55 protein-coding genes, 1 tRNA gene and 3 pseudogenes (2 of these 59 cut by a window edge) are annotated in these 56,715 nt (G+C 70.5%); 28 read left to right on the forward strand and 31 right to left on the reverse strand.

The window, feature by feature from the left end; translation table 11 throughout:
- Positions 1-586, reverse strand: the 5' portion of a protein-coding gene (locus tag OG844_RS23670; protein WP_406392877.1) for a hypothetical protein. The gene continues 389 nt to the left of window position 1, outside the view; the window shows 586 of its 975 coding nt (coding positions 1-586); it begins with the start codon at positions 584-586; the stop codon falls past the left edge of the window.
- 111 nt (positions 587-697) lie between these two features.
- The gene (locus tag OG844_RS23675) at positions 698-1,438 is read right to left on the reverse strand and encodes an MBL fold metallo-hydrolase (RefSeq protein WP_406392879.1); all 741 of its coding nucleotides are present in this window, start codon (positions 1,436-1,438) and stop codon (positions 698-700) included.
- Between the two features lie 268 nt (positions 1,439-1,706).
- Between OG844_RS23675 and OG844_RS23680 the strand changes: the two genes are divergently transcribed.
- Both OG844_RS23680 and OG844_RS23685 read left to right on the forward strand, forming a co-directional pair.
- Complete coding sequence (locus OG844_RS23680) at positions 1,707-2,111, forward strand: MerR family transcriptional regulator (RefSeq protein ID WP_406392880.1); 405 nt, start codon at positions 1,707-1,709, stop codon at positions 2,109-2,111.
- Positions 2,112-2,330: 219 nt separating this feature from the next.
- Complete coding sequence (locus OG844_RS23685; protein WP_406392882.1) at positions 2,331-2,978, forward strand: hypothetical protein; 648 nt, start codon at positions 2,331-2,333, stop codon at positions 2,976-2,978.
- A gap of 153 nt (positions 2,979-3,131) precedes the next feature.
- Here OG844_RS23685 and OG844_RS23690 read toward each other — a convergent pair whose 3' ends face one another.
- Both OG844_RS23690 and OG844_RS23695 read right to left on the reverse strand, forming a co-directional pair.
- The gene (locus OG844_RS23690) at positions 3,132-3,698 is read right to left on the reverse strand and encodes a hypothetical protein (protein ID WP_406392883.1); all 567 of its coding nucleotides are present in this window, start codon (positions 3,696-3,698) and stop codon (positions 3,132-3,134) included.
- A gap of 479 nt (positions 3,699-4,177) precedes the next feature.
- A tRNA-Tyr gene (locus OG844_RS23695) sits at positions 4,178-4,259 on the reverse strand.
- 165 nt (positions 4,260-4,424) lie between these two features.
- Here OG844_RS23695 and OG844_RS23700 point away from each other — a divergent pair.
- From OG844_RS23700 to OG844_RS23710, 3 genes are all read left to right on the forward strand, one after another.
- The gene (locus OG844_RS23700) at positions 4,425-4,913 is read left to right on the forward strand and encodes a YajQ family cyclic di-GMP-binding protein (protein ID WP_056796691.1); all 489 of its coding nucleotides are present in this window, start codon (positions 4,425-4,427) and stop codon (positions 4,911-4,913) included.
- Between the two features lie 187 nt (positions 4,914-5,100).
- Positions 5,101-5,616 carry a methylated-DNA--[protein]-cysteine S-methyltransferase gene (locus OG844_RS23705; RefSeq protein ID WP_406392884.1) on the forward strand — a complete coding sequence of 172 codons (516 nt, stop codon included), beginning with the start codon at positions 5,101-5,103 and terminating at the stop codon, positions 5,614-5,616.
- A gap of 14 nt (positions 5,617-5,630) precedes the next feature.
- Positions 5,631-6,329 (forward strand): alpha-ketoglutarate-dependent dioxygenase AlkB family protein, encoded by a 699-nt coding sequence (locus OG844_RS23710; protein WP_406392886.1) that lies wholly within the window; start codon positions 5,631-5,633, stop codon positions 6,327-6,329.
- A 1-nt stretch (position 6,330) separates the two neighbouring features.
- Here OG844_RS23710 and OG844_RS23715 read toward each other — a convergent pair whose 3' ends face one another.
- The 14 genes from OG844_RS23715 to OG844_RS23780 all read right to left on the reverse strand — a co-directional run bounded on the left by OG844_RS23715 (position 6,331) and on the right by OG844_RS23780 (position 18,803).
- A complete protein-coding gene (locus tag OG844_RS23715) occupies positions 6,331-6,603 on the reverse strand; it encodes a GlsB/YeaQ/YmgE family stress response membrane protein (RefSeq protein ID WP_406392888.1) in 273 nt (90 codons plus the stop codon).
- A gap of 80 nt (positions 6,604-6,683) precedes the next feature.
- Positions 6,684-7,076: a YccF domain-containing protein gene (locus tag OG844_RS23720; protein WP_406392890.1), complete on the reverse strand. Its 393-nt coding sequence runs from the start codon at positions 7,074-7,076 to the stop codon at positions 6,684-6,686.
- The gene (gene htpX / locus OG844_RS23725; protein WP_406392892.1) at positions 7,073-7,936 is read right to left on the reverse strand and encodes a zinc metalloprotease HtpX; all 864 of its coding nucleotides are present in this window, start codon (positions 7,934-7,936) and stop codon (positions 7,073-7,075) included. Before htpX ends, OG844_RS23720 begins: the two co-directional genes overlap by 4 nt.
- A gap of 252 nt (positions 7,937-8,188) precedes the next feature.
- Positions 8,189-8,653, reverse strand: coding sequence for a large conductance mechanosensitive channel protein MscL (mscL, locus tag OG844_RS23730; protein ID WP_406392893.1), 465 nt, complete (start codon positions 8,651-8,653; stop codon positions 8,189-8,191).
- A gap of 90 nt (positions 8,654-8,743) precedes the next feature.
- A complete protein-coding gene (locus OG844_RS23735) occupies positions 8,744-10,279 on the reverse strand; it encodes an NADH-quinone oxidoreductase subunit N (protein WP_406392895.1) in 1,536 nt (511 codons plus the stop codon).
- Entirely contained in the window at positions 10,276-11,844 is a 1,569-nt protein-coding gene (locus tag OG844_RS23740) for an NADH-quinone oxidoreductase subunit M (RefSeq protein ID WP_406396229.1), read from the reverse strand. Before OG844_RS23740 ends, OG844_RS23735 begins: the two co-directional genes overlap by 4 nt.
- 27 nt (positions 11,845-11,871) lie before the next feature.
- A complete protein-coding gene (locus OG844_RS23745; RefSeq protein WP_406392896.1) occupies positions 11,872-13,866 on the reverse strand; it encodes an NADH-quinone oxidoreductase subunit L in 1,995 nt (664 codons plus the stop codon).
- Positions 13,863-14,282: an NADH-quinone oxidoreductase subunit NuoK gene (gene nuoK / locus OG844_RS23750; protein WP_406392898.1), complete on the reverse strand. Its 420-nt coding sequence runs from the start codon at positions 14,280-14,282 to the stop codon at positions 13,863-13,865. The genes OG844_RS23745 and nuoK overlap by 4 nt, the downstream gene beginning before the upstream one ends.
- Positions 14,282-14,836 (reverse strand): NADH-quinone oxidoreductase subunit J, encoded by a 555-nt coding sequence (locus OG844_RS23755; protein ID WP_406392899.1) that lies wholly within the window; start codon positions 14,834-14,836, stop codon positions 14,282-14,284. The genes nuoK and OG844_RS23755 overlap by 1 nt, the downstream gene beginning before the upstream one ends.
- Entirely contained in the window at positions 14,833-15,450 is a 618-nt protein-coding gene (locus OG844_RS23760) for a NuoI/complex I 23 kDa subunit family protein (RefSeq protein WP_406392901.1), read from the reverse strand. Before OG844_RS23760 ends, OG844_RS23755 begins: the two co-directional genes overlap by 4 nt.
- Positions 15,450-16,418 (reverse strand): NADH-quinone oxidoreductase subunit H, encoded by a 969-nt coding sequence (locus OG844_RS23765; RefSeq protein ID WP_406392902.1) that lies wholly within the window; start codon positions 16,416-16,418, stop codon positions 15,450-15,452. Before OG844_RS23765 ends, OG844_RS23760 begins: the two co-directional genes overlap by 1 nt.
- Entirely contained in the window at positions 16,415-17,755 is a 1,341-nt protein-coding gene (locus tag OG844_RS23770; RefSeq protein ID WP_406392904.1) for an NADH-quinone oxidoreductase subunit C, read from the reverse strand. Before OG844_RS23770 ends, OG844_RS23765 begins: the two co-directional genes overlap by 4 nt.
- On the reverse strand, positions 17,752-18,387 hold the full coding sequence (locus OG844_RS23775) for an NADH-quinone oxidoreductase subunit B (RefSeq protein WP_406392905.1): 636 nt from the start codon (positions 18,385-18,387) through the stop codon (positions 17,752-17,754). Before OG844_RS23775 ends, OG844_RS23770 begins: the two co-directional genes overlap by 4 nt.
- Positions 18,378-18,803: an NADH-quinone oxidoreductase subunit A gene (locus OG844_RS23780; RefSeq protein ID WP_351175787.1), complete on the reverse strand. Its 426-nt coding sequence runs from the start codon at positions 18,801-18,803 to the stop codon at positions 18,378-18,380. Before OG844_RS23780 ends, OG844_RS23775 begins: the two co-directional genes overlap by 10 nt.
- 143 nt (positions 18,804-18,946) lie before the next feature.
- On the opposite strand from OG844_RS23780, the gene OG844_RS23785 reads away from it, so the two are divergent.
- From OG844_RS23785 to OG844_RS23805, 5 genes are all read left to right on the forward strand, one after another.
- The gene (locus OG844_RS23785) at positions 18,947-20,137 is read left to right on the forward strand and encodes a sensor histidine kinase (protein ID WP_406392907.1); all 1,191 of its coding nucleotides are present in this window, start codon (positions 18,947-18,949) and stop codon (positions 20,135-20,137) included.
- A 156-nt stretch (positions 20,138-20,293) separates the two neighbouring features.
- Complete coding sequence (locus OG844_RS23790; protein WP_406392908.1) at positions 20,294-21,649, forward strand: sensor histidine kinase; 1,356 nt, start codon at positions 20,294-20,296, stop codon at positions 21,647-21,649.
- Positions 21,650-21,878: 229 nt separating this feature from the next.
- A complete protein-coding gene (locus OG844_RS23795) occupies positions 21,879-22,538 on the forward strand; it encodes a LuxR C-terminal-related transcriptional regulator (RefSeq protein ID WP_406396231.1) in 660 nt (219 codons plus the stop codon).
- A gap of 245 nt (positions 22,539-22,783) precedes the next feature.
- Positions 22,784-24,739 (forward strand): 2-oxoacid:acceptor oxidoreductase subunit alpha, encoded by a 1,956-nt coding sequence (locus OG844_RS23800; protein ID WP_406392910.1) that lies wholly within the window; start codon positions 22,784-22,786, stop codon positions 24,737-24,739.
- Positions 24,732-25,790, forward strand: a complete 1,059-nt coding sequence (locus tag OG844_RS23805) for a 2-oxoacid:ferredoxin oxidoreductase subunit beta (protein WP_406392911.1) — start codon at positions 24,732-24,734, stop codon at positions 25,788-25,790. The genes OG844_RS23800 and OG844_RS23805 overlap by 8 nt, the downstream gene beginning before the upstream one ends.
- A 5-nt stretch (positions 25,791-25,795) precedes the next feature.
- Here OG844_RS23805 and OG844_RS23810 read toward each other — a convergent pair.
- A pseudogene (locus tag OG844_RS23810) lies at positions 25,796-25,960 on the reverse strand (transcriptional regulator); the annotation flags it as partial.
- 204 nt (positions 25,961-26,164) lie between these two features.
- Between OG844_RS23810 and rarD the strand changes: the two are divergent.
- Entirely contained in the window at positions 26,165-27,211 is a 1,047-nt protein-coding gene (rarD, locus tag OG844_RS23815; RefSeq protein WP_406392912.1) for an EamA family transporter RarD, read from the forward strand.
- A 49-nt stretch (positions 27,212-27,260) separates the two neighbouring features.
- Here the strand turns inward: rarD and OG844_RS23820 are convergent, their stop codons facing one another.
- Entirely contained in the window at positions 27,261-28,865 is a 1,605-nt protein-coding gene (locus OG844_RS23820; RefSeq protein WP_406392913.1) for an MFS transporter, read from the reverse strand.
- An 8-nt stretch (positions 28,866-28,873) separates the two neighbouring features.
- On the opposite strand from OG844_RS23820, the gene OG844_RS23825 reads away from it, so the two are divergent.
- Both OG844_RS23825 and OG844_RS23830 read left to right on the forward strand, forming a co-directional pair.
- Positions 28,874-29,338 (forward strand): winged helix-turn-helix transcriptional regulator, encoded by a 465-nt coding sequence (locus OG844_RS23825; protein WP_406392914.1) that lies wholly within the window; start codon positions 28,874-28,876, stop codon positions 29,336-29,338.
- 88 nt (positions 29,339-29,426) lie between these two features.
- Positions 29,427-29,876 (forward strand): hypothetical protein, encoded by a 450-nt coding sequence (locus tag OG844_RS23830; protein WP_406392915.1) that lies wholly within the window; start codon positions 29,427-29,429, stop codon positions 29,874-29,876.
- Positions 29,877-29,882: 6 nt separating this feature from the next.
- Here OG844_RS23830 and OG844_RS23835 read toward each other — a convergent pair whose 3' ends face one another.
- Complete coding sequence (locus OG844_RS23835; protein WP_406392917.1) at positions 29,883-30,266, reverse strand: SRPBCC domain-containing protein; 384 nt, start codon at positions 30,264-30,266, stop codon at positions 29,883-29,885.
- A 13-nt stretch (positions 30,267-30,279) separates the two neighbouring features.
- Positions 30,280-30,909 (reverse strand): CGNR zinc finger domain-containing protein, encoded by a 630-nt coding sequence (locus OG844_RS23840; protein WP_406392919.1) that lies wholly within the window; start codon positions 30,907-30,909, stop codon positions 30,280-30,282.
- Positions 30,910-30,931: 22 nt separating this feature from the next.
- Between OG844_RS23840 and OG844_RS23845 the strand changes: the two genes are divergently transcribed.
- The 3 genes from OG844_RS23845 (at position 30,932) to OG844_RS23855 (ending at position 32,963) form a co-directional block, all read left to right on the forward strand.
- Positions 30,932-31,381 (forward strand): VOC family protein, encoded by a 450-nt coding sequence (locus tag OG844_RS23845; RefSeq protein ID WP_406392920.1) that lies wholly within the window; start codon positions 30,932-30,934, stop codon positions 31,379-31,381.
- Between the two features lie 66 nt (positions 31,382-31,447).
- Positions 31,448-32,254, forward strand: coding sequence for an HAD family hydrolase (locus tag OG844_RS23850; RefSeq protein ID WP_406392921.1), 807 nt, complete (start codon positions 31,448-31,450; stop codon positions 32,252-32,254).
- Positions 32,255-32,414: 160 nt separating this feature from the next.
- Positions 32,415-32,963, forward strand: coding sequence for a flavodoxin family protein (locus tag OG844_RS23855; protein ID WP_406392922.1), 549 nt, complete (start codon positions 32,415-32,417; stop codon positions 32,961-32,963).
- Here the strand turns inward: OG844_RS23855 and OG844_RS23860 are convergent.
- The 5 genes from OG844_RS23860 to OG844_RS23880 all read right to left on the reverse strand — a co-directional run bounded on the left by OG844_RS23860 (position 32,956) and on the right by OG844_RS23880 (position 38,288).
- A complete protein-coding gene (locus tag OG844_RS23860; protein ID WP_406392924.1) occupies positions 32,956-33,633 on the reverse strand; it encodes a TetR/AcrR family transcriptional regulator in 678 nt (225 codons plus the stop codon). The two genes, OG844_RS23855 and OG844_RS23860, sit on opposite strands and share 8 nt — an antisense overlap.
- A gap of 198 nt (positions 33,634-33,831) precedes the next feature.
- The gene (locus tag OG844_RS23865) at positions 33,832-34,719 is read right to left on the reverse strand and encodes an ABC transporter permease (RefSeq protein WP_406392926.1); all 888 of its coding nucleotides are present in this window, start codon (positions 34,717-34,719) and stop codon (positions 33,832-33,834) included.
- The gene (locus OG844_RS23870) at positions 34,706-35,692 is read right to left on the reverse strand and encodes an ABC transporter ATP-binding protein (RefSeq protein ID WP_406392928.1); all 987 of its coding nucleotides are present in this window, start codon (positions 35,690-35,692) and stop codon (positions 34,706-34,708) included. Before OG844_RS23870 ends, OG844_RS23865 begins: the two co-directional genes overlap by 14 nt.
- Before the next feature lie 104 nt (positions 35,693-35,796).
- A complete protein-coding gene (locus tag OG844_RS23875; RefSeq protein WP_406392929.1) occupies positions 35,797-37,059 on the reverse strand; it encodes a LolA family protein in 1,263 nt (420 codons plus the stop codon).
- A 218-nt stretch (positions 37,060-37,277) separates the two neighbouring features.
- Entirely contained in the window at positions 37,278-38,288 is a 1,011-nt protein-coding gene (locus tag OG844_RS23880) for a polyprenyl synthetase family protein (RefSeq protein ID WP_406392931.1), read from the reverse strand.
- Positions 38,289-38,444: 156 nt separating this feature from the next.
- Here OG844_RS23880 and OG844_RS23885 point away from each other — a divergent pair.
- The 12 genes and pseudogenes from OG844_RS23885 to OG844_RS23940 all read left to right on the forward strand — a co-directional run.
- Positions 38,445-38,742 (forward strand): annotated as a pseudogene (locus tag OG844_RS23885) (MFS transporter); the annotation flags it as partial.
- A 2-nt stretch (positions 38,743-38,744) separates the two neighbouring features.
- Positions 38,745-38,969: pseudogene (locus tag OG844_RS23890) on the forward strand (MFS transporter); the annotation flags it as partial.
- A gap of 9 nt (positions 38,970-38,978) precedes the next feature.
- Complete coding sequence (locus OG844_RS23895; RefSeq protein ID WP_406392932.1) at positions 38,979-40,973, forward strand: CocE/NonD family hydrolase; 1,995 nt, start codon at positions 38,979-38,981, stop codon at positions 40,971-40,973.
- Positions 40,974-41,099: 126 nt separating this feature from the next.
- Positions 41,100-42,326, forward strand: coding sequence for a fumarylacetoacetase (gene fahA, locus OG844_RS23900; RefSeq protein ID WP_406392933.1), 1,227 nt, complete (start codon positions 41,100-41,102; stop codon positions 42,324-42,326).
- Positions 42,323-42,961, forward strand: coding sequence for a GPP34 family phosphoprotein (locus OG844_RS23905; protein ID WP_406392935.1), 639 nt, complete (start codon positions 42,323-42,325; stop codon positions 42,959-42,961). Before fahA ends, OG844_RS23905 begins: the two co-directional genes overlap by 4 nt.
- Before the next feature lie 169 nt (positions 42,962-43,130).
- Positions 43,131-43,901 (forward strand): GntR family transcriptional regulator, encoded by a 771-nt coding sequence (locus OG844_RS23910; protein ID WP_351165203.1) that lies wholly within the window; start codon positions 43,131-43,133, stop codon positions 43,899-43,901.
- Between the two features lie 36 nt (positions 43,902-43,937).
- Entirely contained in the window at positions 43,938-44,165 is a 228-nt protein-coding gene (locus OG844_RS23915; RefSeq protein ID WP_266533934.1) for a ferredoxin family protein, read from the forward strand.
- Between the two features lie 15 nt (positions 44,166-44,180).
- A complete protein-coding gene (locus OG844_RS23920; RefSeq protein WP_406392937.1) occupies positions 44,181-45,551 on the forward strand; it encodes an ABC transporter substrate-binding protein in 1,371 nt (456 codons plus the stop codon).
- A complete protein-coding gene (locus OG844_RS23925; RefSeq protein ID WP_406392938.1) occupies positions 45,548-46,408 on the forward strand; it encodes an ABC transporter permease in 861 nt (286 codons plus the stop codon). Before OG844_RS23920 ends, OG844_RS23925 begins: the two co-directional genes overlap by 4 nt.
- Complete coding sequence (locus OG844_RS23930) at positions 46,405-47,151, forward strand: ABC transporter ATP-binding protein (RefSeq protein ID WP_406392939.1); 747 nt, start codon at positions 46,405-46,407, stop codon at positions 47,149-47,151. Before OG844_RS23925 ends, OG844_RS23930 begins: the two co-directional genes overlap by 4 nt.
- Positions 47,152-47,156: 5 nt before the next feature.
- Positions 47,157-49,886, forward strand: coding sequence for a fumarate reductase/succinate dehydrogenase flavoprotein subunit (locus tag OG844_RS23935; protein ID WP_406392941.1), 2,730 nt, complete (start codon positions 47,157-47,159; stop codon positions 49,884-49,886).
- 84 nt (positions 49,887-49,970) lie between these two features.
- Positions 49,971-50,576, forward strand: coding sequence for a Uma2 family endonuclease (locus tag OG844_RS23940; protein ID WP_406392942.1), 606 nt, complete (start codon positions 49,971-49,973; stop codon positions 50,574-50,576).
- Between the two features lie 23 nt (positions 50,577-50,599).
- On the opposite strand, the gene recQ is transcribed toward OG844_RS23940, so the two are convergent.
- The 4 genes from recQ to nuoL form a co-directional block, all read right to left on the reverse strand.
- On the reverse strand, positions 50,600-52,621 hold the full coding sequence (gene recQ / locus OG844_RS23945; protein ID WP_406392944.1) for a DNA helicase RecQ: 2,022 nt from the start codon (positions 52,619-52,621) through the stop codon (positions 50,600-50,602).
- A 137-nt stretch (positions 52,622-52,758) separates the two neighbouring features.
- Positions 52,759-54,423, reverse strand: coding sequence for an NADH-quinone oxidoreductase subunit NuoN (gene nuoN / locus OG844_RS23950; RefSeq protein ID WP_406392946.1), 1,665 nt, complete (start codon positions 54,421-54,423; stop codon positions 52,759-52,761).
- A complete protein-coding gene (locus tag OG844_RS23955) occupies positions 54,420-55,991 on the reverse strand; it encodes an NADH-quinone oxidoreductase subunit M (RefSeq protein ID WP_406392947.1) in 1,572 nt (523 codons plus the stop codon). Before OG844_RS23955 ends, nuoN begins: the two co-directional genes overlap by 4 nt.
- A gap of 4 nt (positions 55,992-55,995) precedes the next feature.
- Positions 55,996-56,715, reverse strand: partial view of an NADH-quinone oxidoreductase subunit L gene (gene nuoL / locus OG844_RS23960; protein ID WP_406392949.1) — the 3' portion only. The gene runs 1,176 nt beyond the window's last position; only the last 720 of its 1,896 coding nucleotides appear in the window; the start codon falls outside the window, past its right edge — the gene reads right to left on this strand; it ends in the stop codon at positions 55,996-55,998.

Consider the following 56,715-nt stretch of genomic DNA (forward strand, 5'->3'; position numbering starts at 1 on the left):
CGGGAATGTCCGCGATGGCCTCCGCGGTGCTGTGGTGCTCGGCTACGACCTCGGGGTCAACGATCTCGTACCCCGACCTGGTAGCCATCGGCACACGGTCCGCCTCGGTCCATGCCGGCGTCGTTCCCTCGGCCGGCCGGAACCGGAAGACCAACACGTCACGCATCACGTGGTCCTGACCGGGGCCCCGCCGAACGTCGTAGGGCCTCACCGGGTCCAGAACCATCTGTCCGACGTAGCGCTGCCGCAGCGTCCCGCTCCCCGGCACCTTGCCCGCGGCGACGAACAGGTGGAGCTCACGGCCCTTCTCGACATGGGTCAGGAGCGCCTCGTTACGGCCGGACGGCTTCTGCGGCCCGCTGGCGCCGGCCCCGGTGTACAGGTACAGCGGCCCGAACTCGTCATCTTCCGCGCGGCCATCGAACGTGTACCCGTACTCCTCACCCGCTGAAGGGTCGGAGTACACGAACACTTTGCCCGCCTCATCTGCCGGCTCGATGCCTTGAACGCCACAGCCGTAAGCCGCTGCGATGGCATCGCGGGTCGTGATCCGCCCCGGCACAAGAAGGTCAACGGTCGTCGGCATGGCGCGACCATAACCACCCCCACGGACAGCCTGCCGCCCCTTTTCAGGCGGCAGGGCGAAGACGGCCCCCACTCCACCAGGAACCGGGGCCGCCCTCATCCCTCTGAGTGATCAAGTCGGCAGCTGCTGGGCCTCGCGGTGGTCGTGCGTCGGAATGATCGCGACTCGGTCCTTGACGGCGTGTAGGCGGTGCAGCGTCCGGAAGGTCTCGTGCCGGTCTTCGTCGGCGAGCCCGCCGGGGTAGCCGGCCTTCTGCCGGATGAGGTCGATCTGGTCGTGGTGCCAGGCAGCGTCGCCGGCGAGCAGCACCCAGCCCGTTGCCGTGTGCGCAAGGACTCCGACGCTGCCAGGGGTGTGTCCTGCGAGGTCGACGAGCACGACGGAACCGTCGCCGAAGAGGTCGTGGCTGGCGGCGAACGTGAGGATCGGCGGGCCGTCCAGTTCGTACTGGACGATGCCACGGCCGCGCAGGGACTCGCGGACGCCACCCACGGGTGCGATCGAGCCTTGCATGACCCAGTCGTGTTCGCGGCGGTGCAGATGTACCGGCAGGTCAGGAAGATCGAGGAGTCCGCATACGTGGTCCCAATGCGCGTGCGTCGGCAGCGCGAAATCCAGGCCGGAATACGACCGCTCGCGCAGCGCGGTAACGGTGGCGACGGTGTCGGCCGGGGGACGCATCGCGCCCCGCAGGAACGCCGGCAGTTCGGCAACGGCGCGGTTGTCGACATCCAGGCAGACACTCGGATCCACGATGAACGTCGCTTCCGGGTGGGTGATCACGAACGACAGCAGCGCATTCGCGATTCGCCGTGGCTGCCGCAGCCCCTCCACGATCAGTGCGGTGGGCACGGACCGTGGCACCTGTCGCAGTGCGGACACGGTGACCGACACCGCCGTGTCCGGTAGCCCCGCGTCGGTCAAGCCGCGCAGAAACCGCTGGTCGGGGCGTCGGGGACGGACAAGGCCCGTTGCCAGGCTTGCGACCGCGCCACAGCATGCGGCCGCCGTCAGTGATCTCACAGTGTCAGACACAGCAACGTTGTCCCTCTCGCGATCGGGTGGTGCGTTCGATGACGGGACGGTATAACTTCAGGCCGACCTGAAGTAAAGGAGTGGGATGTCCGCAGTGGATTGGAAGATCGGCGGGGCGGCTGCCCTGCTCGGGGTGGCCACCCATGTCCTCCGACACTGGGAGGACATCGGACTGCTCACCCCGCGCCGACTGCCCTCCGGGCATCGCGTCTACGACGACCAGACCATCGGCCAGGCCCGCCTCATCCAGATCAGCCAGCGGGCCGGGCTGTCACTCGCCGAGATCGGTGAACTTGTTGCGGGGGAACGGGTCGACCGCATCGGCCTGATCAACGCCAAGCGCACCCGGATCGCCGAACACATCGCGAACCTCGAACTGGCTGACCGGTTCCTGGCCCACCTGGTGCACTGCGTACACCCGGTCATCTCCGACTGTCCGGAGTGTTCCGCCCTGGTGGAGCGGGGCGCGCGGTTGGCGATCACCCAGTGATTCAGCATGGAACGCGTCAGCACGGACTTGGTGAACTCGCGCTTCTCTGCCAGGAGAGCTCGCCTGTTCAACTGTCGTCAGTACGCGGCTGCGCGGCCGGTCGCAGTGATGGTGGAGCCGGGACTGGCCGCATGGCCCCACAAGGCTGGGGCTCCATATGTCCCGCGCGAGGGCGCCCTCTCCCACCGACCTGTCACAGGCTGCCAGTAGCCTCTCGCCATGCAGTCAGCGCTGATGATCTACGACGGCCCCGCACCGGCCGATTCCGACGTCCCGCGTACCGGGGGCGTGCCGCTGGCTCCGGCCGGATTCGCCTGGCCCGTGTGCGGCTGCGGAGGGCCGCTGCAGTTCTTCGCCCATCTCCCCGTCGAGGGCGCTGTCCTGTCGGTGTTCGTGTGCCAGAACGACCCTGGCGCGTGCGCATTCTGGGAGGCGACCTCCAGCGCGAGCCGGGTCTATCTGTTTCCCCGGGAGGAACTGCTACCAGTGGCCGTGCCCGAGGCGGGTGTGACGCTGCTGCCCGCCACCTCGGCCATCCGCACTCATGTCGTGACGATCGACCCCGAGGAGGCCGACGACGACGAGGGGATCGAGCCTGACGCGTACGACCTTGCACGCTCGGGATGGAAGTGGGAACCCGAAGAGCGATTCGGGAAGCAGCGCGAAGTGCTCGGGTCGCTCGGAGGCAGCCCCTCCTACCTCGAGGACGACCGACTGCCCGTGTGCCCCTCCTGCACCGGCACGATGGAGTTCGCGGCACACCTGGAGGAGGGGATGTCCGCGGAGACGGCGATGAACCTCGGCGGTCAGCTGGGCTACATCTTCATCTGCCGCACGTGTCGCGAGGGATCCTTCCTCACGGACTGAGGGCCCCTGCGAGGTCACCGACGATGAAGCGGTCGCCGGTTCGAGATGCCGCAGAGCGCCCCTGGGGCGGAACCGGCGCCGCCCGTTCGCGGCGTCCCGGGCTGTTGAGAGCGACCGCGGGCGGCGACTGCCCGGGCTGGGCAGTCGGTGGGCTCAGTGGCGGAAGAGGTCGCCGAGTTCGCCGCGCACGAAGGCCCGGATGATGTCGGCGACCTGGGAGGCTCCGGCCTCGGAGGCCGGGGCGACGATCGGCGCGACGGGCGCGCCGTACTCGGCGAAGGCGAAGGCCCATCCGCCATCGACGTAGATGTGGACCTCGATGTCGGCGTCGCCGTGGAAGCCTCCGCGCGGGGTGTCAGGGCCGCGGTCGACGATGACGGGGCCGCTGATCCGGGCGGTGAGCCCGACCTCCTCCAGGGCGGTGATCAGGTGGCCCTGCAGGGAGACGGCTTTCGCCATGGTGCCCTCGGGATCCGAGAACCGCCCGTACTTCTTGGTGACGACGTTGCGCGCGACGACCGCCAGATCGATCACCGATGCCCAGTCGGCCGGGGCAACGCCGCGGCGCGCGCCGGCGGCCCACAGGTCGGTCAGCAACTCGGCCGTTTCCGCCAGGACGATGGGCACGTACAGGGAGCCTTGGGACTCCGCCGCCTTCTCGACTGCGGCGTATGCCTCGGCGGAACAGGCGAGCCCTTCGGCGGCGTCGGGGGTGGACATGCTTACCTCTCGTCATGAGCCCGGGGCCGGTTTCGACGGCCCCGGGCTCATGCTGTCGTGCCGCACTGACAGGGGGAGCGGATTTCGGGTTGTTCCTCGAGCCCCGAATACGGGACCCGGGAAAAGGGCGACTCCCGGCCCGTGCCGATTTCGCCGCACTTCGTACGGCGTTGCCCCGGACGGCCGGCTGTTCCGCACGGGCCGCGGCGGGCTGCTGGAGTGCGCGCGCCGGGCCGCCCACACCATCGCCGTCCTCTTCCGCGTCTACGCGAAGGTGCTCGCACAGAGGCAGGAGCGGGCCAAGGACCGGATCGACGCGGCGCTGCGGGAGTGGAACGAGCCGGGGTGACGCCGGTCTTGCCGGGGGGCAGCTGGGAAACATGGGGGTCGATCGGCACGCTCAGCGGTCCCATTCGTACCCATGCAGAAACCCCGCCCGACCTGTTGTTTAAGCAGGTCGGACGGGGTTTCCCGTCCTGTGGCGGCGCCAGGGTTCGAACCTGGGTAGGCTGAGCCGGCAGATTTACAGTCTGCTCCCTTTGGCCACTCGGGCACACCGCCTGGAACGACGCGTCGGAGCCCGTCTCGGGGCTCCTTGGCTACGACGTAAACGATACCCGATGACCAGGGGTGCTCCGCCACCTGATTGATCAGTGCCCGCGGCGTGCGGGGGTGGCTAGGCTTTGTGCCGTACCCACCGCATACGAACGCAAGGAGCCACACGTCATGGCCGACTCCAGTTTCGACATCGTCTCGAAGGTCGAGCGGCAGGAGGTCGACAACGCCCTCAACCAGGCCGCCAAGGAGATCTCCCAGCGTTACGACTTCAAGGGCACGGGTGCCTCGATCTCGTGGTCCGGCGAGAAGATCCTGATGGAGGCGAACGGCGAGGAGCGGGTCAAGGCGATCCTCGACATCTTCCAGTCCAAGCTGATCAAGCGCGGGATCTCGCTGAAGTCGCTGGACGCGGGAGAGCCTCAGCTCTCCGGCAAGGAGTACAAGATCTTCGCCACCATCGAGGAAGGCATCTCCCAGGAGAACGCCAAGAAGGTGGCGAAGATCATCCGCGACGAGGGTCCGAAGGGCGTCAAGGCGCTCGTCCAGGGCGACGAGCTGCGGGTCAGCTCGAAGAGCCGGGACGACCTCCAGACCGTGCAGGCGCTGATCAAGGGCAAGGACCTCGACTTCGCGGTGCAGTTCGCCAATTACCGGTAGGCGGTTCGCCGCTGTGTGCGGCAGTTCATCGGCGGGGCGGGTCGTGCCGGGTCGGTACGGGTCGCCCCGCCGTCGTATGTGATGTCCGAATACCGCCGGTCGTGGCGCGGCGCGGGTCGCAGACTCGTAGGTACGGGATGTGATCGGGCCGCTCGTGCGGTCCGTCGGGCAGGGAGTGTGACGAGTCATGGCAACGGTGTACGCGAGGGTCGGCAGCCCGCTGGGTGAGCTGCTGCTGGTCGGCGAGGAGGGGGCCGGTTCGGCGGACGGTGTGGCACTCGTATCGCTGTCCCTGCCCGGCCAGAAGGGTGCCGCTGTCGTGGAGGACGGATGGCGGCACGCGCCGGAGCTGTTCGGCGGTGTCGCCGGGCAGTTGGCGGCCTATTTCGAGGGGCGGCTGACCCGGTTCGACATTCCGTACGCGGACGGTACGGGTACGGAGTTCCAGCGGCGGGTGTGGAAGGCCCTGGACGCCATTCCGTACGGGATGACGGTGTCGTACGGGCAGATCGCGGAGCAGGTGGGGTCCGCGGGGGCCGGGGTGCGGGCAGTCGGGACGGCGATCGGGCGCAATCCGCTGCTGGTCGTGCGGCCGTGCCACCGGGTGATCGGTGCGGACGGGGCCTTGCGTGGCTATGCGGGCGGTGTGGAGCGCAAGGAACAGCTGCTGGGGCTGGAGGGTGCCCTGGCGGTGGGGCGCTGAGGGCGGCGGGCCGGGTGGTTCCGGACGGGGTTCCGCCGTCGCAGGACGGACTGTTCCCGAGGCCGCGCAGGGAGGTCGCTCCGGGGGCGGTGCATGTTCCGGGGTGGTTGTCGCCGGCACGGCAGCGGGAGTTGGTGGCAGCGTGCCGGGAGTGGGCGCGGGGGCCCGTGCCGTTGCGGCGCACGGTGCTGCCGGGTGGTGGCGTGATGTCGGTGCGGACGGTGTGCCTGGGGTGGCACTGGCAGCCGTACCGGTACGCGCGTACGGCGGACGACGTGAACGGGGCACGGGTCGCGGCATTCCCGCAGTGGCTGGTGGAGTTGGGGCGGGCGGCCGTGGCGGAGGCGTACGGGGACGCCGGGCGGGCCCTGGCGTACGCGCCGGATGCGGCGTTGGTCAATTTCTATGACGGCGCGGCGACCATGGGGATGCATCAGGACAGGGAGGAGCGGTCCGAGGCTCCGGTGGTGTCGCTGAGTCTCGGCGATTCGTGTGTGTTCCGTTTCGGGAACACGGAGGACCGGGGGCGTCCCTATACGGATGTGGAGCTGGTCTCCGGCGACCTGTTCGTCTTCGGTGGTCCGTCGCGCTACGCGTTCCACGGGGTGCCGAGGGTGTTCGAGGGGTCGGCCGGTCCCGCCTCGGGGATGCGGGCCGGCCGGCTCAATCTGACGTTGCGCGAGACCGGGTTGGGCGAGCGGCCGGCGACGTAGCTCAGCGGCGGTCGCGCGAGTTGCCGAACAGCAGCCGGTAGGCGATGAGCAGCACGAGAGACCCGGCTATGGCGGCGATCCAGGTCGCGGTGTCGTAGAAGTCCGTGCTGACGGGGCGGTCGAGGAAGCGGGAGGAGAGCCAGCCGCCGAGGAAGGCCCCCACGATTCCTATGAGGGTGGTGCCGATGATGCCGCCCGGGTCCCGGCCGGGGAGCAGGAGCTTGGCTATGGCGCCGGCCAGGAGCCCGAGGATGATCCAACTGATGATGCTCATGTTCGCGAACCTACCCGTCACGTCGTCGTACAAGCCAGGACGGATGTCGGGTGGGTGCGGTTGCGATGCGGGGCGCCGGTCTACCTCGCCGTGAAGGGCTCGTCGGTGCGGACGATCTCCTTGCCGAAGGGCATCAGGGACACCGGGATGAGCTTGAAGTTCGCGATGCCCAGAGGGATGCCGATGATCGTGATGCACAGGGCGAGGCCGGTGAAGATGTGGCCGAGTGCGAGCCACCAGCCGGCCAGGATGACCCAGAGGATGTTCCCGATGAACGAGCCGCCTCCGGCGTCGTGGCGGTCGACGACCATGTAGCCGAAGGGCCAGAGGGCGTAGACGCCGATGCGGAACGCGGCCACGCCGAAGGGGATGCCGATGATCGTGATGCAGAGCAGGAGTCCCGCGACGATGTAGCCGAGGAACATCCAGAAGCCGCACAGGATCAGCCATATGACGTTCAGGATTGTTTTCACGGTCGGTAACCTGCCATCTGCTCGAGTCGGGCGATGCGTTCCGCCATGGGCGGGTGGGTGGAGAACATCTTGGACATGCCCTGGCCGGGTCGGAACGGGTTCGCGATCATCATGTGGCTCGCCGTTTCGATCCTGGGTTCGGGCGGCAGCGGAAGCTGTTTGGTGCCGGCGTCGAGCTTGCGCAGGGCGCTGGCGAGGGCGAGTGGGTCGCCGGTGAGCTGGGCTCCGGAGGCGTCCGCTTCGTATTCGCGGGACCGGCTCACGGCGAGCTGGATGACGCTTGCGGCGAGCGGGCCGAGGATCATGATCAGGAGCATGCCGACGATGCCGGGTCCTTCGTCGTCGTTGGACCGGCCCACGGGGATCAGCCACGCGAAGTTGACCAGGAACATGACGACGGAGGCGAGGGCGCCCGCGACCGACGAGATGAGGATGTCGCGGTTGTAGACGTGGCTGAGCTCGTGGCCGAGGACGCCGCGCAGCTCGCGTTCGTCGAGGATCTGGAGGATGCCCTCGGTGCAGCAGACCGCGGCGTTGCGCGGGTTGCGGCCGGTGGCGAAGGCGTTGGGTGCCTGCGTCGGGGAGATGTAGAGCCGGGGCATGGGCTGACGGGCCGCGGTCGAGAGCTCTCGGACGGTGCGGAACAGCTGCGGTGCTTCGAACTCGCTGACGGGCCGGGCACGCATGGCGCGCAGGGCGAGTTTGTCGCTGTTCCAGTACGCGTATGCGTTGGTGGCGAGCGCGACGAGGAGGGCCACGATCAGGCCGATGCGTCCGAAGAGGCTGCCGATGACGATGATGAGTGCGGACAGGCCCCCGAGGAGTACGGCGGTTTTCAGCCCGTTGTGCCGGCGGTGCACGGTACGCCCTCCAAGTGGTGCAGCAGGGGAACCCTTGCCTGGTGGTGCTCCACTCCCCAGTGGAGCCTCCCGTACTGGTCAACGCGAGGCGAGGAGAGCTAGTTCCCTTGTGCGTGGGGCCGCAGGCAAAGGCCGAAGGGGCGGATCCGGGTGGATCCGCCCCTGGGCCGTACGGGTGGTGGGGTGCGTTTCGGCGGCCCGTGGGGCCGCCGGTGCGCTTCCGCTGCCTTGCCCTGTGGAGGGCGGAGGGGGTCAGCGCTGTGCGGGGAGGCCGGCGAGTGCGCGTGCCTCGGAGTCCGGCTCGACGTCGCTGGTGCAGTGGGCGCAGCGGCTGGCGACGGCGGGGATCTCGGTGAAGCAGCGGGGGCAGTCGCGGAGGGCGGCCTTGATGTCGGCCTTCGCTTCCTCTTCCTTGGCCGTGAAGCGGTTCTGGACCTTGGCCATGGGGACGACGACGAGGAAGTAGAGGACTGCGGCGGTGATGAGGAAGGCGATGGCGGCACTGATGAAGAGGCCGTAGGGGAAGATCGCGCCTTCGACGGTGAAGGTGGCCTTGCTGAAGTCACCGGTTCCGCGGGTGAAGAACCCGATGAGCGGCACGATGAAGGCGTTGCTGAAGCCCGTGACCACAGCGGTGAACGCGGCTCCGACGGCGAGGCCGATGGCCATGGAGATGACGTTCCCGCGCAGGATGAAGTCCTTGAACCCGTTCAGCACCGCTTTGGCTCCTCTTTGCTCTTTTCGTGGCGTTCGCAGGCAAGACCATGCCCTGCCCGGGGCTCCCCGGGCAAACCGATCTTGCGAGGGTCAGAAGAGGCTGACCGCGGCGAAGCGGAGGACGAGCTGGGGTGCCCCCGAGAGGGCGATGCCGGTCACTGCGGTGAGGGCGATCGCGAGGGTGAGGGAGGCGGGGACGTGGTGGGTGCGGGGGGTGGCGGCCGGCTCGTCACCGGGTGTGGTCTCCGGTGCGCGGAAGAGCGCCGCCGTCCACTGGAGGTAGTAGTAGAGCGCGATCACGACGTTGACGGCCATGACGACGGCGAGCCAGCCCAGCCCGGCGTCCACGGCCGAGGAGAAGACGGTGACCTTGGCGAAGAGGCCGATGATCCCCGGGGGCAGGCCGGCCAGACAGAGCAGGAAGAAGCCCATGGCGAGCGCGGCAAGGGGACGGGTGGCGTACAGGCCGCGGTAGTCGCTGAGGCGGTTGCCGGGGTGGGTACGGGCGACGAGAGCGGCGACGGCGAATGCGCCGAGGTTCACGACGGCGTACATGAGGGCGTACGCGACGGTGGAGCCGATCTGTTCGTCGCTGGAGTACGCGGCGGCGGCGATCGGGACGAGCAGGTAACCGGCCTGGCCGACGGACGACCAGGCGAGGAGGCGCACTGCGCTGCGGGCGCGGGTCGCGGTCTGCCGGAGCGCGGCGACGTTGCCGACGGTCATGGTGAGGGCGGCGAGCACCGCGAGGGCGGGGCCCCACACGTCGGCGTAGGACGGGAAGCCGATCACGGTGACGAGGATGAGTCCGGAGAAGCCGACCGCCTTGCCGACGACCGAGAGGTACGCGGCGATCGGGAGGGGGGCTCCGACGTAGGTGTCGGGGACCCAGAAGTGGAAGGGTGCGGCGGCCGTCTTGAAGGCGAAACCGACGAGGGTGAGGACGACGCCCGCCGCGGCGAGGGTGTCGAACCGGCCGGGTACGTCGTCGAGGCGGTCGGCGATCTCCGTGAGGTGCAGGCTGCCGGTGGTCGCGTAGACGAAGCTGACGCCGAGGAGCATCACGGCAGTGGCGACGACGGAGGAGAGGAAGAACTTCAGCGCGGCTTCGGAGGAGCGCCGGTCGCCGCGCTTGATGCCGACGAGGGCGAAGGCGGGGAGCGAGGCGACTTCGAGGGCGACGACGAGGGTGGCGAGGTCGCGCGCCGCGGGCAGGAGTGCGGCGCCCGCCGCGGAGGACAGCAGAAGGAACCAGAACTCGCCTGCCGGCAGTTTGCGGGTGTCACCGATCGAGAGCAGCGCGGTGAGCAGGGCTACGCCGAGTACGAGGGCCTGGATGACGAGGGCGAAGTGGTCGGCGGTGTAGCTGCAGGCCTGGGCGGGGCCGGTGAGACAGAAGGTGGAGCGGTCTCCGGCGCGGAGCGGGATGAGGAGGGCGAGCGCGGCGACGAGTCCGGCGACGGCTCCGTATCCGAGGAGCGGCTTGCGTCGTTCGCTGACGAAGAGGTCGGCGACGAGGATGCCGAGGGCCACCACGGCGGCGATGACGGGCGGTGCGATCGCGAGCCAGTCGACGGACTGGACGAGGCTTGCCGCCCCGGTTGCGCTGTCGGCTGCCACGGTCACGACTTGCCTCCTGCGAGGAGCTTCTGCACGGCCGGGTCGGTGAGGCCGAGGAGGACGGCGGGCCAGAGTCCGGCGAGGACGGTGAGGGCGGCGAGCGGGGTCCAGGCGGCGAATTCGTAGCTCTGGATATCGGCCACCGGGCGGAGCTCCTCGCGGCCCCCGCCCGTTTCGGGCGTCCCGCCCATGCAGACGCGGCGTACGACGATGAGCATGTACGCGGCCGTGAGCAGGGTGCCGAAGGCGCCGATGGACATGAAGGTGAGGAAGGCGGGGCGGCTGAGGCCTTCGGCAGGGTCGAAGGCGCCGAAGAGGGTGAGCATCTCGCCCCAGAATCCGGCGAGGCCGGGGAGGCCCAGCGAGGCGATCGCGGCGAAGGCGAGAAGGCCGCCGAGGCGGGGGGCCCGGCCGTAGAGAGCTGCTCCGGTGGCCCCGGCGAGCGTGTCGAGGTCCGCTGTGCCGTACCGGTCCTTGACGGCGCCGACGAGGAAGAACAGCAGTCCGGTGATCAGGCCGTGGGCGATGTTGGCGAAGAGCGCGCCGTTGACGCCGGTGGGGGTCATCGTCGCGATGCCGAGGAGTACGAAGCCCATGTGGCCCACGGAGGAGTAGGCGATGAGGCGCTTGAGGTCGCCCTTCGCGCCGGGGCGGGCGAGGGCGAGGCAGGCGAGGGATCCGTAGATGATTCCGACGACGGCGAACGCGGCGAGGTAGGGCGCGAAGGTCCGCATCCCGTCGGGCGTGACGGGGAGCAGGATCCGTACGAAACCGTACGTTCCCATCTTCAGCATGACGCCGGCGAGGAGGACGGATCCGACGGTCGGCGCGGCGGTGTGGGCGTCGGGGAGCCAGCTGTGCAGCGGCCACATCGGGGTCTTCACCGCGAGGCCGATACCGATGGCGAGTACGGCGATGACCTGCACGGACGCGGTGAGACCACGGCCGTTGTCAGTGGCGAGTGCCACCATGTCGAAGGTGCCGCTCTTCAGTCCGATGAGGAGCAGCCCCAGCAGCATGAGCACGGAGCCGAGCAGCGTGTAGAGGATGAACTTCCAGGCGGCGGGCTGCTTCCGGTCGCCGCCCCAGCGGGCGATGAGGAAGTACATCGGGACGAGGACCATCTCGAAGGCCAGGAAGAACAGCAGCAGGTCGAGGACGGCGAAGGTCGCGAGGGTGCCGGACTCGAGGACCAGGACGAGTGCGACGAAGGCCTTCGGGGAGGGGCCTGCGGGGAGCTTGAAGTAGCTGTAGAGCGCGCAGAGGAAGGTCAGCAGCGCGGTCAGTACGAGGAGGGGGAGCGAGATGCCGTCGGTGCCGAGGTGGATCCGGACGTCGAGTGCCGGGATCCAGCTGATGTCGGTGGTGGCCTGCATCTTCGACGGGTGGTCGTGGTCGAAGCCCGCGGCCAGGACGAGTGCGGCGACGAGAACGGCGCCGGTCACGGTCACGCCGTGGCGGAGCACTGCCTGGTCGGGGTTCCTGCCCTTGAGCCCGGGCGGGGCGGGCAGGAGCGCGGCGGCGGCACCGACGAGCGGGCCGACGACGATGAACGCCAGAAGGAACTGCATCACGGATGCGCTGATATCGATCACGGTTCACGCCCCGGCGTTGACGTTGGCAAAGACGACGGCGGCGATCGCCAGGACAAGGGATCCGGCGAGCAGCGCGCCGAGGTAGGTCTGCACGTTGCCGGTCTGGGCGCGACGGACCACGGTGCCGAGGCCGCGGGCGAGGCTGCCCGAGGCGCGCACGTAGGTGTCGACGACCTCGCGGTCCAGGAAGCGGACGAGGCCGGCGGCTGCCTGGACGGGGCGGACGAAGAGCCTCGTGTACAGGGCGTCGAGGTGGAAGCCGGTGACGGCGTGCCGGTGGAGCGGGCCGAGCAGGAGGCGGCCGGGGTCCGAGGGGTCGGGGGCGTCCGCGATGGTGCCGTAGGCGGCGGTGTGGGAGGTCATCGCCTCGACCTCCACCAGGGCGGGTTCCGCGTCGGGGTGGGCGGCGACCGCGCCGACCGGGGGACGGTCGGCCATCGCCATGGTGTGGCGCCAGGCCCCGTACGTGACGAGTCCGCCGACGAGGCCGACCCCGGTGGAGAGTACGGCGGTCGTGAGGGACGGGGTGAGGCTGTGTCCGTCGAACCAGTCGGCGATGGCGCCGACGGTGAGGCCGAAGGCGATCGTGGGAACGGCGAGGACCCAGAGCACGGAGGTCATCGCTACGGGCTGCTTGCCGTGGTCGGCGGCCTCGGTGCCGCGCCCGCGGAAGGTGAGGAGCCACAGGCGGGTGGCGTAGGCGGCGGTGAGGACGGCGGCGAGGAGCCCGGCGACGAGGACCGTCCAGCCTGCGACCGCGGGCGCCACGTCACGGTCGCCGAAGGCGGTGTGCTCGGCGGCGACGAGTACGGCTTCCTTGGAGAAGAAGCCGGCGAACGGGGGAATGGCGGCGAGCGCGAGGAGGGCGACGGTCATCGTCCAGTAGGCGTCGGGGATGCGCCTGGTCAGGCCGCCCATGCGGGACATGGCTGCCAGTGAGTTGGTTCCCGCGGCGTGGATGACGACGCCTGCGGCGAGGAAGAGGACCGCTTTGAACGCACCGTGCGAAATGAGGTGGAAGACGGCGGCACCCCGGTCGCCGACGGCCAGGGCTCCGGACATGTAGCCGAGCTGTCCGATGGTCGAGTAGGCGAGGACGCGTTTGATGTCGTCCTGGGCCAGGGCGGCGAGCCCGGAGCCGATCATCGTGACGGCGGCCATCACGGCGAGGACGACGAGGGCTGCGCCGGATTCCGCGAAGACGGGGAGGAGCCGGGCCACGAAGTAGATACCGGCGGCGACCATCGTCGCGGCGTGGATGAGCGCGGAGACCGGGGTGGGGCCGGCCATCGCGTCGGGCAGCCAGGTGTGCAGCGGGAACTGCGCGGACTTGCCCGCGACGCCCGCGAGGAGCAGCAGGGCGATGAGGGTGGGGTGGTCGAGTCCGCCGTTGGCGACGGCGCCGAGGATGCCGGTGATGCGGAAGGTGCCGGTGTCCGCGGCGAGTGCGAACAGGCCGATGAGGAAGGGGACGTCGCCGAGCTTGGTGACGAGGAAGGCCTTGAGGGAGGCGGCGCGGGCCTCGGGCGTCTCCCAGTAGTGGCCGACCAGGAAGTACGAGCAGATGCCCATGATCTCCCAGCCGACCAGGAGCACCATCAGGTCGCCGGAGTAGACGACGAGCAGCATCGCGGAGGTGAAGAGGGAGACGAGGGCCGCGTAGGAGGGGTAGCGGGCGTCGTCGCGCAGGTAGGCCGTCGAGTAGATCTGCACACAGGTGGCGACGAGTGCGACGAGGACGGCGACGAGGACGGCGAAGCCGTCGAGGTACAGGGCGAGGTCGATGGGGACCGAGCCCGTGGGGGTGAGTTCGGTCGCGGCGACGACGGCCGGGCCGCCGCCCTGGCGTACGGCGACGACGACGGCGATGACGCCTGCGGCGAGCGTGGGCAGTACGGCGAGGGGCCGTGCGTAGCCGGTCCTGCCGAGGAGGAGTCCGGCGGCAGCACCCAGGAACGGGAGGAGGGGGACGAGGACGGCGAGGGTCGTGGTGGTCACGCGGTGGCCTCTGCCTTCTTTGCCTTCCCTGCCGGAGCAGTGGCCGGGTGTGCGGTGCCGCGGGCGGCGTCGTCGGTGTCCTCGTCGCCGGGGAGCGTCTCGGCCTCGTCGGTCTCCGCGGTGTCGCGGAGGCGGTCGACGTCCGAACTGCCCCGGTTGCGGTAGACGGCCAGGACGATCGCCAGGCCGATGCCGATCTCGGCTGCGGCGATGGCGATGGTGAAGAGGGTGAGGGCCTGGCCGGCGTGGAGCGCGTCCCGGAGCCAGACGTCGAAGGCGACCAGGTTGAGGTTGACGGCGTTGAGCATCAGCTCGACGGACATGAGAAGGAGGATCGCGTTGCGGCGGGCGAGGACTCCGTACAGCCCGGTGCAGAAGAGGAGGACGGCGAGCACGGCGGGATAGGCGAGGTGCATCAGCTCTTGTCCTCTCGGTCCTTGCGGGACAGGACGATCGCGCCGACGAGGGCGGCGAGCAGCAGGACGGAGAGCGCCTCGAAGGGCAGCACCCAGTGCCGGAAGAGGAACTCGCCGGTCGCCTTGGTGGAGCCCTGGGCCGGTCCGTCCAGGTCGATCCAGGTCGTACGGAAGGCGTCGACGACGACCCAGACGAGGGCCGCTGCCGAGGCCACGGCCACGCCCAGGGCGACCCAGCGGTTGCCCGAGTCGGCATCCGGGGAGCGGCCGATGGGGGCCCGGGTGAGCATCAGCCCGAAGAGGAGGAGGACGACGATGGAGCCGACGTAGATCAGCACCTGCACCCAGGCGATGAATTCGGCGGTGAGCAGGAGGTACTCGACGGCCAGACCGCCGAGCGCCACGACGAGCCAGAGGGCGGCGTGCACGAGCTGCTTGGTGGTGACGGTGATGAGTGCCGCGCCGAAAGTGGCGAGTCCTACGAGGAGGAAGGCGATCTCGACGCCGGTCGGGGAGAGGAAGCCGGGGTGACCGGCGGCCGCTGCGAGGGTCACTCCTGTCCCCCCTGTTCGCCGTCCTGCGCCGCGTCCTGTGCCGCGCCTCGTTCCGTAGCCCGGTCCGTGACCACGGCCTGTTCCGCTTCCTGGGCCGCCTGGAGCTTCTCCGCCGTCTTGCGGGCGGCCGCGATCTCCTTCGGCTCCTCGGCTCCCGGGTCGAGTGCGGGCGGCTCGGGCACGGTCCACATCCATTCGCGGAGCTTGTCGCGCTCGTGGGTGAGTTCGTGGATGTCCGTCTCGGCGTACTCGAACTCCGGAGACCAGAAGAGGGCGTCGAAAGGACACACCTCGATGCAGATACCGCAGTACATGCAGAGGGCGAAGTCGATGGCGAACCGGTCCAGGACGTTACGGCTGCGCTCGCGGCCACCGGGAGCGGCGGCAGGCACGGTCTCCTTGTGTGAGTCGATGTAGATGCACCAGTCGGGGCACTCTCGGGCGCAGAGCATGCAGACGGTGCAGTTCTCCTCGAACAGCCCGATGACGCCGCGGGTACGGGGCGGCAGTTCCGGCTGGACGTCCGGGTACTGGGCGGTGACCGTGCGCTTCGTCATGGTCCGCAGGGTGACGGCGAGACCCTTGGCCAGGCCTGAGCCGGGGATCGGAGGCACTAGTTGATCGCCACCTTCACGATGCCGGTGAGCGCGATCTGCGCGAGAGCGAGGGGGATGAGCGTGGTCCAGGCGAGCTTCTGCAGCTGGTCCTCGCGCAGACGGGGGTAGGTGACGCGGAGCCAGATGACGACGAAGGCGAGGACGGCCACCTTGAGCAGGGTCCAGACCCAGCCGAGCCCGTCGGCACCGAGCGGACCGTGCCAGCCGCCGAGGAAGAGAACGGTGGTCAGCCCGCACAGGACGACGATTCCGGCGTACTCGGCGAGCAGGAACAGGGCGAAGCGCAGGCCCGTGTACTCGGTGTACGCACCGAAGATGATCTCGGAGTCGGCGATCGGCATGTCGAACGGCGGACGCTGGAGCTCGGCGAGCCCGGCCACGAAGAAGACCAGGGCCCCGACGATCTGCCAGGGCAGCCACCACCACTCGAAGGCGTTCAGGATGCCGGGGAGCGAGACGGTGCCGGCCGCCATGGCCACGGAGGCGGCGGCGAGCAGCATCGGCAGTTCGTACGCGAGGAGCTGCGCCGCGGTGCGGAGCCCGCCGAGGAGCGAGAACTTGTTGGCCGAGGCCCATCCCGCCATCAGTGAGCCGAGCACGCCGATGCCCATGACGGCGAGCACGAAGAAGATGCCCGCGTCGACGACCTGGCCGACCGCGCCCTCGCTGGGCCCGATCGGGATGGCGACGAGCACGAGGAGGTACGGCAGGAGGGCGATGGCGGGGGCGAGCTGGAAGACGCGGCGGTCGGCATCGGCCGGGACCACGTCCTCCTTCTGCGCGAACTTCACGCCGTCCGCGACGAGCTGGGCCCAGCCGTGGAACCCGCCCGCGTACATCGGGCCGAGCCGGCCCTGCATGTGGGCCATCACCTTGTGCTCGGCCTGTCCCACGACGAGCGGGACGACCATGAACACGGCGAAGACGATGACGAGCCGGATGGCGACGTCGAGTACGTCGTTCACGCGGTATCGCCTCCGGCGGGACGGTCGGTTCGGGGGTCTGGGTCGGGCTCGGGCTCGGCTTCGGGGCTCGGCTCGGGCTCGGCGGCTTCGGCGGCTTCGGCGGCTTCGGCCTCAGGCTCCGTGACCCCTGCCTCGGGCTCGGTCGCCCCGGCCCCGATGGTCCCGGCCGCCGTGGCCCGGTCCGGAGCGGCCTCCGGAGCGGGGCCGGCGGGCTCGGGTGAGTCGGGGGCGCCGCCTGAGGAGGCATCGTCGAAGGCAGGGCGTGCGTGGTGCCAGGGTGCGTCCGTGCTGCGGACAGCACGGGGCGCGCGGGGCGCACGGGGCGCAGGCGTGCTCGTCGGCTCGGTGCCTGCGGGCCCGGCGTCAGCCGGTGCGGGTGCCGCGTCAGCCGGTGCGGGTGCCGCGTCCGCCTCCGTGGCCTCCGGCGCCGGGGCCTGCGCGGCGTCGGAGGGTGATGCGGCCTCCCCCTCCGTGGCCGCCGGACGCGAAAGCCCGGTGGCCGGACGCGAAGGCTCCGTGGTCGGGGCGGCAGGCTCCGCGGACTGGCTTGCCGAGCCCTGGGAGACACTGCGACTCCGACGCGGTGGCGCGGCCTGCGGGGTCGCTGCGGCGTCCGGTGCGGTGGCACCCGCCGCGGCGTCCGGCGCCGCGGGGCGCTGCTCCGCCGAGCCTTCGCTCGCGGTACGGGCCCGGCGTACAGGACGGTCGCCCGCCGCCCGGGCGCCCCTGGCCGGACGGGCCGGGGCGGGCGGGAGCTGGCCCTTGAGCGGGCCCCACTCGTTGGGGTCGGGGACGCCCGGCGGCAGCATGGTGCGCCGCTTGGGCCCGCCGTGTTCGGACTCGCCCGGCTCCTTCGCGCCCGGCCAGGCCTTGGCGACCCGGGCGGCCAGGACGAAGTCCTTGCGCAGCGGGTGGCCTTCGAAGCCCTCGGGCAGCAGGAGCGGAACCAGGTGCGGGTGGTCCTCGAACCGGACGCCGAACATCTCGTGCGTCTCGCGCTCGTGCCAGGCAGCACCCGCGTACACGTCGATCGCGGTGGGCAGTGCGGGCGCCTCGCGCGGGACCGTCGTACGCACCAACAGGCGCCGGACCCGGCCGCTGCCCGGAGCGGCCACGTGGGCGCAGACGAGGAAACCTGTGCCCGGCTCGTCGACCGCGCTCAGCCAGTCGAAGTAGCCGCAGCCCAGCTCGTCGCGGGCCGTTTCGAGGGCGGCGATCCAGGAGGAGGCGGGAACGTCGACGGTCAGCAGGTCGTACGCGTACGCAGCCGTGGCGTCCTCGCCGAAGATGTCGGCGACGGCATCCGGCAGCCGGTCGTACGTGTCCGCGGCGGTCACTTCTGCTCCTCCCCCGGTGCCTTCGGGGCGGCGACGAGACCGCTGCGCAGCGCGGCGGTCGAGGGGCGGGCGGTGTCCTCGGTGGCGTACCGCTCGGCGAGCGACTCCCGGGCGATCTTCTCCTGGAGCTTGAGAATGCCCTGCAGCAGGGCTTCGGGGCGGGGCGGGCAGCCGGGTACGTACACGTCGACGGGGATGATCTGGTCGACGCCCTTCGTCACGGAGTACGAATCCCAGTACGGACCGCCGCAGTTGGAGCAGGCGCCGAAGGAGATGACGTACTTCGGTTCGGGCATCTGCTCGTAGAGCCGCTTCACCGCCGGGGCCATCTTGTCCGTCACGGTGCCGGACACGATCATGAGGTCGGCCTGCCGCGGGCCGGGGGCGAACGGGATCACGCCGAGCCGGATGAAGTCGTGGCGCGCCATGGAGGCGGCGATGAACTCGATGGCGCAGCAGGCGAGTCCGAAGTTGAAGACCCAGAGGCTGTAGCGGCGGCCCCAGTTGAGGACCACCTTCATCGGTTCGGGCGCGAGCCGGGCCAGCACGCCGAGCCTCTTCGGCTCGGGCAGCAGCGTCGGATCGGGCAGCGGAACGGGAGGTTCCGGGTTCGGCCGGCTCGTCACGCCCATTCGAGGACGCCCTTCTTCCATGCGTAGAGCAGTCCTACGGCCAGGAAACCGAGGAAGATGAACATTTCCACCAGCGTCGTCGCACCGTATCCGGGTGCCGCGAACACCGTTGCCCACGGGAACAGGAAGATCGAGTCGACGGCGAAGATCACGTACAGGAAGGCGTAGACGTAGTAGCGGACCTGGGTATGGGCCCAACCCTCCCCCACGGGGTCCACGCCGCACTCGTAGGTGAGCAGTTTCTCCGGCGTCGGGACCACGGGCCTGAGCAGTCGGCCGGCCCCGAAGGCGACGGCGACGAACAGCACGCCGACCAGGGCGAGCAGTCCGACCACTGAGTAGCTCTGGAAGTAGTCCGACGCGAGAACGGTCGGTCCCGGCACGTCCGCCACGTCCGCCCCTCGCTCCCTCAGCATGTCCGACGTCTGTACGCACGGGAGTCTAGGCCCTGTTAAAGAGAGGGTAAGCAGCCGCGTCGGACAAGTGGTGGGGTTATCCCTACTTCGCCCCACCCACGAACCCCATGGCGTGCGCGGGTTCCGCCCGGCAGGCTGGGTCCATGACCATGAGCCCCTCCCTGCCGGACAACGACCGGCCGCCGCCCGCGCGCTTCGCTTTCGACCGGCAGACGTGGAAGGAGATCGCGTTTCTCCTGGCCAACCTTCCGATGGCAATTGCCGGATTCGTCTACACCGTGCTCCTGATCGGCGTGGGCGTGGGGCTCTCCGTCACCGTGGTCGGTCTGCCGTTGCTCGCCCTCGGGCTGCAGGGCGCGCGTGGGCTCGGCAAGGCGGAGCGGGCCCGTGCGAGGGGGATGCTCGGGGTGCGGATCGACGAGCCGAGCCCGATGCCGCGCAGCCGCCGCGACCGGGGATTCTTCTCCTGGCTGTGGTCGGGGCTGAGGGATCCGGTGGGCTGGCGGGCGTTGTTGTTCTCGTTCATGCGGCTGCCGTGGGGTGTGGCGACGTTCGCCGTGACGCTGGTGGGCCTCTTCGTACTGTGGCCGGTGCTCCCCTTCATCGCGCGGGGGCTGACGAACGCGGACCGGGCGATGGCGCGGGGTCTGCTCTCCCCCTCCGACGAGTTGGAGGCCCGGATCGCCGAGCTGGAGTCGGACCGCGGGGTGGTCGTGGACACGGCAGCCGCGGACCTGCGCCGCATCGAACGGGACCTCCACGACGGCGCCCAGGCACGCCTCGTCGCCCTCGCCATGGACCTCGGCCTCGCCAAGGAGAAACTGACCGCCGACCCCGAAGCAGCCGCCCGCATGGTCGACGAAGCCCACGGCGAAGTGAAGGTCGCCCTCCAGGAACTCCGCGACCTCGCCCGCGGCATCCACCCCGCCGTCCTCACCGACCGCGGCCTGGACGCCGCCCTCTCCTCCATCGCCTCCCGCTGCACCGTCCCCGTCAACGTGTCCGTGGAACTGCCCGGCCGGCCCGCGGAGGCCATCGAGGGCATCGCGTACTTCACGGTGTCCGAACTCCTCCAGAACGTCAGCAAGCACAGCCGCGCCCGGTCGGTCTCTGTCGAAGTGTGGCGCGCGCAGGAGCGGCTGCTGATCCAGGTGACGGACGACGGGGTCGGCGGCGCCCGGCTGGACGGCGGCACGGGCATGTCCGGGCTGGCGGAGCGGCTGGGTGCGGTCGACGGGCTGTTCGTGCTGGACTCTCCGGAGGGCGGGCCCACCACGGTCACCGCGGAGCTGCCGTGGCGCGACCGTGCGCACGCCGCGCCGAAGACCGTCTGACGGTGTTCCGTGGGTGGTGGGGTGGGGAAAACCCCCGGCCGGATACGGAGACCGTCCTCATGGTGCGGATCCCCTCGGCGCAGCAGTCTTGAGATATCAGCCGTTGTACCGGCACGCGGGGAGCTCCCGCCCAGAAGAAACGGACGGACGCCACTGATGGCCACGGCATACGGACCGGACACACGGGACCACCACCGGCCCGGTGCCGGATCGGGCGGCTACCCCCCGGAGAGGCATTTCCTCCCGGCGGCCCTGCGCGCGCCCTTCGAGGCGCGGACGTGGCGTGAGCTCGCCTACCTGGTACTGAGCCTGCCGATCAGCGTGGTGCTGTTCAGTTTCGCGATCACCATGATGTCGCTGGGCCTGGGCATGCTGATCACCTTCCTCGGCATTCCGATACTCGCCGCGGGTCTGGTCATGTGCCGCGGCTTCGGCGCGATGGAGCGGGTCCGCGCCCGTGGGCTGCTGAAGCTGGACGTGGCCGATCCCGCGCCGGTACGGGGGAGGACGGGCGGCCTGATGTCCTGGGTCGGCGCGGTACTGAAGAGCGGGGTGTCCTGGCGGCATCTGCTCTACGCGCTGCTGCACTTCCCGTGGGCCCTGTTCGCCTTCATCGTCTCCGTGACGTTCTGGACGTACGGGTGGGCCATGTTCACCTATCCGCTGTGGCGCTGGGTCTTCCCGGCGTACGCGGGCATCGACGGGGTCCAGCTGTACGGCGACAGCACCCACCAGGTCTACCTCGACTCCGCCTTCGAGATGGCGGTCACCAGCGGTCTCGGCCTGGTCCTCGTCCTGGTCACGCCGTGGATCATCCGCGGCCTGGCGTCCGTGGACCGGGTGATGGTCGGCGGCCTGCTCAGCCCCTCGCGGCTGGCGACCCGGGTCTCGGAGCTGGAGTCGGACCGCGGGGTGGTCGTGGACACGGCAGCCGCGGACCTGCGCCGCATCGAACGGGACCTCCACGACGGCGCCCAGGCACGCCTCGTCGCCCTCGCCATGGACCTCGGCCTCGCCAAGGAGAAACTGACCGCCGACCCCGAAGCAGCCGCCCGCATGGTCGACGAAGCCCACGGCGAAGTGAAGGTCGCCCTCCAGGAACTCCGCGACCTCGCCCGCGGCATCCACCCCGCCGTCCTCACCGACCGCGGCCTGGACGCCGCTCTCTCCTCCATCGCCTCCCGCTGCACCGTCCCCGTCAACGTGTCCGTGGAGCTGGAGTCCCGGCCCGCCCAGGCCATCGAGGGCATCGCGTACTTCACGGTGTCCGAACTCCTCCAGAACGTCAGCAAGCATGCGCGGGCCACCCGTGCGGAGGTCGATGTGTGGCGCGCCGCCGACCGGCTGATGCTCCAGGTGACGGACAACGGGCGCGGCGGGGCCGACCTCACGTCGGGCAGCGGTCTGGCCGGTCTGACCGAGCGGCTGGACGCGGTCGACGGCATCCTCGTCGTGGACTCCCCCGCCGGTGGCCCGACGACGGTCACGGCCGAGCTGCCCTGGCGGCGCTGACAGTTCCCCGCGACGCACCAGCCACTCCACGCAGCGCCCCGGCCGCCTCGAAGGCGACCCGGGGCGCTGCGCCTCGCGTGTGGCGGACGAAAGCTGCTTGTACGGCCCGTCAGGGCGTCGATCCTGGGATGCTTGAGGTCGCGGGCACGGCGCGTACGGCGGCGTACACACGGATCACCATCAAACGTTGAACATGGACAGTGGGGGACACAGCGTCGTGGAGGAACGAGTGCGGGTTGTCATCGCCGAGGACTCAGTACTGCTTCGGGAGGGACTCACCCGGCTTCTGACCGATCTCGGGCACGACGTCGTCGCGGGGGTGGGGGATGCCGAGGCGCTGATCAAGACCGTGAGCGACCTCGCCGCGCAGGATGAGCTGCCCGATGTGGTGGTCGCCGATGTGCGGATGCCACCGACCCACACCGACGAGGGGGTGCGGGCCGCGGTGCGGCTGCGCAAGGAGTACCCGGACATCGGGGTGCTGGTGCTCTCGCAGTACGTCGAGGAGCAGTACGCCACCGAGCTGCTGGCCGGCAGCAGCCGGGGGGTGGGTTACCTCCTGAAGGACCGGGTCGCCGAGGTCAGGGAGTTCGTGGACGCCGTGGTGCGGGTGGCCCGGGGCGGGACCGCGCTGGACCCCGAGGTGGTGGCGCAGCTGCTGGGCCGGAGCCGTAAGCAGGACGTGCTGGCGGGGCTCACTCCGCGCGAGCGGGAGGTCCTCGGCCTGATGGCGGAGGGGCGGACGAATTCGGCAGTGGCCAAGCAGCTGGTGGTCAGCGACGGGGCCGTCGAGAAGCACGTCAGCAACATCTTCCAGAAACTGGGCCTGTCACCCAGTGATGGAGATCACCGGCGCGTTCTGGCGGTTCTCACCTACCTCAAGTCGTAGTGATCCGACGATCTAGTGACAGTGGAGCGAAATCCCAGGCCTGAACGAAAGGATGAGTGCCGAGAGCGTTCATCCGAAGGCCAGGGGGTCCGAGAAATAGAGCAAAGCGTGACGTATCCGTTTCGCGAAAACGCGTCCACCATATGATCAGTCCAAGGTAGGCACCCTTACAGAAGTAGGGTGGGGCCTGGACCGCCGGCGGGCCGGCCGGTCCCGAGCCGCCGCCCCGAGGGAGGTCCAGTTCAGTGACCAGCCAGGTCAGTAGCCCAGCCGGAAAGACCGATGAGGCCAGCGAGGCTGTCGTCGGGGAGCAACGCGCCCCCCAGCCAGATCAACCGGGTGCCGCTGAGAAGGAAATCCGCCGCCTGGACCGGGTGATCATCCGTTTCGCGGGTGACTCGGGTGATGGCATGCAGTTGACGGGTGACCGGTTCACGTCGGAGACGGCGTCGTTCGGGAACGACCTGTCGACGCTGCCGAACTTCCCGGCCGAGATCCGGGCGCCTGCCGGCACGCTGCCGGGTGTGTCGTCGTTCCAGCTGCACTTCGCGGACCACGACATCCTGACCCCCGGCGACGCGCCGAACGTTCTGGTCGCGATGAATCCCGCCGCACTGAAGGCGAATATCGCCGATGTGCCACGCGGGGCGGACATCATCGTGAACACGGACGAGTTCACGAAGCGTCCGATGGCGAAGGTCGGTTACGAGACGTCTCCGTTGGAGGACGGGTCGCTCGAGGCGTACAACGTGCATCCGGTGCCGTTGACGACGTTGACGATCGAGGCTTTGAAGGAGTTCGGGCTTTCCCGTAAAGAGGCCGAGCGGTCGAAGAATATGTTTGCGCTCGGGTTGTTGTCGTGGATGTACAACCGTCCGACGGAGGGTACGGAGAAGTTCCTCCGGTCGAAGTTCGCGAAGAAGCCGGTCATTGCCGAGGCGAATGTGGCGGCGTTCCGGGCGGGCTGGAATTTCGGTGAGACGACGGAGGACTTCGCTGTCTCGTATGAGGTGGCTCCTGCGACGCAGGCGTTCCCGACGGGTACGTATCGCAATATTTCTGGGAATCTCGCGTTGTCGTACGGGTTGATCGCGGCGGGCCGGCTGGCGGATCTTCCGGTGTACCTGGGTTCGTATCCGATCACTCCCGCCTCGGACATCCTGCATGAGCTGTCGCGTCACAAGAACTTCGGCGTGCGGACGTTCCAGGCGGAGGACGAGATCGCGGGAATCGGGGCGGCGCTGGGTGCGGCGTTCGGTGGTTCGCTCGGGGTGACGACGACGTCGGGTCCGGGTGTGGCGCTGAAGTCGGAGACGATCGGCCTGGCCGTCTCCCTGGAGCTGCCGTTGCTGATCATCGACATCCAGCGGGGTGGCCCGTCGACGGGTCTGCCGACGAAGACGGAGCAGGCGGATCTGCTGCAGGCGATGTACGGGCGCAACGGTGAGGCCCCCGTGCCGATCGTGGCACCGAGGACACCTGCGGACTGCTTCGACGCGGCGCTGGACGCGGCGCGGATCGCGCTGACGTACCGGACTCCGGTGTTCCTGCTGTCGGACGGGTATCTGGCCAACGGTTCGGAGCCGTGGCGGATCCCGGAGATCGACAGCCTCCCGGACCTGCGGACCCGGTTCGCGACGGGCCCGAACCATGAACTGGCCGATGGTACGGAGGTGTTCTGGCCGTACAAGCGGGATCCGGAGACGCTGGCCCGTCCATGGGCGGTGCCGGGGACGCCGGGGCTGGAGCACCGGATCGGCGGGATCGAGAAGCAGGACGGCACGGGCAATATTTCCTACGACCCGGCCAACCACGACTTCATGGTCCGCACCCGCCAGGCGAAGATCGACGGGATCACTGTCCCGGATCTGGAGGTCGACGACCCGGCGGGGGCCACCACCCTGGTTCTCGGGTGGGGTTCGACGTACGGGCCGATCACCGCGGCGGTACGCCGGCTGCGTGCGGCCGGTGAGCCGATCGCGCAGGCCCACCTGCGTCACCTCAACCCGTTCCCGAAGAACCTCGGCGAGGTCCTGAAGGGATACGACAAGGTCGTCGTCCCGGAGATGAACCTCGGCCAGCTCGCCACCCTCGTCCGGGCCAAGTACCTCGTCGACGCCCGGAGTTTCACCCAGGTCAACGGAATGCCCTTCAAGGCCGAGCAGCTCGCCACAGCCCTCAAGGAGGCCATCGATGCCTGATACCAACGAACTCCTCCACCTGGTCCCCAAGGCCGAGGGCAAGCAGTCCATGAAGGACTTCAAGTCCGACCAGGAGGTGCGCTGGTGCCCGGGCTGCGGTGACTACGCGGTGCTCGCGGCGGTGCAGGGGTTCATGCCCGAACTCGGGCTGGCGAAGGAGAACATCACCTTCGTCTCCGGCATCGGCTGCTCGTCCCGCTTCCCGTACTACATGAACACCTACGGGATGCACTCCATCCACGGCCGCGCCCCGTCCATCGCGACCGGACTGGCCACCTCACGCCGGGACCTGTCGGTCTGGGTCGTCACCGGCGACGGAGACGCCCTGTCCATCGGCGGGAACCACCTCATCCACGCCCTGCGCCGCAACGTCAACCTCAAGATCCTCCTGTTCAACAACAGGATCTATGGACTGACCAAGGGCCAGTACAGCCCCACCTCCGAAGTCGGCAAGATCACCAAGTCCACGCCGATGGGATCACTCGACGCCCCCTTCAACCCGGTCTCCCTCGCGCTGGGCGCCGAGGCGTCCTTCGTCGCCCGGACCGTCGACTCCGACCGCAAGCACCTCACCGGCGTGCTCCGCGCCGCGGCCGACCACCCGGGCACCGCACTCGTGGAGATCTACCAGAACTGCAACATCTTCAACGACGGCGCCTTCGACGCCCTCAAGGACAAGGACCAGGCGGAGGAAGCGGTCATCCGCCTCGAACACGGCCGGCCCATCCGCTTCGGTGCCGACGGCCACAAGGGCGTCGTGCGCGACCCGATCACCGGTGACCTCGAAGTCGTCGCGGTCACCGAGGAGAACCAGTCCCGCATCCTCGTCCATGACGCCCACAACCCCAGCCCCACCACGGCCTTCGCCCTCTCCCGCCTCGCCGACGCCGACACCCTCCACCACACCCCCATCGGCGTCCTGCGCAGCGTCGAACGACCCGTCTACGACACCCTCATGTCCGACCAGCTCGACACCGCCATCGAACAACACGGCAAGGGTGACCTGAGCACCTTGCTGGCGGGCAACGACACCTGGACCGTGATCGGCTGATCCCGTCACACCTGTTCGCCGGGGCCCGGAACCGACTGGTTCCGGGCCCCGTCGTATGCCGCGCGTGCCGACTCGACCGCGTCCACCTGCCGCTCGGACCGGCGGGCCGGCGCCCGGACCCGGTCGGCGGCCTCCCTGCCGAGCGGGGTGGGCGAGTAGTCCACGCGGGGCGTACCAGCGGTGACCTGGCCCGCCTGATCGGCCGGCCGACGACTCCGCTCGCCGAGACGGTGGCGGCCGCGGTCTCCGACGGGTGAACGACCGGCGGTAGCCGTGTCACGAGTGTTTCCGTGAGACGGCTATGACACGGGGCCGTTCCGGCGCTACCGTCGTGCAGTCGGCCGATCGCCGACGCAGGAGCGCCAGGAGGGCTCGTGAAGGGGAAGAACGAACAGCGGGCAGGCCTGCTGTACGGAATCGGCGCGTACGGGATGTGGGGCCTCGTGCCCCTGTTCTGGCCGCTGCTGGAACCGTCCGGAGCGATGGAGATCCTCGCCCACCGGATGGTCTGGTCGCTGGGTGTCGTGGGCATCGCGCTGCTCGCCCTGCGCCGTTGGGCCTGGATCGGCGCACTGCTCAGGCAGCCCGCGAAGCTGGGTCTCATAGCGATTGCCGCGACGGTCATCTCCGTCAACTGGGGCATCTACATCTGGTCCGTCAACAACGGCCACGTCGTCGAGGCGTCGCTCGGCTACTTCATCAATCCGCTGGTCACGATCGCGATGGGTGTCCTGCTGCTCGGTGAGCGGCTGCGGCCCGTGCAGTGGACCGCGGTGGCGACCGGTTTCGCCGCGGTGCTGGTCCTGGCGATCGGCTACGGGCAGCCGCCCTGGGTCTCGCTGGCCCTGGCCTTCTCCTTCGCGACGTACGGCCTGGTGAAGAAGAAGGTCAACATGGGCGGCCTGGAGTCGCTGGCCGCCGAGACCGCTGTGCTGTTCGTGCCCGCGCTCGGGTTCCTCCTGTGGCTCGCCGCACGCGGTGACACGACGTTCCTGGTCGGGGGCGCGGGACACGGGGCTCTCCTCGCCGCGACGGGCCTCGTGACGGCCGTCCCGCTCGTCTGCTTCGGTGCGGCGGCGATCCGGGTGCCGCTGTCCGTGCTCGGCCTGCTGCAGTACCTGGCTCCGGTCTTCCAGTTCGGGCTCGGCATCCTGTACTTCCACGAGGCGATGCCGCCCGAGCGATGGGCCGGATTCGCTCTGGTCTGGGTGGCGCTGATGCTGCTGACCTGGGACGCGCTGCGGACGGCGCGACGGACACGGGCCGAGGCGCTCCGCCTCGCCGTCCTGGCCGCGGAGGCCGGGGCGCCGGTGGGCACGACTGCCGCTCCGGCACCGGATGCGGTGCCCGGCACGACGCCGGGGGCGTCTGCCGGTACGGATGCGGGTGCGGCGGCCGCGGAGCGGGCACCGGCTTCCTGACCGGGTGGGCCAGGTGGATCCGGTACCCGCGCCGCTCCCCCGGGCCGGGTCAGGCTCCGGCTCCTGCGGTGGTCCTCGGCTCCCCTGCGGGCACCGGTGCGGTGGCTCCGTCCGCGGGGCCGGCCGTGCGCCTCTCCGTACGCAGGCCGTACGCCGTGATCAGCGCGCCCAGCACCACCATCACCACCGGCACCACCAGTGCCGCGCGGAAGGCCGTCAGCGTGGCGGCGGCCGAGCCGTCCGTTCCGGCCGAGACGGCGCCGTACACCGCGGTCACGGCCGAGATGCCGACGGCCGAGCCGAACTGCGTCGAGGTGTGCAGCAGGCCTCCCGCCAGCCCCTGCTCGGCATCGGGCACGTCGTCGGTCGCGGCGATGGACAGCGGACCGTACGCCAGCGCGAAGGCGGTTCCGGTGAGGATCAGGGTCGGGAACATCGCGAGGTACGTCCAGTCGAGCCCGATCGGCAGGAACAGCCCGTACGAGGCGATGGCGAGCACGAAGCCGCCGAGGACGACCCGTGCGTTGCCGAAGCGGTTGACCAGGCGCGGGGTCAGGGTCGGGGCCAGGACCGCGTCGGCGCCCATGACCACCAGGGCGAGGGCGGTCTGCAGCGAGGACCAGCCGCGCAGCTCCTGGAGGTACAGGGTCACCACGAACTGGAAGCCGAAGAAGGAGCCCACGAAGAGGAGCGCCCCGAGGTCGGCGCGGATCATGGACGCCCTGCGCAGCATCGCGAGCCTGACGAGCGGGGCGGACGCCCGTCGTTCGATCAGGACGAAGAGCCCGGCCAGGAGCAGTCCGGCCGCGAAGGCCCCGGCCGGCAGTGCCCAGCCCTCGGCCGCGTGCTCCAGGCGCACGATCCCGAAGGCCAGGAGCAGCATCGCGCCCGCCGCCGTCGCGGCCCCCGGCAGGTCGAAGCCGCCGGTGCGTTCGGGCCTGGCCTCGACGGGGACCGTACGGACCGCTGCGAGCAGGATGCCCGCGGCGAGCAGCACGGGCGCGAAGAACACCCAGCGCCAGCCGAGCTGGGTGAGCAGACCGCCGATGACGAGGCCGAGCGAGAAGCCTCCGGCCGCGGTTCCGGCGAAGACCAGCAGGGCCTTGTTGCGCTGCGGCCCCTCCTCGTACGACGTGGTGATCAGTGACATGGCCGCGGGGGTCATGAAGGCGGCGGCGACACCGGTGACGAAGCGGGCCACGATCAGCATCCAGCCTTCGGTGGCCAGGCCCCCGAGACCGGAGAAGAGCAGGAACACGGTGAGCCAGACGAGGAACATCCGGCGTCTGCCGAGCAGGTCGGCCGCGCGGCCGCCGAGGAGGGTGAAGCCGGCGTAGCCGAGGACGTAGGCACTCATCACCCACGCCGCGGTGCCTGTCGACAGGTCCAGGTCGGCCCTGATGGACGGGACGGCCACGGCGAGCATGGCGACGTCGATGCCCTCCAGGAAGATCGTGCCGCACAGGACGAGCAGCAGGGCCCAGGCCCGGGCGGACAGTGCGGGTGCGATGGGTGCGGCGACGGACACAGGAGTCCCCTTGTCGTGGTCCGGAATGCTGCGGAGCCCCGAGGGTGTGGAGCGGTACGGGGCGGGTGCGGTTACGAACAGGAGGGTCGGTTCCCTCTTGTAACCAAGGAGATCGTGCGCCAGCATGGGGCTTTATGGAAGAAGGCACTTCGAAGTCACCGAGGCACCCCGAAGGCACCGTGGCCACGCTCCCGCCGGAGCCGCACGCGACTGGGGGCGATCCCGATCCCTTCCAGTGGGACACCCGCGAGGGCTGCGAGGTGCGGCAGATCCTGGACCGGGTCGCCGACAAGTGGTCCCTGCTGGTGATCGCGCTGCTCGACCGCCGCAAACTCCGCTTCACCCAGCTGAAGCGGGAGATCGACGGCATCAGCCAGCGGATGCTGACCGTCACCCTGCGCCAGCTGGAGCGCGACGGGCTCATCGAGCGGACGGTCCACCCGGTGGTACCGCCCAGGGTGGAGTACGAGCTCACGCCTCTCGGCGGCACGCTGCACACCACGATCCGCACCCTGGTGACCTGGACCGAGGAGCACCAGGACGAGATCGCGGCAGCCCGCGCGGGCTACGACGCACGCGCAGCCCTGGAGGAACGCTAGGACTCCTCCGTCTGGATCATGCCGTCGGACCGGGTGGGTGTGGCATGCATGGTGGACGGCACACGCAAAGGCTGATTGAGTGCCCGGGATGGGGACGATTCTGGGGGACATGAGGCACGTTCAGTGGCATGAGCTGCGCCATGCGGGCGGCTCCGCCTCCCAGGTCCCCGGCATGCTGTCGCGGATCGCCTGGGGCGACAGCGAGTCCGCCGAGGACGCGCTGAGCGACCTCGGGCAGTGGATCGGCGCCATGGCCGTCTTCGACTCGACGGTCGCCACGGTGCCGTTCCTGTGGGAGCTCGCCGCGACTGCGTCGGTGAAGGACCGCGTCGGTGTGCTCGGACTGCTGCAGACGATCCTCGCCCACGGGCACACACACCACCCGGAGTGGACGAGGGACTCCCACCTGGCCGTCCTGGCGGGCCGGACGACGGCCCTGCGGCTCACCGGTGACGGCGATCCAGCGGTCCGCGAGTCGGCCCAGGAGCTGCTGACCGCGCTCGACGGGCACGTCTGCAGGACCTGCCCACCGGAGTAGGACGGGTCAGCCGAGCGCGGCCTCGACCCGGTCCATCACGTGCTGCCAGTGGGCGCGCCGCTCCTCGCGTTCCTCCGCGCTCGCGAGACGCTCCTCGTGGAAGCGGAGCACCGCCTTGTCCTGAGGGCTGGGCGACACCGTGACCTGGACCGTCGTGGAGCCGTGGGTCAGCCGGATGCGGTTGCCCGGGTGGTAGCTGCGGATCTCGCCCTCGACCCCGCCGGCCGTGCGGTACGGGGCGCCCTTCTCGGTGGGCAGCGACGAGGAGCCGAGCCAGAGGGCCACGCCCTCGTCGCCGGCGATGAACTCCCAGACGGCCGAAGCGGTCCTGGGCAGCGTCCTGGAAACGCCGATCTCCCACCCGGCGTCCTGTGTGAGTCCGGTCGGCATCATGCCTCTCCCTTCATTCCCCGGCGTCGCCGGGTTCCGTGTGGCGGGCGCGGTGCGCCCGTACCTTGTGGCGGTTGCCGCAGCGGCCCATCGCGCACCAGCGCCGCCTGCCGGGGCGGGAGGTGTCGACGAAGTGCAGGGCGCACCCGTGGGCCTCGCATTCCCGGATCCGGGTGGCGTACGGCCCGGTGAACAGCTCCACGGCATCCCGGGCGACCGTCGACAGGAGGGCCGTTCCGGTAGCCCCCGGGGCCCACTCCCGGCTGCCGTCGGCCGTCATCAGGGCCGCCAGCGGGGGTTCGGCGGCGGCTGCGTTCACCACGTCCGTGTCGGCGGGGGCGAGGGCGAGGTCCTTCGCGCGGGCCTGGGTCATCCGCCAGAGCGCACCGCGCAGTGCATGGGCGCGGGCCAGCTCCGCCTCGCCGACCAGGAGCACCAAGCCGCCGGGCAGCCGGCTCTCGCCCGCCCACCGGACCAGGTCGGCGGGCTCGCGCAGCGTTTCGTAGTGCCATGGCACGCCGCCCGGATCACTGGTGAGCAGCAGCTCCAGACACAGGGCGCCCGGGTCGAACCGGTACGAACGGCCCTGCCGCGTACGGAGGATCAGCCCCGGTTCCGGCGTGCCTGTTGCCGACGCAGTCATGTAACCACTATAAACGGTTTCCATGACCCTGCACTGGAAAGTCGTCATCGATGCCCAGGACCCGCACGCCCAGGCCGACTTCTGGGCCGAGACGCTGGGGTACGCGGTGGAGGACCACAGCCCCCTGATCGAGGAGCTGCTCGGCCTCGGGGCGGTGGACGAGTCCCTCACGACCGAGTCCCACGGGCGCCGGGCCTGGCGCGACCTCGCCGCCGTGCGGCACCCCGACGAACCCTACGAGGAGAAGAGCGGCATGGGCCTCGGGCGCCGCCTGCTCTTCCAGCGCGTCCCGGAGCCGAAGACGGTGAAGAACCGCCTCCACCTGGACGTACACACGCCCCCGGGACAGCGCGAGGCGGAGGTGGAACGGCTGGTGGGGCTGGGTGCGAGCGTGCTGCGCACCGTCGACGAACCCTCCGGGTCCTGGCAGGTACTCGTCGACCCGGAAGGCAACGAATTCTGCGTCCAATGACAGAGCTGACCGTCCGCGCAGGTCAGCGGGGTACGGCCGGAAGCCGATCTCCCTAGGCTGACCCCCATGTTGACGCCACCCGCCTACACCCTCGTCGCCACCGATCTGGACGGCACCCTCCTGCGCCCCGACGACACCGTGAGCCCCCGCTCCCGGGCCGCCCTCGCCCGCGCCGCCTCCGCCGGTGCGCGGCATCTGATCGTCACGGGCCGCCCGGTGCCCGGCATACGCGGCCTGCTCGCGGACCTGGGCTACGAAGGCCCCGTGGTCTGCGGGCAGGGCACACAGGTGTACGACGCCGGGTCGGCCCGGATGCTGAGATCGGTGACGCTCGACCGGGAACTGGCCGACACCGCGCTCGGCAAGATCGAAGCAGAGGTCGGGCCGGTCTTCGCCGCGGTCGACCAGGACGGCACCGAGGGCCGGACCCTGATCGAGCCGGGCTACCGCATGCCCCACCCCTCACTCCCCGCCCGGCGGACGGAGCGCCGCAGCGAGCTGTGGGCGGCACCGATCATCAAGGTCCTGGTGCGTCACGCGGAGTTGACGGACGACGAGCTGGCCGCGGCGGCCCGCGGGGTCGTGGGGAATCTTGCGACCGTCACGATGGCGGGGCCGGGCACGGTGGAGCTGGCACCGTTCGGAGTGGACAAGGGCACGGGGCTCGCGCTGGCGGCCGAGGTGCTGGGCTGTGACACCGCCGACACGGTGGCGTTCGGCGACATGCCCAACGATCTGCCGATGTTCCGTCGTGCGGGCCACCGCGTGGCGATGGCCAACGCCCACGTCGAACTGAGGGCTGCGGCGGACGAGGTGACCCTGTCGAACGAGAACGACGGCGTCGCGGCTGTCCTGGAGCGGCTGTTCCGTTGAGGGGATGGTCCGCTGAGCGGCTGTTCCGCTGAGCGGCTGGTCCGCTGAACGGCTGGTCCACCGAGCTCCTGTTCGGGTGAGCGACCTTCCCCCATTTACATGCGCGTGCATATAATGCGGACGCAGGTAACAGTCGCATGCAGTCAACCGGGGGACCGTCATGGCCACGCGCAGCCTCCTCTTCCTGCTCGGCAGCAGCCGCGCCGACGGCAACACCGAGACGCTGGCCCGGCTCGCCGCCGAGCAGCTCCCGGCGGGCGCCGAGCAGCGCTGGCTGCACCTGCGGGATCTGCCGCTGCCGGACTTCGAGGACATGAGGCACGCCGACGGCGAGCACCTGCCCCCGGCCGGGCACGCCGCGACCCTGCTGGAGGCCACGCTCGCCGCCACCGACGTGGTCATCGCCTCACCGCTGTACTGGTACTCGGTCTCGACCTCCACCAAGCGCTACCTGGACCACTGGTCGGGCTGGCTGAGGCTGCCCGGCGTCGACTTCAAGCAGCGGATGGGCGGCAAGACCCTGTGGGGCGTCACGGCACTCGCGGACACGGATCCGGCGGTCGCGGAGCCGCTGACGGGGACGCTGAGGATCTCCGGTCAGTACCTGGGGATGCGGTGGGGCGGGGTACTGCTGGGCAACGGCAGCAAGCCCGGTGACGTGCTGTCGGACACCGCGGCGACGGCCCGGGCCAAGACCTTCTTCAGCTGACGCGATCCGGTCCGGGACCCTCGGGTTCCGGACCCTCGGGGCCGGGGCCGTCCGCCCCCGACGCACCGGCCTGTTGCGCCCCCGCACCCCCCGCGCCCAGCGACCGCAGGACATGGGCCACCAGTGCGACGACCGTCGCGTCGTCCTGAGCCGGCTTGCGCAGCACATGGCGGTAGTAGACGGGGCCGTAGAGCATCTCCACGGCCAGCGGCAGATCGGCGTCCGCCGGAACCTGGCCCTGCTCCTGGGCGCTGCGCAGCCGCCCCACGGCGCGCTCGAACCGCGGGTCGACCAGCTGCTCCCTGACCGCCACCGCGAGGGCGTCGTCATGGTGCATCTCGGAGAGGATCCCGGCGTAGGCGGGGCCGTACGGCGGCGAGGACAGCAACTTCACCGCGCTGTTGATGTGGGTCCGGAGGTCGGCCGCGATGTCACCGGTGTCGACGAACGGCGTCGCACCGACGAGCGCCTCGGTGAAGGCCTCGAGAATCACCGCACCCTTTGACGGCCACCAGCGGTAGATCGTCTTCTTGCTCACCCCGGCGCGGGCGGCGATGGCCTCGACGGTGACCCGTCCGTACCCCTTCTCCGTGCACAGCTCCAGAGCCGCGTCCAGAGTCGCCCGTCGCGATCGCTCGCTGCGGCGCAGGGAACTCGGCGATGTGATCATTCGGTGAGCATAGGGGGATTCGGGCCACTGCTTGTTGACAGCCCGTCGCCAGAAGTCGAACAATGACCTGGAAGAAACGGAACGTACCGTGTCGTGACGTTCCGTGCTTCTTACCGTTCGTGCCGTTTGCGCCGCGACGAGCCGATCGGGGGACGGCTCGACCGGCCGACGGTGCGGACGGTCCCCGGTGAGCCGCCTTCAGACAGTGATGTCCTTCGTGGTGAAACGCGCCCAGGCAGCCGAGCCGAACACCGCCGCGTACGCCCCCTGCAGCCCGAGGTTCCTGGCCGTCTCGTCCCAGTAGACGGGGTCGCGCAGCAGGTCCGTGAAGGACATCCAGTAGTGCGGGAAGAGATACGGGTGGATCCCGTCCAGCTGCGGCATCGCGTCCAGGATCTGTACGGTGATCAGCACCCCCACGGTGGCGGCCATCGCCGCGATCCCGCTGTTGGTGAGCGTCGAGACGAACAGGCCGAGCGCCGCGAATCCCGTCAGGGACACCGCCACCGCCACCGCGATCAGGCCGGCCCGCACGAGTCCTTCGCCGAAGCCGATCCGGGTCCCCGAGATCGTCGTGACCTCGCCGACGGGGAAGAGCAGCGCACCCACCGCGAGCGCCGATGCCGCCACGACCAGCGTCGCGACCAGGCAGAACACCAGCACCGACGCGTACTTCGCGAGCAGCAGCCGGGTCCGGCCCGCCGGGGCGACCAGGAGGTAGCGCAGGGTGCCGCCGCTCGCCTCACCCGCGACGGAGTCGCCTGCGACGACCCCGACCGCCATCGGCAGGAAGACGGGGAGCGTCGCGGACAGGGCCGCGAAGACCAGGAAGAGGCCGTTGTTGGTGACCTGGGCGAGGAACGCCGGCCCGCCGCCCCCGCCGCCGGGGCCCGCCGAGGAGCCGTCGCTCGTCTCGATCCTCACGGCGATCCCGATGAGCACGGGCACGGCGGCCAGCACACCGAGCAGGGCCAGGGTGCGCCAGCGGCGCAGGGTGGTCGTGAGTTCGGAGCGGAGGATCCCCAGCGTCCACAGGGGGCGCGGTGTGCGGGGTGCGGCCGCCGTGGTGAGTTCAGCCTGCGACATCGAATCCCTCTCCGGTCAGTGCGACGAAGGCGTCCTCGAGCGAGGCCCGTTCGACGCCGAAGGACCGTACGCGGACTCCGCCGCGCACCAGGGCGGCGTTGAGGTCCGCCAGTTCGACCTCGCCCGGTGGCGCGTCCGCGGTGACCCGGTCCCCGTCGCTCAGGAGGCCCTTCGCCCCGTGCTCCCGGAGGATGCGGGCGGCGGCGCCCGGGTCGGGGGTGGTGACGGAGAGCCTGCCGCTGGTGCCCGCCGCGAGTTCGGCTACAGGGCCCTGCGTGAGGAGCCGCCCTCGGGCCATCACCGCGGCGTGCGTACAGACCTGTTCGATCTCGTCGAGCAGGTGGGAGGAGAGGAAAACGGTGGTGCCCTCGGCCGCGAGCTCGCGGATCAGGGAGCGGATCTCGCGCATGCCCTGTGGATCGAGACCGTTGGTCGGCTCGTCCAGGACGAGGAGTCTGCGCGGCCGGAGCAGCGCGGCGGCGAGCCCGAGGCGCTGCTTCATGCCGAGCGAGTACGCCTTGGCCTTCTTGCCGGCCGCCGCGCCGAGGCCGACCCGGTCCAGGGCGCCGTCGACGCGGGCGCGGCGGGTGCGCGGATCGGCCGACGGGTCGACGGAGTCGTACCGCCGGAGGTTGTCGCGGCCGCTCAGGAACCCGTACGGCGCGGGCCCTTCGATGAGTGCGCCGACCTGCGGGAGCACGGTGCGGGAGGCCGCGGGCATGGGTCTGCCGAGGACGTGTGCGGTGCCGGACGTCGGGTCGATGAGGCCCATGAGCATCCGGATGGTGGTGGTCTTGCCCGAGCCGTTGGGGCCGAGGAAGCCGAAGACGCTGCCGCCGGGGACGCTGAGGTCGAGTCCGTCCACGGCGAGCTGGCCGCCGCGGTAGCGCTTGGTGAGGCCGCGGGTCTCGATCACGGGGGCCGGCCCCGGTCCCGCACCCGTCTCCACCGTCCCGGCCGCTGTGTCGGTCATGCGCACTCCCGGTCCCTTCCCACTCGCCGCCGCGGGGCTGCCGTCCGTGAAACGGGCCGCCCCGCCGTACGGAGCGTACGGCGGGGCGGCGCGCAGGGCGTGTACTACTTGGCGGTGTTGGCGGCCTTCACCAGCGCGTCCTTGGTGACCGCGCCGACGTAGACCTTGCCGTCGTCCGTCACCAGGGCGTTGACCAGGCGCGTCTTGAAGACCGTGCCCGAGCCGAAGTCGCCGGTGACCTTGTCGCCGAGTGCGTCCAGGAACTGCATGGCCCCCTCCGGTACGTCACCGGATCCGGAGCCCTCCGTGGGAAGCCCCGCGAGGCCCTCGCCACCGGGGGTGTCGATCACGGCGACGGCGTTCCAGCCCTCGCCGATGACGTTGAGGCCCTTGAAGTCCTCCAGCGCCGCGAGGTCCTCCGGAACCTTGTCCGCCTTGGCGTTCTTCTCCGCCTCGGCCTGCAGCTCCTCGGCCTCGGTCACCTTCGCGCCCTTGGGCGGGGTGAAGGCGAAGGAGGACGCGTCGGGCTTGTCGAAGTCGACCTTCGTGAAACCGGCGTCGATCGCGGCCTTGCCGCCGCTGCTCGGCGACAGGGTGAACTTCAGCGGTACGCCGTTCTCGGCGTCCACCGCGACCCTGATGGAGCCGATGGTCGAACCGGACTGCTTGGGCTTGATCAGCAGCTGATACGCGTCGCGCCCCGCCACCTGTGCCGTGCCGTCGACCGTGACCGACGTGGTGTCACCCGCTGCGGCGAGTGCTTCCTCGGCCAGCTCCTTCGGCGTGGCCGGGACGCCGCCGGGCGCCTTGTGCTCCTTGGCCTTCCCGGCCGCGCGGTCGCTCTGCTCGGCCTGCGCGTGGTACGCCTCGTTGGACTTGCTGTCGTACGCCCAGACATCGTCCCCGTTGTGGACGATGCTGTACTCGGAGGCCTCGCCGAGGATCGACAGGCGCTGCTTGTCGGGGCCGTCGGCCGCCACCCGCAGCGTGTGCGTCCCGGAGGCGAGCTCCATCAGCTTCGCTTCGGGCGCGGCGCTCGAGGCGCCGTTCCCCTTGTCCGTTCCGGTCGCGCCCTGGGCGAAGGAGTCCGCGAGCCCGCCGAGGGACGGGATGCCGAGGTCGGTGCTGACCTTCACCGTGCCGGAGAGCTGCTCCTCGTCCGATGCGGCGATCTTCTCGATGAGTTCCTGCGCGGTGATCTTCGGCAGCTCCGGGTCCCCGGAGCTCGCGAGCGCCGGGACGAGTCCGATCGTCGCCGCGGCCACCCCCGCCACTGCGACGGGAACGATGTAGCGTGCGGCCTTCCTGCGGCCCACGACAGTGCCCGTGGCCTCGCCGTTGGTCTCTGCGCTGTCGTTCGGTGCCATGTGTGCCCTACCTCCGTGGTCGGCGGCTTCCGTCCGGTTGCACTCTGTCCACTCCCTGCCGCCATTCTCACCCGATGTGGTCAGGAGTGGTTGTTCTCCATCTGACCAAATCGGGCGGCACCATGCGTCAGCCCGCGGGAGCAACTGCGCCTACCCCTCCGGTATGACACCGAGGGGTCCGGGGCCCGCCATCCAGTAGGGGATGAGCCGGTCCGGCGTCAGCCCGCGCGGTGCACCACGGCGTCGCACAGCTCTTCGAGCGCGGCCTTCGCGTAGCACTCGGGCAGCGGCGCCAGGGTCGCCCGCGCCTCCTGCGCGTAGCGGATGGTGTCCCGCCGCGCCTGCTCCAGCGCGGGGTGGGCGCGCAGCCTGCGCAGCGCCTCCGCGAGCCGGTCGTCGTCGCCGAGGTCGCCGTCCAGGAGCGCGACGAGCTCCACGTCGTCCGGCTTGCCGTCGGCCGCCGCCCGGGCGCGCAGATGGAGCACCGGGAGGGTGGGGATGCCTTCGCGCAGGTCCGTGCCGGGCGTCTTGCCCGACTCGTGGGAGTCGGAGGCGATGTCGAGTACGTCGTCGGCGAGCTGGAAGGCGATGCCGAGCCGCTCCCCGTACTGGGTGAGGATGTCGACGACCGATTCGTCCGCGCCCGCCATCATGGCGCCGAACCGTCCGGCGACGGCGACCAGTGAGCCGGTCTTGCCGCCGAGCACGTCCATGTAGTGGTCGACGGGGTCGCGGCCGTCGCGCGGGCCCGCGGTCTCCAGGATCTGACCGGTGACCAGCCGTTCGAACGCCTCCGCCTGGATGCGTACGGCCTCGGGTCCGAGGTCGGCCAGGATGTGCGAGGCTCGGGCGAAGAGGAAGTCGCCCGTCAGGACGGCGACGGAGTTGCCCCAGCGGGTGTTCGCGCTGTCCACCCCGCGGCGTACGTCCGCCTCGTCCATCACGTCGTCGTGGTACAGCGTCGCCAGGTGCGTCAGTTCGACGACCACGGCCGCGGGAACGACCCCCGGCGCGTCCGGGTCACCGAACTGGGACGCCAGCATCACCAGCAGCGGACGGAACCGCTTGCCCCCCGCGCTCACGAGGTGCTGCGCGGCCTCCGTGATGAACGGGACCTCGCTCTTGGTGGCATCCAGCAGCCCCGCCTCGACAGCGGCCAAACCGGTCTGGACATCGGCCTCAAGAGCCTGGTCCCGCACGCGCAGTCCGAACGGCCCGACGACGGTCACGAGGGGATCTCCTGTCTGCTGACGATCACACGGAATGTCGATGTGTCGCTGTCCTCACTCAACTCAGCGTATCCGGTCGCCTTTGGATCAACGTGGGCGCCTTCCCGCCATCGCCGGTATGTTCGGGATCAGGTCATACGATCAGGAGTTGCCGCTTTGTCCCACACCGCGACCGGCGTCGAGCCGGACCAGCCGCCGCCCGGGGAGGACCACGCCTTCTTCGGCCGTCCGCGGGGTCTGACGACCCTGTCCGGGCCGGAGGGCCGGAGCGGTTCTCGTTCCTCGGGATGCAGGCCGTCCTGGTCCTCTTCTTCGCCGACACGGTCGCGAACGGCGGCATGGGCATGAACCAGGGCACCGCCGCCTCGGTGTCCGCCGCCTACGGCACGCCGGTCCATCCGGTGTCCGTCGCGGGCGGCCGGCCGACCGGATCCTCGGTTCGTACGGCGCCGTCCCGCCACCACGAAGCTCGCCCCCAAGGCGTTCGCCGGCCGGACGACGGCGCAGTGGTTCCTGTCCCTGGCCCTCGCCCACGGCATCCAGGCACAGATCGTGAAGCTGTACGGCGAGATCTCCAACCCCGCCTACTTCGGTGTCAATGGCGCAAGCGCGGTGGCGGCCGGTGTGGCCGTCCTCGCCGCCGCTCCCTGGCTCAAGCGCACCATGCACCCCGTCCACTGAGGTACCGCCATGCAGATCCGCACCGAATTCCCGTACGAGACGACCCACGAGGACCTCTACATCCCGCTGTCGGACGGCACCCAGCTGTACGCGCGGATCTGGCGGCCGGTCACCGACGAACCGGTGCCCGCGCTGCTGGAGTACCTGCCCTACCGGCTGAGCGACTGGACGGCCCCGCGCGACTGGCAGCGCCACCCCTGGTACGCGGGCCACGGCTACGCCTCCGTACGGGTCGATGTGCGCGGACACGGCAACAGCGAGGGCATGCCGGGCGACGAGTACGACGCGACGGAGCTCGCCGACGGGGTGGCCGTCGTGCACTGGCTCGCCCAGCAGGAATGGTGCTCGGGCCGGGTCGGCATGTTCGGCATCTCCTGGGGCGGCTTCAACTCCCTCCAGATCGCCGCCCTGGCCCCGGAGCCCCTGAAGGCGATCGTCACCGTCTGCTCGGCCGACGACCGCTACGACAACGACGTCCACTACATGGGCGGCTCCGTCCTCGCCGTCGACATGCACGCATGGGCCGCCACCATGCTGGCCTTCGTCTGCCGTCCGCCCGACCCGGCGGACGTCGGCGACGACTGGAGGGACATGTGGCTGAAGCGGCTCGAGGCCGTCGATCCGTTCATCCATACATGGCTGGCGCACCAGACCCGTGACGACTACTGGAAGCACGGCAGCGTCTGCGAGGACTACGGCGCCGTCAAGGCCCACGTCCTCGCGGTGGGCGGCTGGCACGACCCGTACCGCGACACCGTCCTGCGGCTCGTCGAGAACCTGGACCCGGCGAAGGTGCGCGGGCTGATCGGCCCCTGGTCGCACCAGTACCCGGACCGCGGGCTGCCTCCGGGGCCCGCGATCGGGTTCCTGCAGGAGACCCTGCGCTGGTGGGACCAGCACCTCAAGAACAAGGACACCGGGGTGATGAACGAGCCCCTGCTGCGGTCCTGGATCAGCGGTTCGCACCCTCCCGCGACGGTCTACGAGACACTGCCCGGCCGCTGGGTCGGCGACGCGGACTGGCCGTCGGAGAAGGTCGCGCCGGTGGCGTACGCCCTCCAGGGCGGCCCGCAGACCGTCCGCTCACCGCAGCAGACGGGGCTGGACGCGGGCCGCTTCTTCCCCTTCGGCAACGACGCCGACCTGCCGCCCGACCAGCGCGGCGAGGACGCCAGGTCCGTGTGTTTCGAGTTCCCCGTCGAGGAGGCTCCCATCGAGATCCTCGGCCGGCCCCGGGTGAGGCTCCGCATCCGGATGGACGTGCCGCGCGGCCAGGCGATCGCCCGGCTCTGCGACGTGGCCCCGGACGGCGCCTCGACCCTGGTGACCCGGGGCGTGCTGAACCTGGCGGCGCGCCACGGGCGCGACCGGTCGGAGGACTGGCCCGTCGGGGAGACCGAGGACGTGACCTTCGAGCTGAACGGCATCGGGCACACCTTCCCGCCCGGCCACCGGATCAGGCTCGCCGTCTCGTCCTCGTACTGGCCGTGGATCTGGCCGCAGGCCGGCTCGGACGGCTTCACGCTCGACGCGGACGGCAGCCTCGTCGAACTCCCGGTGCGCAGGCACACCGAGGACCCGGCGATCAGCTTCGGCGAACCGGAACAGGCGGAGCCGCTCGGTGTCGTCTTTCCGGTCACGCTCGACGAGGAGCGCCCGGAGCGTCTGGTGGTCCGCGACGTGGCCAAGGGCCAATGGCGGCTGGAGGTCGACCCGCGCTACGGCGGTACGCGTGTCTACCCGGACGGGCTGGAGTTCACCGAGGACGCGGTCGAGACGTACACGATCCGCGAGGACGACCCGCTCTCGGCCGCCGCCCGTTCGGACTGGAAGATCCGGCTGCACCGGCCGGAGATGTCCTGGGACGTGAGGATCGAGTCGCGTTCGGAGACCAGTGCGGACGACGACGACTTCATCACGTCCAACGAGGTGGTGTGCAGGGACGGCGACGAGATCGTCTTCCACCGGACCTGGGAGAAGAGGATCCCGCGCACGGCGGGATGAAGGCGACGGCCATACGGGAGTACGACTGAACTTTCCGGGCATTACGCATAATCGAGACACTGCCGCCGGGTGCCACCGCCGACGTAACGTGTCCTCCAAGCGACCTGGAAAGCGAGGCAGCAACAGATGCCCGAGAGCAGCCCGCTCGATCTGGCCGAAGGCGACCCCTTCGGTCCGCACAACCTTCCGTACGGAGTGTTCTCCACCCCCGGACACCCGGACGACCGCAGGGTCGGCGTCCGCATCGGCGCCCATGTGCTGGACGCCGGGGCAGCCGCGCACGCGCTCGGCTCCCCGTACGCCCAGCTGCTGGCCAGGCCCAGCCTGATGCCGCTCCTCGCGGCGGGCCGCACCGCGTGGCGGGACGTGCGCCGCGCGCTCACCGCCTGGGTGACGGTCCCGGCGCACCGCCCGGACATAGAGCCCCTGCTCCATCCGGTGGACGCGGTGACGATGCACCTGCCGTACGAGGTCGCCGACTACGTCGACTTCTACGCCAGTGAGCACCACGCCACCAACGTCGGGCGGATCTTCCGGCCCGACGGTGCGGCACTCACCCCCAACTGGAAGCACCTGCCGATCGGTTACCACGGGCGGGCGGGCACGGTCGTCGTCTCCGGTACGGAGGTGGTGCGCCCCTCCGGGCAGCGCAAGGCACCCACCGACCCGGCCCCCGTCTTCGGCCCCTCGGTGAAGCTGGACATCGAGGCCGAGGTCGGTTTCGTCGTCGGCGTCCCCTCGCGGCAGGGCGCCCCGGTCGCGCTCGCCGAATTCCGCGAGCACGTGTTCGGTCTCTGCCTGCTCAACGACTGGTCGGCGCGGGACATCCAGGCCTGGGAGTACGTGCCGCTCGGCCCGTTCCTCGGCAAGTCCTTCGCCACCTCCGTATCGGCGTGGGTGACCCCGCTGGAGGCCCTGGACGCGGCCCGGACCGCTCCGCCGACCCGCGACTTCGAGCTGCTCCCCTATCTGGACGACGCGGACGACGAGGAGCCGGGCGGCTTCGACATCCGGATCTCGGTCGAGATCAACGGACAGCCGGTCTCCGAACCGCCGTTCTCCTCCATGTACTGGACGGCGGCGCAGCAGCTGGCGCAGATGACGGTGAACGGCGCCTCGCTGCGCACGGGTGACCTGTACGGTTCCGGGACGGTCAGCGGCGCCGAGCCCGGCGAGCGCGGCTCCCTGCTCGAACTCACCTGGAACGGCCGCGATCCGCTGGACCTCCCGGAGGGCAAGCGGACGTTCCTGGAGGACGGCGACACGGTCACCCTGACCGCCTGGGCGCCCGGCCCGCACGGGACGCGCGTCGGCCTCGGTGAGGTCACCGGCCGGATCGTGCCCTCGCTGTGAACGACCGGCCGACGCTCCCCGAGGAGCTGTTACTGCTCGCGCTGGACCCTGTGCGGGGCAAGCCGCTGTGCTCCGGCAGTGTCCTGGACTACGGCACGGCCGGGGCCGTCCTGGCCGAGCTGGAGCTCCAGGGGCGGATCACCGAGGAGCGCGGCCGGGTGTACGTGGTGAATCCGCTGGATCCGCCGGACCCGCTGCTCGCGGTGTTCCTGCGCGGCCTGCCGCCGCCGGGCAAGAGCCGGTTCCGTGCGGGCCGGTCCGCAAAGCGCTGGGTGCGGCTGTCCGGGCGGCACGCCAAGGGCCTCTATCTGGACGCCCTGGTGGAGCGCGGCATCCTGCGCAGGGAGACACGCCGCTTCCTCGGCCTGGTGCCGTACCACCGCCACCCCGCGGGCCCCCGAGACCTGTCGGCACCCATACGGGAAAGCTTCGCGGCGGCCGGTGCGGCGGGCTTCCCCGACCGCCGCGACAGGCTGCTGGCGGCTCTGGCCGCGGCGGTCGAGCTGCCGTCCGTGGTCAGGCGCGGCGAACGACGGAACCGCTCGGCGATGCGGGAACTGGCCCGCAGTGAGTGGCCGGCACTGGCGGTGCACCACAACGTGATCAAGGACAGATCCGGCCAGAACGCGGGCTGAGGCGGGGGTGGCTGCTGACACCTCGGGTGTCCGAGGGGTGGTCGTCCCGGTGGCAGATCTTCGTCACCCGAGAGGAAAACCACAGGTCAAAGCCCTGCGACCCGAGTCCGGAAGTGGCGCAACACTCCGGCAACACCATCGCGGGGACCCCGTCGGTATGGTCCAGCGCATGCCAGCCGATCGCATCCGTGAGCACACCGTGCCCGTCGCCGCCGCCCGCCGGCGCCGGCTGCGCGCGGACCATGCCCGGCTGCTGGCCGACCTGCTGCGCCACCAGGTGCGCACCGGGGGCTTTCCCGGCGGCGTACTGCCGTTCGAGGACACCATCGGCGCCGACTACCGCGTCTCCCGCAACACCGTCCGCCAGGCCCTCGACCTGCTGCGCGCAGAGGGTCTGGTGGAACGCCAGCCGGGTGTCGGCACCGTCGTCGTCAGCGAGAAGTACTCGCACGGCCTGGACCGGCTCCAAGGTCTGGCCGAGACCCTGCACGAGCACGGGCGGGTCACCAACGAGGTCCGTACCGTCGGACCCGTGGCCGCCCCCGGACCCGTCGCGCGGCGGCTCGGCATCGCCGAGCACACCGACGTCCTCTACATCGAGCGGCGCCGGCTGCTGAACGGTCTGCCGCTGTCCCTCGACCTCACGTACATCCCGATGGACATCGGCGCCGGGCTGCTCGGCTGCGACCTGGAGAACACCGACGTCTTCCGGCTGCTGGAATCCCTGACCGGCCGCGCTCTCGGGACCGCCGAGATCACTCTGGAGGCCGTCAACGCCGACGCGCACTCCGCCGCCGTCCTGGAGACCCCGCACGGCGCCGCCGTCCTGATGCTGGAACGCCTCACCCATCTCTGTGACGGGCGGCCCGTGGACCTGGAGTTCATCCGGTTCCGCGGTGACCGCATCAGCATGAGCGGCCTGTTGCACAGGTCGGACTGAGACCACTCCTTCCCCTCTTCTTTCCTGGAGACCGCCATGCCTCTGGCGCCCCAGCGGGCCGACGTGCCCGTGACCATCGACGAGTCGAAGTGCATCGACGGCTGCACCCTCTGCGTCGACATGTGTCCTCTCGACTCCCTGGCCATCAACCCGGACAGCGGCAAGGCGTTCATGCACGTCGACGAGTGCTGGTACTGCGGCCCGTGCGCGGCCCGGTGTCCCACCGACGCGGTCACGGTCAACATGCCCTACCTCCTCCGGTGAAAGGCCCCTCCTCCCATGCGACGCAAGGCAATCCGCGCCGGCGCCCTGCTCACCGCCGCGACTCTCGTCCCGCTCACCGCGGGCTGCGGCGGCGAAGCGAGCGCGGGTGACGGCGACACGGTCACGGTGACCGTCGGTTATCAGTCCAGGACCATCAACACCGTCACGGCGGGCACCCTCCTGCGCTCGCTCGGCTACTTCGAGGAGGAGCTGCGGGCCCGCGGTGAACGGGACGGCGTCACGTACGAGGTGAAGTGGCAGGACTACGCGACCGGCGCGCCGATCACCGCGCAGATGACCGCGGGGAAGATCGACATCGGTTCGATGGGCGACTTCCCGCTGCTGATCAACGCGGCCCGCGGCAAGCAGCTGAACCGCCCCACCGCACTCGTCTCCGTCACCGGGTACAACCTTCGCGGCGGCCTCAACACCGTGGTGACCGACCCTGGTTCGGACCTCGACTCGCTGGAGGACCTGCGCGGCAAGAAGGTCTCCACGAGTGTCGGGTCGGCCGCCGACGGAACGCTCGTCCGCGCCCTCCAACAAGCCGGACTCGATCCGGCGAAGGACATCCGCAAGCTCAACCAGCAGCCTGCCGTGGGTGCTTCGGCGCTCCAGGCCGGCAGCGCGGACGCCCTCTCGCAGTTCGTCGCCTGGCCCGGACTGCTGGCCTTCCAGGGCCGGGCGAAGGCCCTCTACGACGGGGCGGAACTGAATCTTCCGACCTTCCACGGGGTCACCGTCCGTGAGGAGTTCGCGAAGAAGCGGCCCGCCGTGCTGGAGGACTTCCTGCGGGCGCAGGGCCGGGCGACCGACTACCTGCACGAGCACCCGGTGGCGTCGTCCGAGTCGGTCGCGAAGGCCACCGGCCTGCCGGCCGAGGTCGTGCACCTCTACAACGGCTCCCAGGGCATCGCGACGTTCGACACCACCGTGAAACCCGCCCTGGTCGCGGCGCTCAAGAAGGACGTCCCCGTGCTGCGCTCGGCGAAGCTGGTCGGCGACGTGGACGTGGACGCCTTCGTCGACGAGCAGTACGTGAAGCGGGTGTACGGCTCCGCCTACGCGAAGGCGCAGGCGGCCGGTCCGCCCGCGGCACGCGGCGGCGAGGTATGGCTGAAGGGCGAGGACACCACGTCGTCGTTCGCCACCCCCGTCGAGGTCCTGCGTTTCGCCGCCGCGCACCCGGGGCGGGTCCGCGCCGCGTACGTCCCCGACGCGAGGACCGGGACTCTGTGGTTCGCCGACCGGGCGGTCTGGGTGTCCGACGGTGCCGGGCTGCGGCCGTACGTCACCGGGTCCGCGGCCCGCGCCGACGTCGCCGCGCACCCCGGCGCCCGGATCGTCCCGTACGCCACCGCGCTCGACCGGGCCCGCGTCTCATGAGCGGCCGGTGGTCGATCGTGCTGCGGGCCCTGTCGCTGGTGGCCGCCCTGGGCATCTGGCAGCTGCTGACCGCCTTCGACATCAATCTGTGGCTGCGCTTCGAGCAGTTCCCGACGGTGATCGATGTGGCGCGCGCCTTCGGCGACCGGCTCGGCAGCGACGCGTACTGGCAGGACCTCACCGACAGCCTGACCCGGATCGTCACCGGCTTCGCCCTGGCCGCCGTCCTGGGCATCACGGTCGGCACGGCCGTCGCCCGCTCCCGGCTGGCCTCCGACCTGTTGGGCCCGGTCCTCGAAGTGATCCGTCCGGTCCCGGCCATCGCGCTGGTGCCGGTGGCGATCCTGCTCTTCCCCAGCAACGAGCAGGGGATCGTCTTCATCACGTGCACCGCGGCGTTCTTCCCCGTCATGGTCTCCACCCGGCACGCCGTGCGCGCGCTCACGCCGGCATGGGAGGAGGCCGTCCTGACATTGGGCGGCGGCCGGTGGCGGATCCTCGGTTCCGTCGTCCTGCCCGGCGCGCTCCCCGGCATCCTGGGCGGGCTCTCCGTCGGCATCGGGGTGTCGTGGATCTGCGTGATCTCCGCCGAGATGATCTCCGGCGAGTACGGGGTGGGGTACCGCACCTGGCAGGACTACACGGTCGTCGACTACCCGGGCGTCTTCGTCGGCATGGCCACGATCGGCCTGCTCGGCTGGATCACCTCGACGGCGGTGGAACTGCTGGGCCGCCGGCTCACACGGTGGCTGCCGCGTACGGAGAACCGGCCGCCGTCCCCCGTACGGCACCGGCCGCGGCCCGTGACCCCGGCGGCCTCGCCGGCCCCCCTGGCGAAGGAGCGGGTGCACCCATGACCACCACCACGTCCCCGGGCGTCCGGCTCACCCTGCGCGGCGCCGTGCTCGGCCGGGCCGGGGCACCCGTCCTCGGCGGCATCGACCTCGATGTCGTCCCCGGCGAGATCCTCGCCGTCGTCGGCCCGTCCGGCTGCGGCAAGTCCACGCTCCTGCGCACCCTCGCCGGGCTGCTGCCCGTGCTCGGCGGCGAGGTGACCCAGGACGGCGAGGCGATCACCGCGCCGCACGCCGAGCGGGCCCTCGTCTTCCAGGACGACGCGCTGCTGCCGTGGCGCACCGTGCGTGCCAATGTCGAACTGCCCCTCGCCATCCGGGGCGTGGCCCGCTCCGAGCGCAGGCGCCGGGCCGGGTCCTGGCTGGCCCGGGTCGGCCTGGAGGACCACGGGGCGAAGCTTCCGCACCGCGTCTCGGGCGGCCAGCGCCAGCGTGTGCAACTGGCCCGCGCACTGGCGGCCGATCCGCGCGCGGTCCTGATGGACGAGCCCTTCGGCGCGCTGGACGCCCAGACCAGGGCCGGGATGCAGCAGTTGCTCGTCGACGTCCTGCACGGCACGGGCGCCACGGTCGTCTTCGTCACGCACGACGTGGACGAGGCGCTGTTCCTCGGCGACCGGGTGGCGCTGCTGCCCACCGGGCGCGTCCTGGACGTACCGCGTCCGCGTGAACGCGCCGCGCATTCCGACCCGGCGACCGTCGCGCTGCGGCGCGAGGTCCTCGAATCGCTCACTCCCGCCCACTGAAAGGCATGACCGTGCAGATCCCCGCCCTCGCCGACGCCGAGGAACTCTCCTGCGACGTACTGGTCGTCGGGGGCGGCACGGCCGGCACCATGGCGGCCCTCACCGCCGCCGAGCACGGCGCGTCCGTCGTGCTGCTGGAGAAGGCGCACGTGCGGCACTCGGGTGCCCTCGCCATGGGGATGGACGGCGTCAACAACGCCGTGATCCCGGGCCGGGCCGAACCCGACGACTACGTCGCCGAGATCACCCGCGCCAACGACGGCATCGTCGACCAGTCCACCGTCCGCCGGACCGCGGAGCTCGGCTTCCCGATGGTGCAGCGGCTGGAGTCCTACGGGGTGAAGTTCGAGAAGGACGAGCACGGGGAGTACGCCGTCCGCCAGGTGCACCGCTCCGGTGCGTACGTGCTGCCGATGCCCGAGGGCAAGGACGTCAAGAAGGTCCTCTACCGGCAGTTGCGGCGCCGCGAGATGCGGGAGCGGATCCGGATCGAGAACCGGGTGATGCCCGTCAGGATCCTCACCGGTGACGACGGCCGGGCGATCGGGGCGGCAGGTTTCCACACCCGTACAGGAGCGTTCGTCACGGTCCGTGCCGGGGCCGTCGTCCTGGCCACCGGGCCGTGCGGACGGCTCGGGCTGCCGGCGTCCGGCTACCTCTACGGGACGTACGAGAACCCGACCAACGCCGGCGACGGCTACTCCATGGCGTACCACGCGGGCGCCGAGCTGACCGGCATCGAGTGCTTCCAGATCAACCCTTTGATCAAGGACTACAACGGTCCGGCCTGCGCCTACGTCGCCAATCCGTTCGGCGGCTACCAGGTGAACCGGCACGGCGAACGGTTCGTCGACTCCGACTACTGGTCGGGGCAGATGATGGCCGAGTTCGCGGCGGAGGTCGCCTCGGACCGGGGGCCGGTGTACCTGAAGCTGAGCCACCTCCCCGAGGAGTCCGTCAGCGCGCTGGAGGGCATCCTGCACACCACGGAACGGCCGACGCGCGGCACGTTCCACGCGAACCGGGGCCATGACTACCGCACCCACGACATCGAGATGCACATCTCCGAGATCGGCCTGTGCGGCGGCCACTCGGCCTCCGGCGTCCGGGTCGACGACCACGCCCGTACGACGGTGCCGCGCCTCTACGCCGCCGGGGACCTGGCCTGCGTCCCGCACAACTACATGATCGGGGCGTTCGTCTTCGGCGACCTCGCGGGCGCCGACGCCTCGCAGTTCACGGTGTACGAGGGCGAACTGCCCGCCGAGCAGCTGCGCGAGGCCCACGAGCTGATCTACCGGCCGCTGCACAACCCGGAGGGGCCGCCGCAGCCCCAGGTCGAGTACAAGCTGCGCCGCTTCGTGAACGACTACGTGGCCCCGCCCAAGTCGGGGGCGCGGCTCTCGCTCGCGCTGGAGGCGTTCGACCGGATGCGGACCGACATCGCGGAGATGGGCGCGACGACCCCGCACGAGCTGATGCGGTGCGCCGAGGTGAGCTTCATCCGGGACTGCGCGGAGATGGCGGCGCGCTCCTCGCTGGCCCGCACGGAGTCCCGCTGGGGCCTGTACCACGAGCGTACGGACCATCCCGAGCGGGACGACGCGGACTGGTTCCACCACCTGGACCTGCGCAAGTCCGCATCGGGAGCGATGGAGTTCACGGCCAGGCCGGTGGCTCCCTACCTCGTGCCCGTGGAGGGGTTCGCCCCCGTGGGCGGGGCCTCGCGCGAGATCGGCGAGGTGGCGGCGGAGCAGGTCGCGACGGCGGGACGGCGGGACGTGGCCCCGTCGTCCGGCTCCTCGACAGCGGCGGACCCGGCGCCCGCTGCCCCCGTACCGTCCGACCCGTCCCCCCGCATCCTGGAACTCCTCGCGCTCGCCGACGACCAGCCGGACCTGCCGGTCCTCGCCCCGTACCTGTCCGACCCGGACCCGGCGGTCCGGCGGGCGGCCGTGGCCGCGCTCACCGAGTCGACGCCGCAGGGTGCGGGTCCGGCACTGGCCGGGACGCTCGCCGACCCGGCGCCGTCGGTTCGGGCGGCGGCCGCCGCCTCCCTGCGGGAGCTGGTCGAGGTACTGCCGGCCGAACCGGCCCTGCGCGCACCGCTGGTGACGGCGCTCGGCTCGGACGACCCGGTCGTACGGGCCACCGCGCTGGACACCCTGCGGGCGCTTCGACTGGGGGACGCCGACCTGTACGCGCGCACACTCGGCGACCCGGTCATCGACGTGCGGCTGCACACCGTCCGGGCTCTCGTCTCGGTGGACGCGGTGCAGTACCTGACGGCTGCCGCGGCCGATCCGTCCCGCGAGGTCCGGGTGGCCGTGGCGAAGGGGCTGGCCGCCACGCACTCCCCCGCCCCGGAGCCGCTCACCCCGCTGCTGGAGGACGGGGACGCGCTGGTCCGCGCCGCCGCCCTGGCCGCGCTCGCGGCGACGGGGTGCCCCGCGCCGTACGTCACGACGGCGGTCACGGCCCTCTCCGGCCCGGCCTGGCAGGTACGCGCGGGGGCGGCGACAGCGCTCTCCTCGGCGGCCCCGGACTCCGCGATCGGCCCGCTGACCGGAGCCCTGGGCGACCCGAACGCCGACGTGCGCAAGGCGGCGGTCCTGGCTCTGCTGCACCACACGGCCCACGACGCGGCCCGGGAAGCCCTGGCCGGAGTGCTCACCGACCCGGACGCGGACGTGCGCGCGTACGCGGCGAGGGGGGCGGTGGTCAACGACGCGTGAGTCGCTCACACGTTTGGGCGGCCTTGATCGGTTCCCGCCGGATACGCTGGACTGACCGCGAGACTGCTTCGTATGGGAGCACTGATGAGCGTCGAACCCGAGGCCCCCGAGCCGAGGTGGGCGGTCCCGCCCGTGGGCGGCTGGACCGCCGATGACCTGGACACGCTTCCGAATCTGCCTCCGCATACGGAGCTGATCGACGGGAGCCTCGTTTTCGTGAGTCCGCAGACCGTTTTCCATGAGCGTGCGATCGACTACCTGAAGTGGCAGCTGCAGTCGCTCGCACCGATCGACCTGGAAGTCTTTCGCGAATTCACCATCGACGTCGACTTCCAGAACCGGCCTGAGCCCGATGTTGTCGTCGTGCATGCGGAGGCGGTCGAGAGCCTGCGGCAGACTCGTTTCCCCTCGCACAGTGTGGTGCTGGCCGTCGAGGTCGTGTCCGACGAGTCCGTCACCCGTGACCGGGAGACCAAGCCCGTGAAGTACGCGCGGGCGAAGATTCCGCACTACTGGCGGGTGGAGAACCAGGACGGCCGAGCAGTCGTGTACGTCTTCGAGCTGGAACCCGCCACCGGCGCGTACACCTCCACCGGGATCTTCCACGACAGGATGAAGGTCTCCGCGCCCTTCCCCGTCGATCTCGACCTGACCGCGATCGTCACACGCCGCCGGGCGACGCCGGAGTAGACCCGTCGCCGCCCGTCACCCGCTCAGTCGAACTCGGGCGGCTCCTCGTCCCAGCCGACGTGCGTGTCCGTGTCCGGCTCCGCCCGTGCGGCCCGCACCGGCTCCGCGGCGCGTGCGGCCTCCGGCTGCGGCGGAACCGCGGCGGCGGGCCGGGACACCGGTTCCGGCACGGCGGGGGCACTGTCGGCGCCCGGCTCGACGTCTCCCAGCCCCGCCAGCACCTCCAGGACGCCCTCGCCGTACGTCGCCAGCTTCTTCTCGCCCAGGCCGCTGATCCCGCCCAGCTCCGCGAGCGAACGGGGGCGCAGCGCGGCGATCTCCCTCAGCGTCGCGTCGTGGAAGATCACGTACGCCGGGAGGCCCAGCTCCTTCGCCTGGGCGCCGCGCCAGGCGCGCAGCGCCTCGAAGACCGGGACGGCCTCGGCCGGCAGGTCCGCCACGGCGGCGGCCGACTTGCCCTTGCGCTCGCCCCTCGCCGACTTGGCCGTCGGCTTCTTCGGCTCCTTGCGCAGCAGTACCTCGCGCTCCCGGCCGAGCACGGAACCGCTCTCCCCGGTCAGCACCAGCGTGCCGTACTCGCCCTCGACGGCGAGCAGCCCCTGGGCCAGCAGCTGGCGCACCACACCACGCCACTCCGCCTCGGCCAGCTCCTCACCGATGCCGAAGACCGAGAGCTGGTCGTGGTCGAACTGAATGATCTTCGCGGTCTTGCGGCCCAGCAGGATGTCGATGATCTGGCCGGCCCCGAACTTCTGCCCGCGCTCCCGCTTCAGCCGGACCACGGTGGACAGCAGCTTCTGCGCGACCACCGTGCCGTCCCAGGTCTCGGGCGGGGTGAGGCAGGTGTCGCAGTTGCCGCAGCTCTCGGCGCCGGGCTCCTGGCCGAAGTACGTCAGGAGCTGGGCGCGGCGGCACCGGACGGTCTCGCACAGCGCCAGCATCGAGTCGAGGTGCGCGGCGGCCCGGCGCCGGAACGCCTCGTCGCCCTCGCCGCCCTGGATCAGCTTGCGCTGCTGGACGACGTCCTGGAGCCCGTACGCCATCCAGGCCGTGGAGGGCGCGCCGTCACGGCCCGCGCGTCCTGTCTCCTGGTAGTAGCCCTCGACGGACTTCGGCAGATCGAGGTGGGCGACGAAGCGCACGTCGGGCTTGTCGATTCCCATGCCGAAGGCGATGGTCGCGACGACGACCAGGCCCTCCTCCCGCAGGAAGCGCGACTGGTGCTCGGCGCGCATCGACGCGTCCAGGCCCGCGTGGTACGGCACGGCCTCGATGCCGTTGCGGCAGAGGTACTCGGCGGTCTTCTCCGTCGAATTGCGCGAGAGGCAGTAGACGATGCCCGCGTCCCCGGGGTGCTCCTCCTTGAGGAACGTGAGCAGCTGCTTCTTCGGGTCGGACTTCCCCACGACGCGGTACTGGATGTTGGGCCGGTCGAAGCTGGCCACGAAGTGCCTGGCCTCGGGCATGCCCAGGCGCTGGGTGATCTCCTGGTGCGTGGCGTCCGTCGCCGTGGCCGTCAGCGCGATGCGCGGTACGTCGGGCCAGCGCTCGCCCAGGACGGCCAGGGCCAGGTAGTCCGGGCGGAAGTCGTGGCCCCACTGGGCGACGCAGTGCGCCTCGTCGATCGCGAAGACGGAGATCTCACCGCGGGCGAGCAGCGAGAGGGTGGAGTCCAGGCGCAGCCGCTCCGGGGCCAGGTACAGCAGGTCGAGCTCGCCCGCCAGGAACTGGGCCTCCATCGAGCGGCGCTCGTCGAAGTCCTGCGTGGAGTTCATGAAGCCGGCGCGGACACCGAGCGCGCGCAGGGCGTCCACCTGGTCCTGCATGAGCGCGATCAGCGGAGAAACCACGACGCCGGTACCCGGCCTGACCAGGGCGGGGATCTGGTAGCAGAGGGACTTGCCGCCGCCGGTGGGCATGAGCACGACCGCGTCGCCACCGGCGACCACATGCTCGATCACCGCACCCTGCTCGCCGCGGAACGCCTCGTACCCGAACACCCGGTGCAGCGTCTGCTGCGCGGCGCTCTCGGTCGTCACACTCATCGTTCCCGTTCCGCCCGTCCGTGCCGTCCGTATCTCTGTCCAACCGTCCACAGCCACCATAGGCGCCGCGTACGACAACGCCGGACGGGCTTGACTTCCAGGGCCCGTCCGGCGTTGTCGCAGCACTTCCCACGCGGTTACCGCACGAAGACTCCCGCCTGGCTCGCCAGGTCCAGGAAGTACTGCGGGGCCAGGCCCAGCACCAGGGTGACCGCGACGCCGACCGCGATCGTCGTCATCGTCAGCGGGGACGGGACGGCGACCGTGGGGCCGTCGGCCTTCGGCTCGCTGAAGAACATCAGGACGATGACGCGGATGTAGAAGAACGCGGCGATGGCCGACGAGATCACACCGACCACGACCAGGCCGCCCGCGCCGTTGTCCGCCGCCGCCTTGAAGACGGCGAACTTGCCGGAGAAGCCCGACGTGAGCGGAATGCCGGCGAAGGACAGCAGGAACACGGCGAAGACCGCCGCGGTCAGCGGCGAGCGCCGGCCGAGTCCGGCCCACTGCGACAGATGCGTCGCCTCGCCCCCCGCGTCGCGCACCAGGGTGACGACGGCGAAGGCGCCGACGGTCACGAAGGAGTAGACACCGAGGTAGAAGAGGACCGAGGAGATGCCCTCCGGGCTGGCCGCGATGACACCCGCGAGGATGAAGCCCGCGTGCGCGATCGAGGAGTAGGCCAGCAGCCGCTTGATGTCGGTCTGGGTGATCGCGACGATCGCCCCGCCCAGCATCGTGACGATCGCGACGCCCCACATGACGGGGCGCAGGTCCCAGGTGAGACCCGGCAGCACCACGTACAGCAGGCGCAGCAGGGCACCGAACGCGGCGACCTTCGTCGCCGCGGCCATGAAGCCCGTGACCGGCGTCGGCGCACCCTGGTACACGTCCGGGGTCCACATGTGGAACGGGACGGCGCCGACCTTGAACAGCAGGCCCATCAGGATCATCGCGCCGCCGATGAGCAGCAGCACGTCGTTGCCCATCGTGTCCGCGAGCGCCGGGGTGATCTCCTGGACGGTACCGTCCACGACGTTCGCGATACCGGCGTACGAGACGGTTCCCGCGTATCCGTAGAGCAGAGCGATCCCGAAGAGCAGGAACGCCGAGGAGAAGGCCCCGAGCAGGAAGTACTTCACCGCGGCCTCCTGCGACATCAGCCGCTTGCGGCGGGCGACGGCGCACAGGAGGTAGAGCGGGAGGGAGAAGACCTCGAGCGCGATGAAGAGGGTCAGCAGGTCGTTGGCGGCCGGGAAGACCAGCATGCCCGCGACGGAGAAGAGGGCCAGCGGGAAGACCTCGGTGGTGGTGAACCCGGCCTTGACCGCGGCCTTCTCGCCGTCACTGCCGGGGACCGAACCGGCCTGTGCGGCGAAGGAGTCCACGCGGTTGCCGTGGGAGGCGGGGTCCAGGCGCCGCTCGGCGAACGTGAAGGCGGAGACCATCGAGACGAGCAGGATGGTGCCCTGCAGGAACAGGGCGGGGCCGTCGACGGCGACGGCGCCCATCGCGGCGATCTGCGCGTTCCTGCCCGCGTACCCGTCGGCCGCGAGCCCCAGGACCGCGGCGAACGCGGCACCGAGGGCGACGACCGTCAGGAAGACCTGCGTGGTGTAGCGGGCCCTGCGCGGGACGAACGCCTCGACCAGGATTCCCAGGACGGCGACGCCGATCACGATCAGGACGGGCGCCAGTTGGGCGTACTCGATGGTCGGCGCGGTGAACTTGTCGCCCGCGGCAGCCGTTGTCACCCCGCCGCCCGTCGTCCACAGGCTGTGGACAGCTGTTGCGCTCACTTGGCGGCCTCCACCTCGGGCTGGGGGTCCTTCTTCTGTACGTCGTGCATGGTGTGCTGCACCGCCGGGTTGACGACGTCCGTGAGCGGCTTCGGGAAGACACCCAGGAAGATCAGCAGGGCGATCAGCGGCAGGGCGACCGCCAGTTCACGGACCCTGAGGTCCGGCATGCTCCGGACCGCCTCCGTGACCGGTCCCGTCATCGTCCGCTGGTAGAGGACCAGGACGTAGAGCGCGGCGAGCACGATGCCGACGGTCGCGATGATGCCGACCACCGGGTACGCGCTGAACGCGCCGACCAGGACGAGGAACTCACTGACGAACGGGGCGAGGCCGGGCAGCGAGAGCGTGGCCAGACCGCCGATGAGGAACGTCCCCGCCAGCACCGGCGCCACCTTCTGCACCCCGCCGTAGTCGGCGATGAGCCGCGAGCCGCGCCGCGTGATCAGGAATCCGGCGACCAGCATCAGCGCGGCCGTCGAGAGCCCGTGGTTGACCATGTAGAGCGTGGCACCCGACTGGCCCTGGCTCGTCATCGCGAAGATGCCGAGCACGATGAAGCCGAAGTGCGAGATCGACGCGTAGGCGATGAGCCGCTTGATGTCACGCTGGCCGACGGCGAGCAGCGCCCCGTAGATGATGGAGATCAGCGCCAGGACGAGAATCACCGGCGTCGCCCACTTGCTGGCCTCCGGGAACAGCTGGAGGCAGAAGCGGAGCATCGCGAAGGTGCCGACCTTGTCGACGACCGCGGTGATCAGGACGGCCACCGGGGTGGTCGCCTCGCCCATGGCGTTGGGCAGCCAGGTGTGCAGCGGCCACAGCGGGGCCTTCACCGCGAAGGCGAAGAAGAAGCCGAGGAACAGCCACCGCTCGGTGCTGCTCGCCATCTCGAGCGAGCCGTTGGCCCGGGCCTCGGCGATCTCGGAGAGCGAGAAGCTCCCCGCGACCACGTAGAGCCCGATGACGGCGGCCAGCATGATGAGCCCGCCGACCAGGTTGTAGAGGAGGAACTTCACGGCCGCGTAGCTGCGTTGCGTCGCCGCGTTCTCGTCGCTTCCCGTGTGCGCCCGGTCCCCGAAGCCGCCGATGAGGAAGTACATCGGGATGAGCATGGCTTCGAAGAGGATGTAGAAGAGGAAGACGTCGGTGGCCTCGAAGGAGAGGATCACCATCGCTTCGACCATCAGGATGAGGGCGAAGAAGCCCTGGGTGGGCCTCCAACGGGAGGACTTCGTCTCCAGGGGGTCGGCGTCGTGCCAGCCGGCCAGGATGACGAAGGGGATCAGCAGCGCGGTGAGCGCGAGGAGCGCCACCCCGATGCCGTCGACACCCAGCTCGTACCGGACGCCGAAGTCCTTGATCCAGGCATGCGATTCGGTCAGCTGGTAGCGGTCGCCGCCCGGTTCGAAGCGGGCGAACACGATGCCCGCGAGGACGAGCGTGCCGAGCGAGACGATCAGCGCGAGCCATTTGGCCGCGGTGCGCTGTGCGGCGGGGACGGCGGCGGTGGCGATCGCGCCGATCGCGGGGAGTGCCGCCGTCGCTGTCAGGAGGGGAAAGGACATGTGATCAGACCGCCCTCATCAGCAGGGTTGCGGCGATGAGGACCGCCGCACCGCCGAACATCGAGACCGCGTAGGAGCGGGCGTAGCCGTTCTGCAGCGTGCGCAGCCGGCCGGAGAGCCCGCCCATCGAGGCGGCCGTGCCGTTGACGACGCCGTCGACCAGGGTGTGGTCGACGTAGACCAGGGAGCGGGTGAGGTGCTCGCCGCCGCGGACCAGGACCACATGGTTGAAGTCGTCCTGGTAGAGGTCGCGACGGGCGGCCCTGGTGAGCAGCGAGCCGCGCGGGGCGACGACGGGGACGGGCCTGCGCCCGTACAGGAACCAGGCGACGGCGACACCGATGACGAGCACCACCATGGTGGCGGCGGTGACGGTGGTCGCGCTGACCGGCGCGTGTCCGTGGTCGTGTCCGGTGACGGGCTCCAGCCAGTGCATGAACCGGTCGCCGATGGAGAAGAAGCCTCCGGCGAAGACCGACCCGAAGGCCAGCACGACCATCGGGATCGTCATCGACTTCGGCGACTCGTGCGGGTGCGGGTCGTGGCCCTCCGCATCGGGCTGCCAGCGCTTCTCGCCGAAGAACGTCATCAGCATCACCCGCGTCATGTAGAACGCGGTGATCGCGGCGCCGAGCAGGGCGACGGAGCCGAGGATCCAGCCCTCCGTGCCGCCCTTCGCGAAGGCCGCCTCGATGATCTTGTCCTTGGAGAAGAAGCCGGACAG

It is taken from the genome of Streptomyces sp. NBC_00887 (assembly GCF_045207585.1).

Coding starts and splice junctions, on each gene's coding strand:
- OG844_RS23955 (WP_406392947.1), bottom strand. CDS start 55,991: ATGTCCTTTCCCCTCCTGACAGCGACGGCGGCACTCCCCGCGATCGGC.
- OG844_RS23790 (WP_406392908.1), top strand. CDS start 20,294: ATGGCCACGGCATACGGACCGGACACACGGGACCACCACCGGCCCGGT.
- nuoK (WP_406392898.1), bottom strand. CDS start 14,282: ATGCACCTCGCCTATCCCGCCGTGCTCGCCGTCCTCCTCTTCTGCACC.
- OG844_RS23825 (WP_406392914.1), top strand. CDS start 28,874: ATGGAAGAAGGCACTTCGAAGTCACCGAGGCACCCCGAAGGCACCGTG.
- OG844_RS23850 (WP_406392921.1), top strand. CDS start 31,448: ATGTTGACGCCACCCGCCTACACCCTCGTCGCCACCGATCTGGACGGC.
- OG844_RS23715 (WP_406392888.1), bottom strand. CDS start 6,603: ATGAGCATCATCAGTTGGATCATCCTCGGGCTCCTGGCCGGCGCCATA.
- OG844_RS23925 (WP_406392938.1), top strand. CDS start 45,548: ATGAGCGGCCGGTGGTCGATCGTGCTGCGGGCCCTGTCGCTGGTGGCC.
- fahA (WP_406392933.1), top strand. CDS start 41,100: ATGCCCGAGAGCAGCCCGCTCGATCTGGCCGAAGGCGACCCCTTCGGT.
- OG844_RS23875 (WP_406392929.1), bottom strand. CDS start 37,059: ATGGCACCGAACGACAGCGCAGAGACCAACGGCGAGGCCACGGGCACT.
- OG844_RS23870 (WP_406392928.1), bottom strand. CDS start 35,692: ATGACCGACACAGCGGCCGGGACGGTGGAGACGGGTGCGGGACCGGGG.
- OG844_RS23930 (WP_406392939.1), top strand. CDS start 46,405: ATGACCACCACCACGTCCCCGGGCGTCCGGCTCACCCTGCGCGGCGCC.
- OG844_RS23840 (WP_406392919.1), bottom strand. CDS start 30,909: ATGACTGCGTCGGCAACAGGCACGCCGGAACCGGGGCTGATCCTCCGT.
- OG844_RS23860 (WP_406392924.1), bottom strand. CDS start 33,633: ATGATCACATCGCCGAGTTCCCTGCGCCGCAGCGAGCGATCGCGACGG.
- OG844_RS23835 (WP_406392917.1), bottom strand. CDS start 30,266: ATGCCGACCGGACTCACACAGGACGCCGGGTGGGAGATCGGCGTTTCC.
- OG844_RS23940 (WP_406392942.1), top strand. CDS start 49,971: ATGAGCGTCGAACCCGAGGCCCCCGAGCCGAGGTGGGCGGTCCCGCCC.
- OG844_RS23805 (WP_406392911.1), top strand. CDS start 24,732: ATGCCTGATACCAACGAACTCCTCCACCTGGTCCCCAAGGCCGAGGGC.
- OG844_RS23700 (WP_056796691.1), top strand. CDS start 4,425: ATGGCCGACTCCAGTTTCGACATCGTCTCGAAGGTCGAGCGGCAGGAG.
- OG844_RS23920 (WP_406392937.1), top strand. CDS start 44,181: ATGCGACGCAAGGCAATCCGCGCCGGCGCCCTGCTCACCGCCGCGACT.
- OG844_RS23705 (WP_406392884.1), top strand. CDS start 5,101: ATGGCAACGGTGTACGCGAGGGTCGGCAGCCCGCTGGGTGAGCTGCTG.
- OG844_RS23855 (WP_406392922.1), top strand. CDS start 32,415: ATGGCCACGCGCAGCCTCCTCTTCCTGCTCGGCAGCAGCCGCGCCGAC.
- OG844_RS23685 (WP_406392882.1), top strand. CDS start 2,331: ATGCAGTCAGCGCTGATGATCTACGACGGCCCCGCACCGGCCGATTCC.
- OG844_RS23775 (WP_406392905.1), bottom strand. CDS start 18,387: ATGGGCGTGACGAGCCGGCCGAACCCGGAACCTCCCGTTCCGCTGCCC.
- recQ (WP_406392944.1), bottom strand. CDS start 52,621: ATGAGTGTGACGACCGAGAGCGCCGCGCAGCAGACGCTGCACCGGGTG.
- OG844_RS23740 (WP_406396229.1), bottom strand. CDS start 11,844: ATGCAGTTCCTTCTGGCGTTCATCGTCGTCGGCCCGCTCGTCGGTGCC.
- OG844_RS23845 (WP_406392920.1), top strand. CDS start 30,932: ATGACCCTGCACTGGAAAGTCGTCATCGATGCCCAGGACCCGCACGCC.
- OG844_RS23680 (WP_406392880.1), top strand. CDS start 1,707: ATGTCCGCAGTGGATTGGAAGATCGGCGGGGCGGCTGCCCTGCTCGGG.
- OG844_RS23895 (WP_406392932.1), top strand. CDS start 38,979: ATGCAGATCCGCACCGAATTCCCGTACGAGACGACCCACGAGGACCTC.
- OG844_RS23780 (WP_351175787.1), bottom strand. CDS start 18,803: ATGCTGAGGGAGCGAGGGGCGGACGTGGCGGACGTGCCGGGACCGACC.
- OG844_RS23820 (WP_406392913.1), bottom strand. CDS start 28,865: ATGCTGGCGCACGATCTCCTTGGTTACAAGAGGGAACCGACCCTCCTG.
- OG844_RS23935 (WP_406392941.1), top strand. CDS start 47,157: ATGACCGTGCAGATCCCCGCCCTCGCCGACGCCGAGGAACTCTCCTGC.
- OG844_RS23915 (WP_266533934.1), top strand. CDS start 43,938: ATGCCTCTGGCGCCCCAGCGGGCCGACGTGCCCGTGACCATCGACGAG.
- OG844_RS23865 (WP_406392926.1), bottom strand. CDS start 34,719: ATGTCGCAGGCTGAACTCACCACGGCGGCCGCACCCCGCACACCGCGC.
- OG844_RS23910 (WP_351165203.1), top strand. CDS start 43,131: ATGCCAGCCGATCGCATCCGTGAGCACACCGTGCCCGTCGCCGCCGCC.
- OG844_RS23785 (WP_406392907.1), top strand. CDS start 18,947: ATGACCATGAGCCCCTCCCTGCCGGACAACGACCGGCCGCCGCCCGCG.
- OG844_RS23830 (WP_406392915.1), top strand. CDS start 29,427: ATGGGGACGATTCTGGGGGACATGAGGCACGTTCAGTGGCATGAGCTG.
- OG844_RS23690 (WP_406392883.1), bottom strand. CDS start 3,698: ATGTCCACCCCCGACGCCGCCGAAGGGCTCGCCTGTTCCGCCGAGGCA.